Genomic DNA, 55,342 nt, shown 5'->3' on the forward strand with positions numbered 1-55,342 from the left:
ACATTCCGAACCCGGAAGCTAAGCCTTTCAGAGCCGATGGTACTGCAGGGGGGACCCTGTGGGAGAGTAGGACGCCGCCGAACAATTATTCCGGGAAAGCCCCGCACCTTATGGTGCGGGGCTTTCCTGCGTTCAGGGCACGGACGAGGTCTCCTGTAGGGTCAGGGGCATCGATTCGACCAAATTTCTACCGTCACAGTGGAGGCCCCCGGGTGGAGGTCCAGGAGACTCGGGTCCAGACCGACCGAATTTTCACCATTCCGAACGTCCTGAGCATGGCTCGCCTCGCCGGCGTGCCCCTGTTCCTGTGGCTGATTCTGACGAAGAACGACGGCTGGGCGCTGGCCGTTCTCATGCTCAGCGGGATCAGCGACTACCTCGACGGGAAGCTCGCGCGGCGCTGGAATCAGATCAGCAACCTCGGCCGGCTCCTCGATCCCGCCGCGGACCGGTTGTACATCCTGTCCACGCTCTTCGGCCTGACCTATCGGGGTCTGCTGCCGCTCTGGCTCACCTGCGCGCTGCTCGCCCGTGAAGTGATGCTGCTGGTCATGGTGTGGATTCTGCGCCGTCACGGCTATCCGCCGCCGCAGGTCAACTTCCTCGGCAAGGCGGCGACCTTCAACCTGATGTACGCCTTCCCCCTGCTGTTGCTCAGCGACGGGTCGGGCTGGCTGGCCTGGACGGGCTCTGTTTTCGGATGGGCGTTCGCAGGATGGGGTACAACGCTCTATTGGTGGGCAGGAATCCTTTACGTGGTGCAGGTCCGTCGTCTGGTCAAGGCGGACACCACCGCCGATTGAGCCCGCGAGGCGCCGGATGACACGGAGGAGTTGCGAAGTCACCGTCCGAGACGGGTGAGGTCGGCAAGACCGTCGTCTCTCAAGGAGGACTCTTCCGACATGAAGGCCGTCGTGATGGCCGGTGGTGAGGGCACCCGTCTTCGCCCCATGACCTCAAGCATGCCCAAGCCGCTCCTGCCGGTGGCCAACAGGCCGATCATGGAGCATGTGCTCAGGCTGCTCAAGCGGCACGGGCTCAGTGAGACCGTGGTCACCGTGCAGTTCCTGGCATCGCTCGTCAAGAACTATTTCGGTGACGGCGAAGAACTCGGCATGGAGCTCACCTATGCCAACGAGGAGAAGCCACTCGGCACCGCCGGCAGCGTGAAGAACGCCGAGGAGGCATTGAAGGACGATGCGTTCGTCGTCATTTCCGGCGACGCGCTCACCGACTTCGACCTCACCGACCTCATCCGTTTCCACAAGGAGAAAGGCGCACTGGTCACGGTGTGCCTGACCCGGGTGCCGAACCCACTGGAATTCGGCATCACGATCGTGGACGAGGAAGGCAAGGTCGAGCGCTTCCTGGAGAAGCCGACCTGGGGCCAGGTGTTCTCGGACACGGTCAACACCGGTATCTACGTCATGGAGCCCGAGGTCTTCGACTACGTGGACCCGGATGTCTCCGTCGACTGGTCCGGTGACGTCTTCCCGCAGCTGATGAAGGAAGGCCGGCCGATCTACGGCTATGTGGCCGAGGGCTACTGGGAGGACGTCGGCACCCACGAGAGTTACGTCAAGGCACAGGCCGACGTGCTTGAGGGCAAGGTCCAGGTGGAGATGGACGGCTTCGAGATCTCGCCCGGGGTGTGGATCGCCGAAGGCGCCGAGGTCAGTCCCGACGCCGTGCTGCGCGGGCCGCTGTACATCGGGGACTACGCCAAGATCGAGGCCGGGGTCGAGATCCGTGAACACACGGTCATCGGGTCGAACGTCGTCGTCAAGAGCGGTGCCTTCCTGCACAAGGCCGTCGTCCACGACAACGTGTACATCGGGCCCCACAGCAATCTGCGCGGCTGCGTCATCGGCAAGAACACCGACATCATGCGGGCCGCGCGGATCGAGGACGGGGCCGTCATCGGTGACGAGTGCCTCGTCGGCGAGGAATCGATCGTCCAGGGGAACGTGCGGGTCTACCCCTTCAAGACCATCGAGGCCGGTGCCTTCGTCAACACCTCGGTGATCTGGGAGTCGCGCGGACAGGCGCATCTGTTCGGTGCGCGGGGAGTCTCCGGGATTCTGAACGTGGAGATCACCCCCGAGCTGGTGGTGAGGCTCGCCGGGGCCTATGCGACGACGCTGAAGAAGGGCGCGATCGTCACCACGGCCCGTGACCACTCCCGGGGTGCGCGGGCACTCAAACGGGCGGTGATCTCGGCGCTCCAGGCCAGCGCCATCGACGTCCGCGACCTGGAGAACGTACCGCTGCCGGTGGCCCGGCAGCAGACCGCGCGGGGCAGCGCGGGCGGGATCATGCTGCGGACCTCGCCCGGGGTGCCCGACTCCGTGGACATCATGTTCCTGGACGAGCGCGGAGCCGACCTCTCGCAGGCACAGCAGCGCAAGCTCGACCGGGTGTACGCGCGGCAGGAGTACCGGCGGGCGTTCCCCGGGGAGATCGGTGACCTGCAGTTCCCGTCGAGCGTGTTCGACTCCTACACCGGCTCGCTGCTGCGGCGGGTGGACACCACCGGGGTCGCCGACGCGGGGCTCAAGGTGGTCGTGGACGCCAGCAACGGCAGCGCCGGGCTGGTCCTGCCCAGCCTCCTGGGCCGGCTCGGGGTGGACGCGCTGACGATCAACCCGGGTCTCGACGAGTCCAGGCCGACGGAGACCACGGAGTCCCGGCGGGCCGGGCTGGTACGGCTCGGGGAGATCGTGGCCTCGGCGCGGGCGGCCTTCGGGGTCCGCTTCGACCCGGTGGGGGAGCGGATCTCCCTGGTGGACGAGCGCGGGCGGATCATCGAGGACGACCGGGCCCTGCTGGTCCTGCTCGACCTGGTGGCCGCGGAGAAGCGTGGCGGCAAGGTGGCGCTGCCGGTGACCACGACCCGTGTCGCCGAGCAGGTGGCGGCCTACCACGGCACGCAGGTGGAGTGGACGACGACCTCGCCCGACGACCTGACCCGGGTGGGCCGGGCGGAGAGCACGATCTTCGGCGGGGACGGCCGGGGCGGGTTCATCGTCCCGGAGTTCAGCAGTGTGTTCGACGGGTCGGCGGCCTTCGTGCAGCTGCTCGGGCTGGTGGCGCGGACACAGCTCACGCTGAGCCAGATCGACGCCCGGATTCCGCGGGCGCACGTGCTCAAGCGGGACGTGCCGACGCCGTGGGCGGTGAAGGGGCTCGTCATGCGGCGGGTCGTGGAAGCCGCCGGGGACCGGCAGGTGGACACCACCGACGGGGTGCGGGTGGTCGAGGCCGACGGGCGGTGGGCGCTGGTCCTGCCGGACCCGGCGGAGGCGGTCACCCACCTGTGGGCCGAAGGCCCCGACGACGCGTCCGCGCAGGCGCTGCTGGACGAGTGGGCCGGGGTGGTGGACGGCGCCGGGCACTGAGCCGGGCACTGAGCGCCGGGCGCGGGGCGCCGTAGGACGGGGCTCCGGCGGGCCGGGTACGGGGAGGTGCCCGGCCCGGTCCGCCGGACGGACGCGTTCGGCGCGCACGGCGCCGACATGCGACGATGTGCGGCATGTCGCAGCCGTCCCCCCACCGGAGTCCGGCGCCGCCGCCCGCGCGCCCGGACGCCTCCATGTCGCTGCTGACGCACGTGATGGACCACAGCCTCGACGAGGGCTACGCGGAGGCCGCCGCCCGGCGCGAGGCGGAGGGCACGGCGGGTCTGCCGCGCCCCCTCAAGGCCAAGCTGATGCTCGCCGCCGCGCTCGTACTCGTCGCCACGGTCGTCACGCTCGCCGCCGCCGAGGCGCGGGTGGCCGCGCCCGTGCTGGCCAGGGAGCGTCAGGAGCTGATCGGCCGGGTGGAGCGGGCGGACGGGCGGATGCACGGGCTGGAGCGGGACATCGAGGGGCTCCGGGCCGATGTCGCCGCCCGGCAGAGCAGGGCCCTCGAACAGCACGGCGGGGACCAGGGCCGGCTCGTGGCGTTGCTGTCGGGCGCCACCGAGGTGCGGGGACCCGGGATCAGGCTGGTCGTGGACGATGCGAAAGGGGCGTCGTCGGGCGGTGGGGGGCCGCGTGAGAGCTCCGGGTTCTCGGACACCGGCCGGCTCCGCGACCGGGACATGCAGAAGATCGTCAACGGGCTCTGGCAGTCCGGTGCGGAGGCCGTCTCGGTCAACGGGCAGCGGCTGACGTCGCTGTCGGCGATCAGGGCGGCCGGTGACGCGATACTGGTCGACAACAGGCCGCTGGCGCCGCCGTACGAGGTGCTGGCGGTGGGGGACGGGAAACGGCTCGCCGCCGCCTTCCGGGACTCCGCGGACGGCCACTACCTGCACGTCCTCCAGGAGAGCTATGGAATCCGCTCCAGCCTGTCCCCGGTGGCCGAGCTGCGGCTGCCGGCGGCGCCGAGCCTGACCCTCCGTACGGCCAGAGCAGCAGAGCAGCAGAAGGGTGCGTCGTGATCGCGGTACTGGGCCTCCTGGCAGGAGTGGTGGTCGGACTTCTGGTCCGGCCCGAAGTGCCGGCCGTGGTGGAGCCGTATCTGCCGATCGCCGTGGTGGCGGCACTGGACGCCGTGTTCGGCGGGCTGCGCGCGATGCTGGACGGCCTCTTCGACGACAAGGTCTTCCTGGTGTCGTTCCTGTCGAACGTGGTGGTCGCCGCGCTGATCGTCTTCCTCGGTGACGAACTGGGCGTCGGCGCACAGCTGTCCACGGGCGTGGTCGTGGTCCTGGGCATCCGGATCTTCTCCAACGCCGCGGCCATCCGCCGGCACGTGTTCAGGGCGTGAGGCCGGTGCGTACGGACGACACCCCGCAGGAAGAGCCGAAGGACGAGGGTGCCCGGCCGCCCGCGCCGACGGGCCGGCAGCGGCTGCTGGCCGGGCTGTGGCCGCCGCGGGTGAGCCGGGCCCAACTGGTCGTCGCGTTCCTGCTCTTCGGCCTCGGTCTGGGACTGGCCGTCCAGGTGCGGTCGAACAGCGAGTCCGGCGCGCTGCGCGGAGCCCGTCAGGAGGACCTCGTGCGCATCCTCGACGAGGTCGACGGGCGGACCAAGCGGCTGGAGGACGAGAAACAGCTGCTGGAGGCGCAGCGCAAGGAGCTGGAGAACAGTTCGAACCAGGCCGAGGAGGCCCGTCGGCAGACCGTCGAGAAGGAGCGTCAACTCGGAATCCTGGCCGGTACGGTGGCGGCGCAGGGCCCGGGGATCACGCTGAGGATCACCGATCCCACGGGCGAGGTCCGGTCGGACCAGCTCCTGGACACCCTGCAGGAGCTGCGGGCGGCCGGGGCCGAGGCGATCCAGATCAACGGGGTGCGGATCGTGGCGGGCTCGTACTTCACGGACGAGGACGGCGGGGTCGGGATCGACGGCAGGAAGATCACGCAGCCGTACGAGTTCAGGGTGATCGGCAAACCCCAGGACCTGGAGCCGGCCCTCAACATTCCCGGCGGTGTGGTCCAGACGCTGGAGAAGGAACAGGCCACCGTCGCCGTCACACGGTCGGCGAAGATCGTCGTGGACGCCTTGCGGCCCGCGAAGCAGCCTGACTACGCTCGGTCGTCACCGTCGTGAAACGGGACGGGACGTGGAGCCGCTCACGCGGGCGGATGCCTGCGGGGGGTCGGCGCACCGAAGTCGCGGTGCGTGGTGGAAACTGTCTGATGGTTACGGACGTTGTGAGGATGTCCGGGTCGGCAGGTGTGTGCATGCGAAGTTCGTCCTGCCCCACGGGCGGGTCTGTTTCGGTCAAGGGGAATCGCCCGTGAAGTTGTTTGAGAAGTTGTTCGGAAAGAAGAACCGCGAGGAGAGCGGGGCGCCCAGGCACCGCGCGGGGCATGTGGAGGGGGAGGGCCAGGGAGACCGGCCGCTCTTCCGGGACGAGGTGGGCGGCGTGGACGGCCCTTCGGGCGGACACGGCGCGTCGCCTGTTGACCCTGCCGGTACCGGGCGCATAGGTTTCGGTGAACCATCAACCTCAAGTGCGGGTGGAGGGTTTGTCTCCGACCCGTATGCCACCAGTGCTTCCGCGGGGCAGCCGCGGCGCGAGGAGCCGTCCATGCCGGCCGTGCAGATCTGTAGCAGGTGCGGGCACCGCAGCGACGCGGTCAGCCGCTTCTGCTCCAACTGCGGGGCGCCGCTGCGGGCGGGTCTGACGCCGGAGCGCGCCTCGGAGACCACGTCCACGATCTCGATCTCCGGACTGGAGGCCTACGAGGCCGAGGTGTCGGGGCAGGGGCACATGCCGTCCTCGCTCTCCCCCGAGGCCCAGGCCGCGGTGGAGGCGCTGCCGCCGGGTTCCGCCCTGCTCATCGTGCGGCGCGGACCCAACTCCGGCAGTCGCTTCCTGCTCGACGGCGAGCTGACCACGGCCGGCCGCCACCCGCAGAGCGACATCTTCCTGGACGACGTCACCGTCTCCCGGCGGCATGTCGAGTTCCGCAGGGGCCAGGAGGGCGGTTTCACCGTCTCCGACGTCGGCAGCCTCAACGGCACGTACGTGAACCGTGAGCCGATCGACGCGGTCGCCCTGCACAGCGGCGACGAGGTGCAGATCGGCAAGTACCGGCTGGTCTTCTACGCGAGCCTGCGGGGCATCTGACCCTCCCCCGGACTCCGTCCGGGGGGACCCCAGGAAAGGTCTCATGCTGCGTACCCCGACCGGCGGTGCCCCGAAGAACGGCACCGCCGGTACCACCGGACCGGCCGGGCGGCTGGTGAGCATCGGCACGGTGATCACCGTGCTGCGTGACGAGTTTCCCGAAGTCACGATCTCGAAGATCCGTTTCCTGGAGGCGGAGGGGCTGGTCGAGCCCCGGCGCACACCTTCCGGATACCGCAAGTTCAGCACCGGCGACGTCGAGCGGCTGGCGCACGTCCTGCGCCTGCAGCGTGACCACTACCTGCCGCTCAAGGTCATCCGGGAGCAGCTCGACGCGCTCGCCCGCGGCGAGCAGATCCGCATCCCCGCCCCGACGGCGCACGGGGACTCCGGCGCCCCGACGGGCCCTGCTGCCGTCTACGGCGCGGTCGGCCGCGAGCGGCCCCCTGCGGCCCGGGTGGACCGGGCCGCTCTGATGGCCGAGGCCGGGGTGGACGAGGCGCAGCTGGCCGAGTGGGAGTCCTACGGGCTGCTGTCGGAGGTTCCCGGCGGCGGGTTCGACGCCGGGGCGGTCACTGTGGCCCGGCTCGTGGCCGACTTGGGCCGGTTCGGTCTGGAACCGAGACACCTGAGGGCCATGAAGGCCGCCGCGGACCGGGAGGCGGGCCTGGTGGAGCAGGTCGTCGCCCCGCTGCGCCGGCACCGCAATCCGCAGACCAGGGCCCATGCCGAGGCCACCCTGAAGGAGCTGGCGGGGCTCTCCGTACGGCTGCACGAGGCGCTCGTGCAGACCGCTCTGGGGGTCCGGCCGCACTGACCTGGGGGAGCCCGGGGAGGGGCCCGACTACCCAAACCTGCCGGGCAGGTCCTAGGGTTGCTGTGTGAACGAGCTCGACGTAGTGGGTGTCCGGGTGGAAATGCCCTCGAACCAGCCGATCGTGCTCCTGCGTGAAGTGGGAGGCGACCGGTACCTCCCCATCTGGATAGGTCCGGGGGAGGCGACCGCGATCGCCTTCGCGCAGCAGGGGATGGCCCCTGCCCGGCCGCTGACGCACGACCTGTTCAAGGACGTGCTGGAGGCGGTCGGCGAGGAGCTCACCGAGGTCCGGATCACGGACCTGCGGGAGGGCGTCTTCTACGCGGAGCTCGTCTTCGCCAGCGGGGTCGAGGTGAGCGCCAGGCCGTCCGACGCCATAGCGCTGGCCCTGCGGACGGGGACGCCGATCTACGGCAGTGACGGCGTGCTGGCCGATGCCGGGATCGCGATTCCCGACGAGCAGGAAGACGAGGTGGAGAAGTTCCGCGAGTTCCTCGACCAGATCTCCCCCGAGGACTTCGGCGGCGGCCCGCAGTGAGGCACGGGCCGCGTCGGCCCCGTCACCCACGGGGAACCACCGCCTCATTCGAGTAGCCTTTCCCCGCAAAGGGGCACGCGAAACCACTCTCAGGGTGATTATCACTCGGCATGCCGAGTGTGGCGATCGTTGACGCACCCCTGGTGACTGCCTACCTTCAAGGTGGCAGGTCGAGGACGGAGGGTCGGCGTGAGGATCACGGGCGACGGTACGACCGGGGGCATCCCCGCACGCGGTGACAGTGGAACGTATCCGCTGTACGGCGGTGCGGCGGGTTCCGCGCGCCGGCAGCCGGAGTCCACGCCGGTCACGGCGGTGGGTGGCGACCCGGCGCCCGCGCCCGCACCCGAACAGGTCGGCTACCGCGGGCCGACGGCCTGCGCCGCGGCGGGCATCACGTACCGGCAGCTCGACTACTGGGCGCGGACCGGGCTGGTGGAGCCGAGCGTGCGCCCCGCGTACGGCTCGGGCACGCAGCGCCTGTACAGCTTCCGGGACGTCGTCGTCCTCAAGATCGTCAAGCGGTTCCTGGACACCGGGGTGGCGCTGCAGAACATCCGCGCCGCCGTGCAGCACCTGCGTGACCGCGGCTTCTGCGACCTGGACCGCATGACACTCATGAGCGACGGCGCCACCGTCTACGAGTGCACCTCGCCCGACCAGGTCGTCAGCCTGCTCCAGGGCGGGCAGGGCGTCTTCGGGATCGCGGTGGGCGTGGTGTGGCGGGACGTGGAGAACGCGCTGTCGCAGCTCCACGGAGAGCGGGTGGACACCGGCGAGACCCTGGTGGGACACAACCCGGCCGACGAACTGGCCGCCCGCCGGAACAGGGCTGTCTAGTTTTTTGGGGCTCGGTTCTCCTCCGGGGCGCTCGGAGCCTGACTCACCAGGCCGTACGTGCTCAGAAACCCTCGTACCTCGGGTTTCCTCCGCGCGCTCGCCCTTGTTCCCCAGGCGCGCCCCTTCGGCTCACTCGCCTTCTTTCCCCGGGGTGTCGGTCTACCTCCGGGGTGCTTGAGGCCTGACTCAGGGGGCCCTCCGGCTCACTCGCCCGAAGGCCGGGCGGGGCGGGTGGGGTGGCAGGGGGGCAGGGGGCGGTGGTGTGGCCGGGGTCGGGATGTCAGAGGGGTAGGGCAGCATCGGAGGTGTGAGATCCGTGCCGACCATCCTGCATCTGGACATGGACGCCTTCTACGCCTCCGTGGAACAGGCGTCGAAGCCGAGCCTGCGCGGGAAAGCCGTGATCGTCGGTGGGCTCGGGCCGCGCGGGGTCGTCGCGACCGCCTCCTACGAGGCCAGGCGGTTCGGGGTGCATTCGGCGATGCCGATGGCGCAGGCCAGGCGGCTCTGCCCGAACGGCGCCTGCCTGATCCCGCGCTTCGGTCTCTACCGGGCGGTCAGCGAGGTGGTCATGACCCTGCTGCGGGAGGTGTCGCCGCTGGTGGAGCCGCTCAGCCTGGACGAGGCGTTCGTGGACCTGGAGGCGGGCGGCGCCGCCTTCGACGCGGGGGCGGCCCGGGAGACGGGGGAGCGGCTGCGGGCGGAGATCCGGGCGGCCACGGGGCTCAGCGGGTCGGTGGGGCTGGCGGGGTCCAAGATGCTGGCCAAGGTCGCGTCCGAGGCGGCCAAGCCGGACGGACTGCTGCTGATCGAGCCGGGGACGGAGCGGGAGCTGCTGGCGCCGATGCCGGTGCGGACCCTGCCGGGGGTGGGGCCGGCCACCGGGGAGCACCTGCGGCGGGCCGGGATCACCACGGTGGGGGAGCTGGCCGAGGCGGGCGAGGACGAGCTGGTCCGGATGGTGGGCCGCTCGCACGGGGTCGGGCTGTACCGGATGGCGCTGGGCCTGGACGACCGGCCGGTGGTCGCGGAGCGGGACGCGAAGTCGGTGTCGGTCGAGGACACCTTCGACGTGGACCTGCACGACCGGGTGCGCATCCGTGAGGAGGTCCGCAGGCTCGCCGACCGGTGTGTGGAACGGCTGCGGGGGTCCGGTCACTCGGGGCGCACGATCGTGCTCAAGGTGCGGCGGTACGACTTCTCGACGCTGACGCGGTCCGAGACGCTGCGGGGCCCGACGGACGACCCGGCGGTGGTGCGGGAGGCGGCTGCCCGGCTGCTGGAGGCGGTGGACACCACGGGAGGCGTGCGGCTGCTGGGGGTGGGGGTGACGGGGCTGACCGACTACACGCAGGAGGACCTCTTCGCGCAGGCCGCCGCCCAGGAGCGGGAACAGGAACAGGAACAGGAACGGGAACGGGAGCGGGAGCGGGCCGCTCGGGAGCCGGTCGGGAAGGCGCCCGAAGGCAAGCGTCCGGAGGATGTCGGTGGGGTGGAGAAGACAGAGGGGGCGGAAGGGGCTGGTGCGGCCACCGGGGTGACGGATACGGGGCCGGGGCCGGGAGCGCTGCCCGGCCCCGGTGTCGCGCCGGAGGCGGCCGAGCCCGCTCCCGGGCGGCACTGGGTGCCCGGGAGCGATGTGCGGCACGCGGTGCACGGGCCCGGGTGGGTGCAGGGCAGCGGGGTCGGGCGGGTGACCGTACGGTTCGAGCGGCCCGGGGCGGAGCCGGGCCGGGTGCGGACCTTCCGGGTGGACGACCCCGAACTGGAGCCGACCGATCCGCTGCCGTTGCCGGGGGAGCGGCAGGCGGGCCCGTAGCCGCCGGGCCGGACGCCGTCGCGGGGCGGCAGGACGTCACCCCGGGCGGGGCTCAGCCTTCGTCGCCCGCCAGGCGGCCGAAGTCCCGGTCCTTCCCGGGCGGGGGCTCGGGGCGCTGGAACTCGGCCGGGGGGGTCACGTCCAGGCCGTAGTGGTGGTAGAGCTGCAACTCCTGCTCGGGGGAGAGGTGGCGGCCGACGCCGAAGTCCGGGGCGTCCTTGATGAGGGCACGTTCGAAGGGCACCCGCAGGGTGTCGTCCACCAGCTCGCTCGGCTCCAGCGGGACGAAGGCGTCCCGGCCGAACAGGCCCGTGCGGACCGCGGCCCATTCCGGGACCCCGGTGGCGTCGTCCAGGTAGACCTCGTCCACGGTTCCGATCTTGGTGCCATTGCGGTCGAACGCCTTGCGGCCGATCAGGCTGCGCGGATCGATGTCGGTCTGCACGGTCCCTCCAACTGGTCGCATTGGTCGCAACTCATCCGTATTCACTACAGAAAGGCATATCCGGAGAGGGGGCCACTCGACGGAGGCCCCGGCAACGCCGCTGGTAGGCTGGGTGACGGCTGTCGACCCTGTGCGGGAGAGTCCTCCGAGTGAGCACGACGGAGGCGCCGAAGGAGCAAATCCTCCCCGGAATCTCTCAGGCATACGTACCGCACGGACGAGGCCACTCTGGAAAGCAGGGGCGGGTACCGGGCGCGCAGCGCCGGTTCCGCTCCTCACCGACGGTGAAAGCCGGATCTCATCGGGGGCACCTCCCAGCGGTCGCTGGGCAAGATCCCCGCGAGGCCCGGTGAAACTCTCAGGTTGAGATGACAGAGGGGGAGGCCGTCCGGGTGCCCGCGCCGTGGTGCCCCTCGCAGGTCATACGACCAGGAGGCCTCCGTCATGACCGCCAACCGCATTCCGCTCTCCCAGCTGGAGCGAGGCATCCCCTTCGAGCAGCGCCACATCGGCCCGGACGCCGAGGCGCAGGCGAAGATGCTCGCCCAGGTGGGCTACGGCTCCCTGGACGAGCTGACCGCCGCCGCGGTGCCGGATGTGATCAAGACCGCCGGCGCGCTGAACCTGCCCGGGGCGCGGACCGAGGCCGAGGTCCTCGCCGAGCTCCGCTCGCTCGCCGACCGCAACCAGGTCCTCTCCTCGATGATCGGTCTCGGCTACTACGGGACCTTCACGCCGCCGGTGATCCTGCGCAACGTCATGGAGAACCCCGCCTGGTACACGGCCTACACGCCCTACCAGCCCGAGATCTCGCAGGGCCGTCTCGAAGCGCTCCTGAACTTCCAGACCGTCGTGGCGGAGCTGACCGGCCTGCCGACCTCCGGAGCCTCGCTGCTCGACGAGGGCACCGCCGCCGCCGAGGCCATGTCGCTGGCCCGGCGGGTGGGCAAGGTCAAGGGCGGCGTCTTCCTGATCGACGCCGACGCGCTGCCGCAGACCGTCGCCGTGATCGAGACCCGCGCCGAGCCGGTCGGGGTCGAGGTCGTCGTCGCCGACCTGTCCGACGGCATCCCGGCCGAGATCGCCGAGCGCGGCGTCTTCGGCGTGCTCCTCCAGTACCCGGGCGCCTCCGGCGCGGTACGGGAGATCAAGCCGGTCATCGACCAGGCCCACGGGCTCGGCGCCGTCGTCACCGTCTCCGCGGACCTGCTCGCCCTGACCCTGCTGACCTCCCCGGGCGAGCTGGGCGCGGACATCGCCGTGGGCACCACCCAGCGGTTCGGCGTCCCGATGGGCTTCGGCGGACCGCACGCCGGCTACATGGCCGTCCAGGCCAAGCACGCCCGCTCGCTGCCCGGCCGCCTCGTCGGCGTCTCCGTGGACGCGGACGGCAACAAGGCGTACCGGCTGGCCCTGCAGACCCGTGAGCAGCACATCCGCCGCGAGAAGGCCACCAGCAACATCTGTACCGCCCAGGTGCTGCTCGCCGTCATGGCCGGGATGTACGCCGTCTACCACGGCCCGGACGGCCTGCGGACGATCGCCCGGCGCACCCACCGCTACGCGGCCCTGCTCGCCGCCGGTCTGACGGCCGGCGGGGTGGAGACCGTCCACGGCGCCTTCTTCGACACGGTCACCGCCCGCGTGCCGGGCCGCGCCGCCGAGGTCGTCGCCGCGGCCCGGGAGCGGGGGGTCAACCTGTTCCGGGCCGACGCCGACCACGTCTCGGTCTCCTGCGACGAGACCACGCTGCGCGCCGATGTCGAGGCCGTCTGGGCCGCCTTCGGGGTCACCGCCGGCATCGAGGCGCTCGACGGGACCACGGCCGACGCGCTCCCCGAGGGCCTGCTGCGCTCGGATACCTACCTGACCCACCCGGTCTTCCACCAGCACCGCAGCGAGACCGCGATGCTGCGCTACCTGCGCAGGCTCGCGGACAAGGACTACGCGCTGGACCGGGGCATGATCCCGCTCGGCTCCTGCACGATGAAGCTCAACGCGACCACCGAGATGGAGCCGGTCACCTGGCCCGAGTTCGGCCAGCTGCACCCCTTCGCCCCGGCGGAGCAGGCCGAGGGGTACCTCACGCTCATCACCGAGCTGGAGGAACGTCTCTGCGAGGTCACCGGCTACGACAAGGTCTCCCTCCAGCCCAACGCCGGTTCCCAGGGCGAGCTGGCCGGACTGCTGGCCGTGCGCGCCTACCACCGCGCCAACGGTGACGCGCGGCGCACCGTCTGCCTCATCCCGTCCTCCGCGCACGGCACCAACGCCGCCAGCGCCGTGATGGCCGGCATGAAGGTCGTCGTCGTCAGGACGGCCGACGACGGCGAGGTGGACGCGGACGACCTGCACGCCAAGATCGACCAGTACCGTGACGAACTCGCGGTGCTGATGATCACCTACCCGTCCACGCACGGCGTGTTCGAGGAGCACGTCGCGGACATCTGCGCCCGGGTGCACGACGCCGGCGGCCAGGTCTACGTGGACGGCGCCAACCTCAACGCCCTGGTGGGCCTGGCCAAGCCGGGGCACTTCGGCGGCGACGTCTCGCACCTGAACCTGCACAAGACCTTCTGTATCCCGCACGGCGGCGGCGGTCCGGGCGTCGGCCCGGTCGGGGTCCGGGCGCACCTGGCCCCGTACCTGCCGAACCACCCGCTCCAGCCGTCCGCCGGTCCGGCGACGGGCGTCGGCCCGGTCTCGGCCGCCCCCTGGGGCTCGGCGGGCATCCTGCCGATCTCCTGGTCGTACGTGCGGCTCATGGGCGGCGAGGGGCTCAAGCGCGCCACCCAGGTGGCGGTGCTCGGCGCCAACTACATCGCCAAGCGGCTGGAGCCGCACTACCCGGTGCTCTACACCGGGCCGGGCAACCTGGTCGCGCACGAGTGCATCATCGACCTGCGTCCGCTGTCGAAGGCGACGGGGGTCAGCGTGGACGACATCGCCAAGCGTCTGATCGACTACGGCTTCCACGCGCCGACCATGTCCTTCCCGGTCGCCGGCACGCTGATGATCGAGCCGACGGAGTCCGAGAACCTGGCCGAGATCGACCGTTTCTGCGACGCGATGATCGCCATCCGCGGCGAGATCGAGCGGGTCGCGGGCGGTGAGTGGCCGGTGGACGACAACCCGCTGGCCAACGCCCCGCACACGGCCGCCGCGCTGGGCGGCGAGTGGAACCACCCGTACACCCGGGACGAGGCGGTCTTCCCGGCCGGGGTGACGGCCACCGAGAAGTACTGGCCGCCGGTGCGCCGGATCGACGGCGCGTTCGGCGACCGGAACCTGGTCTGCTCCTGCCCGCCGCTGGACGAGTACGAGAACTGAGCACGAGTACGAGAACTGAGCACGAGTACGAGTACGAAGCGCGCGAACCGGGCCGTACCGGCGTGAGGTCGCGCCCGGTGTGAACGCGGTGCGCGGACGGACGGCGTGAACGAGGGGCCGGTCCGGGAGATCTCCTCCCGGACCGGCCCCTCGCGCGGTGACGACAGGTCCTACGCGGCCCTCATCGCGTGTGCCGACGCGAGGGGGCGGTGCGGGGCGATGATCTGGCCGTCCGGCAGCAGCTCCCCGGTGTCCTCGAAGAGCAGGACGCCGTTGCACAGCAGGCTCCAGCCCTGTTCCGGGTGGTGGGCGACAGGGTGCGATGCCTCCCGGTCGGCGGAGTCGGCGGACGGGCAGGCTGGCTGGTGCTGGCACATGGATGCGCTCTTTCGCTGCGGAGTGGTCTGCGTGCTACGGCTCGATGCGTGGTTCATGGCCGTCCCCCTGGATCGTCCCCGCACCCGCGGGGCGCGTGGGCCTCAGTCTTCCCCCACGACAGCCGCTTCGCAGGCATTTCCCGGCAGCTGTCCTCATGGAGGGAAGACGCGTCACCCGTGCGGGCGGTTCAGACCAACTCCCCTGTCATTTCGGGTGGTTCGGTGGTGGCCCGGACGGGCTAGACCGAATGGGCCGTACGGGTCAGGCGGCGGGCGCGGCCATCGAGGGCGGTACCGGGGGTGCCGGAGGGGTCAGCCGGTGGGTCAGTACGGGCAGCAGCTCGGAGAGCAGGTGCGGCCGGTACGGGGCGATCCCGGGCGGTGCCGGGGCCAGGGGGACGAGCAGGTCCTCGGCGCCCGGCAGCCCGGAGGCGGCGTCCGCGCCCACCGCCCCGTGCAGCCAGAGGGTCAGCATGTACAGCTCCGGTACGGACAGCAGCCGGGGCTGGTAGCGCCGGCCGAGCGACTCCGCCTGGCGCAGGGCGCGTTCGGTCGCGGCGACGTAGGGGCCCTCGAAGAAGTGGGAGAAGACCCAGCCGTCCGGCGTCAGCCGGGTGTCGGCGGCGGCGACGAAGCGGTCGTCGCCACGGATCAGGAACCGCCAGCCGGTCAGCCGGGTGCGCGGCGGCCTGCCACTGGCACGCACCCGGTCCAGAACATGTACCGGAAGGGGGAGTTCCGCGGTCGCCGGGCCCTGGAGCGCGCGCAGGGCCGGAGTGTGCGCCTCATGGACGGCGGTGGGGGAGCCGAGTGCCTGAAGGACGCTGCGCAGAGCGGGCGCGGGAGCCGGAGGGACATGCAGCGGCATGGTGGGTCGCCTCTCACTTGGGAGACCTGTGGATCGGGGCAGGTACGACGGCGCTGTCGCATTCTGGGGCCGGACGAGGGCTGGGGGGCAATGGTCGCGCGCCAACTCTCTGCCTCGTTTGCGGAGTTTATACGACATGTGTTCACGCAGTGTTTCGGCTAGCCGTCCCGCCTATTGACGACAAGACGTTTACCGGTCCCGCTGCCGTGGCATTCGTGCCGATTGCGCGCAGGCATACCGCGCTGACCTCGAAGGTTACCGGACGATGGCTCGGCTGGAAAGCGTCTGTTATCCGCAACTGGCAAAGTCTGAGCTGATTTTGCGTGAGCCGACTTGCCAGGTGAATGTGCCGAAGCGCCCTTCGGCCAAACCGGCGCGCGCTCCTCGCCACTCGCGCACCGGGGGGCGTTATGGATCACCCTGCCGGGGCATCATCGACCGTGACGCGCGCCGGGGTGTCCCGGGCCAGGCCACTGGAGAAGGGACGCTTCGATGGGGGAGAAGGTCGTGGCGGGCGGATTCGACCTGTCCGATCGGCAGCGGTACCGGAAAAAGCTTCACGAGTGTCTGGAGGGATTGGAGCGACTTCTGGCAGAGAAGAGGTTCGATCGCCCGAAGAACATGATGGGGCTGGAGATCGAGTTGAATCTCGCGGGGCCCGACGGACTGCCGAGAATGGTGAACGCACAGGTTCTGGAGCGGATAGCGAGTACGGATTTCCAGACCGAACTCGGCATGTTCAACCTGGAGGTGAACGTCCTTCCGCACCGGCTCGGCGGCCGGGTGTTCGACCAGCTCGCGGAGGAACTCAGCGCCGGGCTCGGCTATGCCCACCGGCAGGCCGTCGAGGTGGACGCCGGGGTGGTGATGATCGGAATTCTGCCGACCATCTCCCGCGCCGACCTGGTGGCCGCCAACCTTTCGGCGGTGGACCGCTACTCGCTGCTGAACGAGCAGATCCTGATGATGCGCGGCGAGGACTTCACCCTCGACATCGAGGGCGTGGAGCGGCTGACCTGGACCTCCGGGTCGATCGTGCCGGAGGCCGCGTGCACCTCCGTCCAGCTGCACCTCCAGGTGACGCCCTCCCGGTTCTCCGACGTGTGGAACGCGGCGCAGGCGGTGGCCGCCGTCCAGATAGCCGTCGGCGCGAACTCGCCGTTCCTGTTCGGGCGGGAGCTGTGGCGGGAGTCGCGGCCCCCCCTCTTCCAGCAGGCCACCGACACCCGGCCGCCCGAGCTCCAGGCACAGGGGGTGAGGCCGCGGACCTGGTTCGGGGAGCGGTGGGTGGAGTCGGCGTACGAACTCTTCGCGGAGAACGTCCGCTACTTCCCCTCCCTGCTGCCGATCTGCGACGAGGAGGAACCGCTGCGGGTGCTCGCCGAGGGCGGGGTGCCGGGGTTGCAGGAACTGGTCCTGCACAACGGGACCGTCTACCGGTGGAACCGGCCGGTGTACGGGGTCGCGGACGGGGTGCCGCACCTGAGGGTGGAGAACCGGGTGCTGCCGGCCGGGCCCACCGTCGCCGACGTCGTCGCCAACGCCGCCTTCTACTACGGGCTCGTCCGCACCCTCGCCGACGAGGCGCGGCCGGTGTGGACCCGGCTGCCGTTCGCCGAGGCGGAGGCCAACTTCGACGCGGCCTGCCGGTACGGGATCGACGCGCGGCTGCGCTGGCCGCGCCGGGGGCGGGGCGGCCAGCTCGTGAGCGTGCCCGCGGTACGGCTGGTCCTGGACGAGCTGCTGCCGATGGCGGCGGCCGGGCTGGACGCCTGGGGCATCGCGCCCGCGGACCGGGACCACTACCTCGGCATCGTCGAGGAGCGCTGCCGTCGCCGGGTCAACGGCGCCACCTGGCAGGTGGACACCTACCACCGGGCGCTGGCGGCCGGGCTGGAGCGGGACGCGGCGCTGGCCGCGACGACCCGGCGGTACAGCGAACTGATGCACCGGGGCGATCCCGTGCACACCTGGCCCGTGGGCCTGGGGGAGGAGGGCGACTGAGCCCGTGACCGGGAAGGCACACACCCGCCCCCGGCGACCCGCGGTGCTCCCGTTCCCCGCCGACGAGGCAGTATGGGGTGGTCGTAACGGGATGGCGGGACGGGAGTCGGGCGTGCGGGCGGAGCCGGTACCGGTGGTCGTGGAAGGGTGCGGGGACGGACGGCGGGGTCTCCTGCGGACCGAGACGCTGCTCGTCCTGGCGCTGTCGCTGGGCGCGAGCGGCGTCTCGGCCCTCATCAGTTTCATCGGCTCGCTCACCAAGCCGGGCGGGCTCGGCCAGCAGGCCGCCACGCTCAACGGCTCGTACGCCCCCGGCCGGCCCTGGCTGGACCTGGCGTGGCAGCTGTTCGGCATCGCGAGCGCGCTCGTGCCCGTCCTGCTGGTGGCGCACCTGCTGACCCGCGAGGGCGCGCCGGGGCTGCGGGTCCTGGGCTTCGACCGCACCCGGCCCGGCGGGGACCTGGGCCGGGGGGTGCTGGTCGCGGCCGGGATCGGGAGCGCGGGGCTCGCCTTCTACCTGGTGGCGCGGGCCACCGGCTTCAACCTGACGGTGGTGCCGGAGGCGCTGCCCGACGTGTGGTGGAAGTTCCCCGTGCTCATCCTCTCCGCGGTGCAGAACTCCGTGGTGGAGGAGGTCATCGTGTTGGGCTACCTGCTGCGCCGCCTCGACGGCCTGGGCTGGTCACCGACGGCCGCGCTGGCGGCCAGCTCGCTGCTGCGCGGCTCCTACCACCTCTACCAGGGCATCGGCGGTTTCGTCGGCAACGTGGTGATGGGCGCCGTCTTCGTCCTCGCCTACCGCCGCTGGGGCCGGGTGGGACCGCTGGTCGTCGCCCACGCGCTCCTCGACGTCGTCGCCTTCGTCGGGTACGCGCTGCTCGCGGGCAAGGTGGGCTGGCTGCCGACGCCGTGACGGGCCGCCGGCCCAAGGGGGGCGGGATCAGGGGCGGGTGAGGTCAGGGGGCGGGTGAGGTCAAGGGGCGGTGAGGAGTTCCCCGTCCAGGACCGTGACCGCGTCCCCGGTCAGCAGGGTGCGGTCGCCCGCCAGGGTGACGCGGACCAGCCCCCGGCGCGCGCCGCCCTGGAGGCCGGTCAGTTCGGTGCGGCCCAGGCGCGCGGCCCAGAACGGGGCGAGCGCGGTGTGGGCGCTGCCGGTGACCGGGTCCTCGTCGATGCCGAGGGCCGGGAAGAAGCCCCGGGAGACGAAGTCGTACCCGCGGGAGGGGTCCTCGGCGGCGGCGGTGACGATCACTCCGCGCTCGGCGTAGGCGCGCAGGGCGGCGTGGTCCGGGGCCAGCTCGCGGACGGTCCGCTCGTCGGCGACCTCGACGACGAGGTCGCCGAGGTGGGGCGAGGTGTCGTGCGCCGAGCGGACCGTGACGCCGCCCAGGGCCCGGCCCACCTCGGCGGGGACATCGGCCGGGACGAGGGCGGAGGTCGGGAAGTCCAGGGTGATCGCGCCGTCCCCGGCGGCCTCGGCTGTGAGGACGCCGCAGCGGGTGGCGAAGCGGATCAGCCCCGTGGCGAGACCGGTCGCCGCCAGGACGTGGGCGGTGGCGAGCGTGGCGTGGCCGCACAGGTCGACCTCGGCGGCCGGGGTGAACCAGCGCAAAGCCCAGTCGGCGTCCCCGCCGGGCGGGAGGGGGCGGGCGAAGGCGGTCTCGGAGAGGTTGACCTCGGCCGCCACCCGCTGGAGCCAGGCGTCCGGGGGGAAGGCGCCGTCGAGGAGCAGGACTCCGGCGGGGTTGCCGTGGAAGGGGCGGTCGGTGAAGGCGTCGACGATTCGGATGCGCATGCCCCGACCGTAGGGCGGCTCCGGGGCCTGCGGCCAAGGCCAATCGGAGGTCACTGGCCTTGGACGTCCGCGAGGGTCGCCGGTCGCCGGTCACGGGCCGCGCGGATGCCGGTCGTGCGGGTGCGGTTTCGTGCCGGGCGCGTGCGGTGGAACGCGGCCCCGGCGGGCGCGCGTTCCGTACTGACGCCCGGTCAGATGTCGCGGGCCGGACAGGGTGCGGTCTCGGGTGCGTATCAACAGGTGCAAAACCCGTGACGGTACTGACGAGTCCCTGTCATGATGATCCGATGCAAGCGTCAAGGAGACCTGCCGGACTGGGGCTCGCCCTGGTCTCGGCGTTCGCGTTCGGTGGTTCCGGTGTGGCGGCGAAGCCGCTGATCGAGGCGGGTCTGGACCCGCTCCACATGGTCTGGCTCAGGGTGGCCGGGGCGGCGCTCGTGCTCTCCCCGCCGGCCTGGCGCCACCGTGGCCTGCTGCGCCGCAGGCCCGCCCTGATCGCGGGGTTCGGCCTCGTCGCCGTCGCGGGCGTACAGGCCTTCTACTTCGCCTCCCTGTCCCGGATTCCGGTCGGCGTGGCCCTGCTGCTGGAGTACCTGGGCCCGGCGCTGCTGCTCGGCTGGATCCGCTTCGTCCAGCGCAAGCCCGTGACCCGGGCCGCCGCCGCCGGGGCCGCGGTGGCCGTCGTGGGACTCGCCTGCGTGGTCGAGATTTGGTCCGGGATCGCGCTGGACCCGCTCGGGGTGCTGCTCGGTCTCGCCGCCGCCTGCTGCCAGGCGTTCTACTTCGTCTTCGCGGACCGGGGCGCCGACGGGGACGACGCGCCGGACCCGGTCGGGGTGATCGCGTACGGCATGCTCGTCGGCACCCTGGTGATGACGGTGATCGCCCGGCCCTGGGAGATGGAGTGGCGGGTGCTGGGCGGCGAGGCCGCGCTGGCCGGTACGACGGTGCCCGCGCCGGTGCTGCTCGGCTGGGTGGTGCTGATCGCGACCGTCTTCGCCTACCTGACCGGGGTGGTCTCCGTGCGCAGGCTCTCGCCGCAGGTGGCGGGCGTGGTGGCCTGCCTGGAGGCGGTCATCGCCACCGCGCTCGCCTGGGTGCTGCTCGGCGAGCACCTCTCGGGCTGGCAGATCACCGGGGGAGCCCTGGTCCTGGGCGGCGCCTTCATCGCGCAGTCCGCCCGCCCGGCCCCGCCGGCCGCCGTGGACCCGCCCGGACCGGCCCGGGAGACGGCGAACGCCTGACCGGCCACCGCCGGTTGACGCGACCGTCTCCGTGATCATGCTGATCGAGCCGGTGAGCGCGGCGGTGGTCGCCGTCCTGCTGCTCGGGAAGGGGCTGACGGGCGCCGTGGTGCTGGGCGCCGCCCTGTTGCTGACGGCGGTGGGGGCGCTGATCGTGGCGGAGGCCCGCCGCCCGGCGGGCGGACCGGTGGTGCGGTCCGCCGCCGGGGCTCAGAGCGCGGCGAGGTAGTCCGGTACCGCGGTCCCGGGGGCCAGGTCCGCGGCGGGCACGGGGGTCCCGTACGCCGGTGCGACCGGGACCACGCCCGACCAGTAGGGCAGGTCCAGGTCCTCGGGGTCGTCGTTCGGCCCGCCGGTGCGGAGCTTCGCGCAGACCTCGGTCAGGTCCAGCCGGATCACCGCCGTGGCGGCGAGTTCCCGGGCGTCGGCGGGCCGGGAGTCGGCGGAGCGGCCGGGCACGACGTGGTCGACCAGGGCGTTCAGGGCCGTACGGCACTCCGCCTCGTCGGTCACCTGGTGGGCGGTGCCGTGCACCATCACCGAGCGGTAGTTGAGCGAGTGGTGGAAGGCCGAGCGGGCCAGGACCAGCCCGTCCACATGGGTCACGGTCACGCAGACGGGCAGCCCCGGGTCGGTCCGTCCGGCGGCGAGCAGCGGGCGGGAGCCGGTGGAGCCGTGGAGGTAGAGCGCGTCCCCGACCCGGGCGAAGAGGGTGGGCAGGACCACCGGGGCGCCGTCCCGGACGAAGCCGAGGTGGCAGACGTACGCCTGGTCGAGTATCGCGTGCACCGTCGCGCGGTCGTAGCGGGCGCGCTCGCGGGAGCGGCTGGGGACGGTGCGGTCGGTGGGCGCGTAGGCGTCGGGCGCCGTCGCCCCGGCCTCCGGGGCCGTCTCGGTCGTCATGGCGGACTCCCTTGTACTAGTGCATACTTGGCTTTGTGCTAGGAGACTATCGGATCACAGGGCGCCGCGCATCGGACATCGCCGCGAGCGTCGAAGCGGGTGTGGGGACGGGCGCGCTGGCGCCGGGCGCCCCCCTGCCGCCGCTGCGGGAACTGGCCGCGGCCCTGGGCGTGAACCCCAACACGGTCGCCGCCGCCTACCGCACGCTGCGCGAACGCGGGGTCATCGAGACCGACGGGCGGCGCGGCAGCCGGGTCCGGGCCCGCCCGTCGAGCACCCCCCGGGACGCCCTGGGACCGGCGGTGCCGCAGGGCGTACGGGACCTCGCGTCGGGCAATCCGGACCTCTCGCTGCTCCCCGCGCTGGACGGGGCGCTCGCCGCGGCGGCCCGGCGGTACGGGCGGGCGCCGACCCTGTACGGGCAGGACCCGGTCGCCCCGGAGCTGGCGCGGCTGGCCCGCGCGGGCTTCGACGCGGACGGGGTCCCGGCCGGACCGGTCGCGGTGACCTCGGGCGCGCTCGACGGGATCGAGCGGGTCCTGGCCGCGCACCTGCGGCCGGGGGACGCGGTGGCGGTCGAGGACCCGGGATGGGGGAGCGTCCTGGACCTGGTCCCCGCGCTGGGCCTGCGGGTGCTGCCGGTGGCCGTGGACGACGACGGGCCGGTGGCCGGGGCGGTGGAACGGGCGCTGGCGCAGGGGGCGCGGGCCCTGCTGGTGACCTCGCGGGCGCAGAACCCGACCGGCGCCGCGGTCGGCGCGGAGCGGGCCCGGGAGCTGCGGGCGGTCCTGGCGGCCCACCCCGGGGTGCTGGTGATCGACGACGACCACGGCCACGGCATCGTCGACCTGCCGCTCTTCCCGCTGGGCGGGGTCACCCGGCACTGGGCACTGGTCCGCTCCACGGCCAAGGCGTACGGGCCGGACCTGCGGCTGGCCGTGCTCACCGGGGACACGGTGACGCTGGACCGGGTGCGCGGACGCCAGCTCCTGGGCCCGGGATGGGTGAGCCGGCTCCTCCAGTACACGGCGGTGGAGCTGTGGAGCACGGACGCGGTGGACCGGGCGGCGGTGGCGCGCTCCTACGGGGAGCGGCGCCAGGCACTGGTCGCGGCGTTGCGGGAGCGGGGGGTGCGGGCGCACGGGCGGAGCGGGATGAACGTCTGGGTGCCGGTCGCCGACGAGACGGGCGTGGTGACGAGGCTGCTGGCCGCCGGGTGGGCGGTGGCGGCCGGGGCCCGGTTCCGGGTGGAGGCGGCGGCGGGGGTGCGGGTGACGGTCTCACCGCTGGCCGTGGCGGAGGCGGCGGGGCTCGCGGACGCGATCGCCGCGGCCGTGCGGCCCGCCGGGGGCGGCCGGACCGGCTGACCCGGCGGCCCTGCCGGGCCCACGCCGTCCCGCCGTTGTCGCCGTCGCCGCCCGTCCCGGCGCCCGGCTCAGCCGGTGGTGCGGGCCGGGGTCCTGCGGGGGCCGGGCCGGGCCTGGGTGAGGGCGGCGCCCGCCAGGACGATCGCGGCGCCGACCGGGGTGTTCCAGTGGAGCTCCTCGCCGAGGGCCAGGACGCCCGCCGTGGTGGCGATGACCGGGATGAAGTAGGTGACCATCTGGGCGGTGGTCGGGCCGACCTCCGCCACCAGGCCGTACTGCATCTGCAGGGCCATGCCCGTGCCGAGCGCCCCCAGGGCGATCACCGCGAGCGTGGGCCAGAGCGGAAAGGCGGCCGGGGCCGTCGTGAACAGGGCGCTGACCAGCGTGAGCTGGAGCGTGGAGACCAGGAGCTGGGCCCCGGTCAGGGCCACCGGCGAGCCCGGGACGGAAGCCAGCGTGCGGCGTACGTAGATCCAGCCGACCGGGTAGCAGAGCGAGGCGAGCAGGGCGAGCGCGGTGCCCCGGGGGTCGATGCCCGAGAAGCCCTGCCAGGCGCCGAGGACGGTGAGGGCCCCGAGGAAACCGAGGCCCAGACCCGCGAAGCGGCGCCGGGTGGGGCGGTCCTCGGAGAGGGCGACCAGCGACAGGGCCATGCCCCACAGCGGGGAGGTGGCGTTGCAGATCCCGGCGAGGCCGGAGGGGATGGTCAGCTCCGCGTAGGCGAAGAGCGAGAAGGGGGCGGTGTTGAGCAGGACCGCCGCCACCGAGAGGTGACCCCAGGTGCGCAGCCCCCGGGGGAGCGGTTCGCGGCGGACCAGCAGCACGGTCAGGAGGGCGAGCGCGCCGAACAGGACCCGGCCCAGGGCGACCTGGAACGGCGCGTACGCCTCCGTACCCACCTTGATCAGGAGAAAGCTGAAACCCCAGACCACCGCGAGGACCGCGAAGCGGACGCGCCAGTCCAGCCGGCTGCCCCGGACGGCCGTCGTGGGCGAGGGGGCGGGGGAGGGCGGCAGGGTCGTCCGAGGGGCGGTGGGTGTGCTCATGAGGATCACTGTGCGTGCAGTGACATCGTAGGACAAGCGAGAATTCATGGACATCACGTCGTAGCATCGCTTACATGTTGAACCTGGACCGCCTGCGCACCCTCGACGCCCTCGCCCGCCACGGCTCGGTCAGCGGCGCCGCGGACGGGCTGCACGTCACCACCTCCGCCGTCTCCCAGCAGATGGCCAAGCTGGAGCGCGAGATCGGCCAGCCGCTGCTGGCCAGGAACGGGCGCGGGGTCCGGCTCACGGACGCCGGACGGCTGCTCGCCGACCACGCGGCCCGGATCATCTCCCAGGTGGAGCACGCCCAGGCCGATGTGGAGGCCCAGCGGGGCCGTGCCGTGGGCGAGCTGCGGGTCGGGGCCTTCCCGACCGCCATGCGCGGGCTGCTGCCGCAGGCGCTGACCGCCCTGCGCGCCGACCACCCGGACCTGCGGGTGCTCGTCCGCGAGAAGGAGCCCGAGGAGTCCATGGCGGCGGTCGTGCGCGGGGACCTCGACCTGGCCGTGGCCATCGACTGGCACAACAAGCGGATGCCGGTCCCCGCCGAACTGGCCCGGACGCACCTGCTCGACGACTCCGTCGACATCGCGGTACCGGCCGGTCACCCCCTCGCCGCCCGCCCGCAGGTCACCCTGGCGGAGTTCGCCGACGAGGAGTGGATCTCCTGGAACGAAGGCCAGTTCTGCCACGAATGGCTCGTGTTCACCCTGCGCGGCACCGGTACGGAGCCGCGCGTCACGCACATCGCCGAGGAGCACCACACCCAGCTCGCCTTCGTGGAGGCCGGGCTGGGCGTGTGCGTCGCGCCCCGGCTCGGCCGCGGACCGGTACCGCCGGGCGTACGGCTGCTGCCCGTGTGCGACACCGTACGCCGCCACGTGTACGTCGTCCGGCGCGAGGACGCCGGGCTGCGGCCCTCGGTCCGGGCCGCCGTCGAAGCCCTCCGGGAGGCCGCGGCCCGGCTGTAGGCCGGGGGCCCGGCCGCCGCCCCGCCTTCCGGCTTCCCGGTCCCGGTCCCGACCCCGACCATGGCCCCCGGCCCGGTCGGGCGGCCCGGCCGGCCCGGCCGGTCAGTTCGCGTTCAGCTTGCGGAAGTCCCAGGAGACCACCGCGTCCGGGGTCAGGCGTATCCAGGCGTGCCGGCCGTCGTGCGGCATCCGGTCGACACCGAAGTTCTTGGCCGGGAAGAGACGTTCGGGCTCCGCCAGCTCCGGACACGGCAGACCCGTGCGCGGGGCCTCGCCCACGAACACCGCCGAACCCGACAGCTCGACCCCGCGCAGTTCGCCGTAGGACTCGCCCGCGTCCACGACCACCGAGAGCCGCGGGTCCGCGCGCAGATCGGCCCAGCGGCGGCTGCGCGTGATCGAGTACAGCCACAGCGAACCGCCGTCCCAGACGAACCACAGGGCGCCGACGTGCGGACGCCCGTCCGGGGAGACCGTCGCGACCCGGCAGGTGCGCTGCTCGCGGAGGAAGGCGTCCACCTCCCCGGCGGTCATCATCACGCGGCGCCCTCGTAGCTGGTTCCCGTCCATCGGCCCTCCTGGTCCCCTTCACATCCGACGGTGTGCCAGGAATCATGGGGGCTCTTCCGTCGCCACACCAGGGGGAGCCGTGCCGGACCTCGATCCCGCCACCACCGCGCTGCTCACCGTCGAATGCCAGAACGGCGTCGTCGGCGAGGAGGGCGCACTGCCCGAACTCGCCGCGGAAGCCCGGGGCTCCGGGATGCTCGGCCGGGTCGCCGCCCTGGTCGACGCCGCGCACGGAGCCGGTGTCCAGGTGGTGCACGCGGTCGCCGAGCGTCGCCCGGACGGGGTCGGGGCCAACTCCAACGCCCGGCTCTTCCGGGCCGCCGGGCGACTGCCCGTGCGCCAGCTCGCCGGGAGCCTGGCGGTCGAGGTCGCCGCCCCGATCGTGGTGGCCGGGCGGGACCTGGTGGTCCGCAGGCTGCACGGCCTGTCGCCGATGGCCGGCACCGGCCTGGACGCCCTGCTGCGCAACCTCGGCGTCCGCACCCTCGTCGTCACCGGGGTCTCCTCCAACATCGCGATCCCGAACACCGTCTTCGACGCCGTCAACCTCGGCTACCGGGTCGTCGTCCCCGCCGACGCCATCGCCGGGGTCCCCGCCGCCTACACCGCCGAGGTGGTCCGCCACTCCCTCGCCCTGGTCGCGGACATCACCACGACCGAGGTGCTGCTCAAGGAATGGGCCCCGCCGCGCTGACCCCGTCGGCACAGAGTCGGCCGGTAAGCGATGCAGGACCCCTGCCTCCTCGGCGGTGATCCGGATGGACGGGGGTGTGTCCGCCCCGGCGGTCGTTGTGGGCCGGGCCGTCCGGACGCATTCGTCGGCGCGGTCGCCGAAGAACAGCGTCACCGCGGGCTCGGTCGCCGCGCGGACGGTCACGTCGGCCTGGCTGTCGCCCCGTAGACCCACTCCCGGCCGCCGCACCCGCCCCGGCGCGCCCACGGTGGACCCGAGTCGTCGGCCGACAGGCCTGCGAATCCACGGTTTGCTGTCGTCGGGGGAGCGTTTCATCCGGGTGTCGGAGGCCTTGTGACGCCCCCTCAGACCGGGGTGAACCTGCGGCGTACGCTAGGGGTTCCGTGCTACGGCGCGTAGAAGTGACATAAGGAAGGCTGATCGTGCGAACTCCCCTCTCATGGCTTGCCGGCAGGTACTCGCTCGAAGCGAGAAGTGTCGGACTGGCCGCATCGGGTTCGGTCGTGGCAAGTATCGCGATCATCGTGACCGGCGGAATTGTCCGTGTCACCGGCTCTGGCCTCGGCTGCACTGATTGGCCCATGTGCACGGGAGAGACCCTGGCCCCCACTGCGGAGATGGGGATTCATGGAGTAATCGAATTCGGTAACAGGCTCCTTACCGGGGTGTTGTGTGCGGTGGTGGGCTGGGTCATCATCACCGCACGGCTCCAGGAGAAGCCGATGCCCTCAGTGCTGCGCGGCGCCTGGGCGCAGTTCTGGATCGTCGTGCTGAACGCGGTCGTCGGCGGGGTCACCGTGTGGATGCGGCTGAGCCCGTACATCGTCGCCGCGCATTTCATCGCCGCCACGCTGTTGCTCACCGCCGCTGTGTACACCTGGCACGCGGCGTACACCGGCGCCGACGACGGAAGGGCCGCGCCGTCCCCGGCCGCCCCGGGGCTGTCCGCGCGGTGCCGGTCGTTGTCGGTGGCCCTGGTCTCGGTGACGGCCCTGCTGGTCGTCGTGGGGACTCTCGCCACCGGTACCGGGCCGCACGCCGGTGACTCCTCCGATGTGCCACGCATGCCCTTCAACTGGACGGCCGTGACGGTCGTCCACGGTGTGCTGGCCGCAGTGGTCCTGGTCCTGGCCTGCTGCCTGCTGGCCTCGCTTCCCAAGGGGGGCTCCGGCGCCGCGCGCCGCAAGACGGCGGTGTTCCTCGCCGTGCTCCTGGCCCAGGGCGGCGTGGGACTGGTGCAGTCGCTGACGGGCCTGCCTTCGCTCGCCGTCATCCTCCATCTGCTGGGGTCGGCGCTCGTGTGGGTCGGTGTACTACAGGTGCATCTCACGGTCAAGAAGCACGACTTCGGACAATCGATTCCACGTGGCAGCACACCGCTGCCCGGCGCGCAGATCGATGTGGCACACATCTGACCAGGGAGTCCCGGCGCGCCCGCCGCGTACACGCTTATCGGAGTTCGGTATTCCGGCCCCTTTCGACTATGATTTCCGGCCACGATGGGCGCCGGTACCGGAAAATGTTCTCGTAATTTCTCGCCTCCTCTTGCCAGGTTGAAGATCAATCGAGCGGAAGGAGGTGAAGGAAATGACTGACCACGAGGTTGTCGAGTACGAGGCGCCCGAAATGCTGCCGATCGGCGAGTTCTCTGAGCTCACGATGTGGTACGGCTGGGCCAGCAATGACGGTGAGGGTACGGCGATCATCTAATCGCCGTGCGCAAGTTCTGTTGGCTAGGGGGAATCCTTGGGTGCGTCATGGTTCATCGCTTTCCCGGAGAACGTCGATGACGCATTTCCGGGTAACACCGGACCAGCGGAGAACATCGCAATGCTGACCTATGCATCGGGCCGGAAATGGGTGGTCGCAGACCGATCCCACTCCCGCCTGGTTGCCGCGGAAGCAGGCGTCAGACGCCTCGCACTGTTCGGTGAGACGAAAACCGACGCGGGGTGTCTGGCCCGCCTGTTGGCACTGCACGACGAAGCCGCTGACCTGATGGCAGCCGCGCACGAGATCGCGGGCAGCTTCCACATCCTTTACACCGACGGCCGCTCTTCCTACGTCCAGGGGAGCGCGTCGGGCTTGCGTCAGGTGTTCTACGCCCGGTGCCAGGACGGCACCTACGTGGCATCCGACTCGGCCGAGCCTCTGGCCCGGCTGACCAGGGCCGCCCCGCGCATCGAGATGGTCGCCTGGGGGATGCTGCATCCGGGATTCGACTACGGGCTGACGAGCGGCACCTACTGGCAGGATGTCCACCGACTCCCTGCTGACCAGCGGATGCGTATGACTGCAGACCGGGTCGAGTTCAGTACCTGGTGGCGTCCCCCGGCACCGGATCTGTCGGTCTCCGAGGGCGCGCCGAAGGTGCGGGCCGCGCTGGAAGAGGCGGTCGCCGTCCGGGTCGCCACGGCCGGCGGCCTGTCGGCGGACCTGTCCGGCGGCATGGACTCGACCTCCCTCTGCTTCATCCTGGCCGGACAGGGCGCCCGGTTCCAGTCCTTCGTCGAGCAGACCGTCGACCCCAACCACGACGACGCCCACTGGGCAGCCATCGCTGCCGAGGAGATCGGCCGGCCCCTGACCGTGCTCGGCCCCGAGGACGTCCCCGGCCCCTACGACGGCATCTGGGAGCCCGGTCACGGGCTGGTCCAAGAGGTCCCGTACGGACTCGGCGAGCCGTACGGCCTGATCCGCAACCGGGCGCGGAAGACCGCGATGTCCAGGATCTTCGTGGCCACCGGGTCCGATGTGCACATCAGCGGATTCGGTGGAGACGAACTGTTCACGATCGCACCGTCGTACTTCAGCGACCTCTACGCGAGGGCACCCTTCCGGGCTGTCCGGGGCATCCGCGATCTCGCTCGGCTGCGCCGCTGGAGCCTGCCGTCCGTCCTGCGCGCGCTTGCCCGGCAGCAGACGTACCAGGGTTGGTTCGAGGAGCAGGTGCGTGGCCTGCACCTGCCCCGGCCGGATGCCCTGGGTCCCAGCCTGAACTGGGGCCCGCACCTGCATGTGACACCTTGGTCGACACCGGCCGCCGTCGAGGCCGTCCGCTCGGTCGCCGGTGCCGACGGCGCCGCACGTACCCCACAGGCGGCGACGCGTTCGGTACACACCAGCATCGCCGGACACCGGATCGGAGGACAACGACTCGGTCCGCTGCGCGCACTGATGGAGCACCAGGGAATCTCGTTGTCGCTGCCGTACATGGATGACGCGGTACTCCGGGCCGCCCTGGCGGTCTCGCGCGCCGAGGCGCTGCCAGGCACCGGATTCAAACCAGTGTTGAAAGCCGCGATGCGGGTGGGTGCGGCCCCGGGCACATCGTCGAGCGCGCTCTCCCGCTCGACCAAGGGCGAGTTCAGCATGTCGGTGCACCGTGGGCTGGCGCGCAACCGCCGGGCACTGCTCGGTCTGTTCGAGGACTCGCTGCTCGCCGAGCACGGCCTGGTGGACATCGACCGGCTGCGCGCCACACTGCGGGACACGATGCGCCCCGAGTACGAGACCAACGCCCTGGAACCGACCATCGCCGCCGAAGCATGGTTGCAGGCCGTCGCAGCGGCCCCGGCACCGTTGCCGGAACGACTCTTCACGAACCGACGACTGGGCTCCCCATGATGAAGATCTCCCCCCACGTTGTGCTCACCAAGAGCGAGGACGCGGCGGTCCTGCTGGAAAAGAAGTCCGGCACGTACTTCCGGATCAACCCGATCGGCACGGCAGTGTTCGAGATGCTTGCCGCCGGCCGGACGCAGGTAGAGATCGTGAGCGAGCTGTGCTCACGCCACCCGGCGGCGGCCGACCGGATACCCGGCGATGTCGCGAAGCTGATCGACACCATGCGGCGCGCGAAGGTACTGGTCTGAGATGACGCTGCCCATGACCCTGGAGCCGCGGACCCGGTTGCCGCTGCGCCGCAGGCCCCTGCCGATGCTGGCGGTCGCGGCCAGCCGGTTCCTGATCCAGCTGAGCCCGCACACGATGGAGCGGCTGCTGCGGCGCCTCAGCACCGGCGCACGCCCGGCCACCCACGCCGAGGCCCTGGCCGCACGCAGCGATGTCGTCTCCGTCAGCCGCCGCGCCGCAGGCCCGTACTGCCTGGAACGATCGATCGCCGCGGCACTGCTGGCCCGGATGCGCGGCAGTTGGCCCGACTGGGTCTCCGGCATCAGCCTGATGCCCTTCGCCGCGCATGCCTGGATCGAGGTCGGCGGGAAGGCGGTCGGCGAGAGCATGCGACTGGGCGCCTTCCAGAAGAACATCGTCATCTCCCCCGCCCCGCACACGGTGCGGAGCTGCGGGCGACAGGACCATCCCTCCAAGAGCTGAGACGGACGACGATCATGGACACCAAGCGCATAGCGCGGCAACTGGCGAGCCAGGGGTACGCCCTGGTACCCGGTTTCGTGACGGGCGAGGCCCTCACCGAGGCGCAGGCCGCGATCGACACGTACTTCCCCGACCCCGAGGCGAGCGGGAACACGCCCGAGGAGGTCAACGCACTCAAGCACGCGGTTCCGTTTCCGTTCACCAGCAACGCCCTGAACCGGCACGCGCTGGACACCCGCGTCATCGACGTGGTCGAGGAACTGCTGGGTACCTCAGACCTGCGGTTGACGAGCTCCTTCATCCAGGCCAAGTACGGCACGGCATACGGGGAGAGCCAGGACCAGACCCTGCACAACGACGCCTGGGCGGCCAGCAGCCTGCTGCACCCGCGCGCGGACGGCGTCTACCAGCGCGTGTACGGCATTCTCTACTTGACCGACGTGACCGTGGACACCGCACCCACCTACGTCGTGGACCGCGCCGCACACCTCGGGGTACCGCTGCTGACCGAATCGGGCAAGGGTTCCTACGACAAGGCGGACTACCCCGAGCTGTATGAGCGGGAGCAGCCCGTGGAGGCCGAAGCCGGTTCGCTCCTGCTGTTCGTCGGCGACATCGTCCACCGTGGCTCGGCCTACAACGAGCGGCTCGGACGACGGCTCGCGATGTTCTTCAACATGCACGGCGCACAGGCCCGGTGGACGGACAAGCACCTGTGGTCGCTGCGGCCGGCACATCCGAACTGGGGCACCTTCCACGAGTTGATGGTCGGACTGGAACCGCGCCAGCGGCATCTGCTGGGCTTCCCGCCGCCCGGGGACGACTACTGGACCGAGGAGACGGTCGGGCACCTGGAACGGATGTACCCGGGGATCGACGTCAAGCTCTACCGGCCATCGACAGCAGCCGCATCGTGACGGCGGAGCACCCGGGGTACACGGGACTGGCCGTCGACGGGCTGCGCTACCTGGGAGAGGTACTGGGGCTGGGGGACGGCTTCGACGCGGCGGCCGGGGAGTGCGTCGGGACGCTGTTCGGAGGGTGGGGCCACCGGGTCTCCCGGGACACCGGCGGGCCCGGGACCAGGCAGGATGCCGTCTCCACCGCCCCATTCGAGTACTCGCTGGTGCTCGACGGGGACCGTGTCGACGTCCGGATCTTCTTCCGGCCGCTCGCCCCGCGCGCCCCCACCTCGGCGCTCGGGAGCTGGGACTGCGGCTGGCAGACACTGGCCGAGCTGGAACGCCGGGGTGTGGCCCGACTGGAGCGGGCCAGGGAGATCGCTGGTCTGTTCCAGCCGCGCAGTGAGCAGGCAGCGTTCGGGATGTGTCTGGCGGCTTCGGTCCGAGCCTCAGGAGTCGCAAGCCCCAAACTGTACTTCGATACTCTGGCAGCGGGCACTGAGCGCAGCCGGGAGATTGTCGGAGCGGCCCTGGACCAGCTCGGCCAGGGCGGAACGTGGACCTGGCTACGGCGCCACGACCCCCAAGGCATGGCTCACCTGATGCCGGCCTTCTTCGCGCTCGACCTCGACGATTCGCCGAACGCCCGGATCAAGTTCTATACGACGGTCGCCGAACGCTCCACCGCCGAACTAGAGTCACGCCTGACGCCGTTGAGCCGTACCGCGGGGAGTGCCGCAGCAAGCCTCGTGGCGGACCTGGCACCGGAGGGCTCGGAGGCGCTCGTCGTGCCGGGGGTACGGCCGACGCTGTGTTGGAGCATGACCTCACGTGACGAAGCGCGGCCGGACGATGCCACGCTGTACCTTCCGTTCCATCTGTACGCACCAGAGCTGCGGGACGTGGTGAACCACCTGGGCAGGGTCCTGACACCGGGGCTTCAGGCACGCGTCGGTCGGCTGGTCCGAGACCATGCTGCTGCCGTGGAAGGGCGGGCGAACCCGTTCCATTGGGTGGCAGCGAGGCTCGCCCATGGCAGGCGGGCGCTCACCCTGTACGTGTCGGCGGCGGCAGTGGAGGCGGCGCGGACGGCTCATGCCCTGTCGCGGTGCTGACAGGTCTGGTGCGAGCACGATGAATTCGTCGCCCCGTGCACGGCTGATCTGAGATGCGCGGCCCCATTCAGCCAACGCGGCTTGGAGCCGGACCACGACCTCATGGAGCGCGTCGTCCCCAGCGGTCCGCCTGCAGAGTGTGCCGTACGCCTTGAAACCGCCGAGTCCGAAGCGCAGGACCAGGGTGGACCGCCCCTTCGCCGGGAGTCCCTTGTGCCGGTGCACTTGGGACGGGTGGGGACTGAGGCCGTCCGCAGTGGCCGTGGGGCCTGCGGAGGGTGTGTTCCGCCTCCCCGTGGTCGCGCAGTCGTCGGTCCAGCCCGGAGCCCAGTTCCGATTCCGCCAGGAGTCCGGGTATTGATCATGGCTATGACATAGGAGACTCCTGGCCTGCCCGTGGTTCGATTTCTGTCATTGCCGGACCCGGCGCCGTCGCGCCCCATGAAGCCTGGTGGGGCGTGACGATCACGAGGCCTGCTCCGGCGGGCGAGCCCTCGACACTCGCCGGGCCCCGTTAATCTGGGCGGATGTTGTCCGAAGTGATCGCGACCCGCTATGTCACGCCCTTGCGTGAGGGCGGCTCGCTCCCGGGAATCGTCGAGGCCGACGACCTCGGGACCTACGTCATGAAATTCACCGGAGCCGGCCAGGGGCGCAAGACCCTGGTCGCCGAAGTCGTCTGCGGGCGCCTCGCCCAGCGGCTGGGCCTGCGGGTCCCGCGGCTGGTGCAGATGCAGCTCGACCCCGTCATCGGGCTCGGCGAACCCGACCAGGAGGTGCAGGAACTCCTCAAGGCCAGCGGCGGGCTGAACCTCGGGATGGACTACCTGCCCGGCTCGATCGGCTTCGACCCGCTCGCCTACCAGGTGGACCCGGCCGAGGCGGGCCGCGTGGTCTGGTTCGACGCCCTGATCAACAACGTCGACCGGTCCTGGCGCAACCCGAACATGCTGGTCTGGCACGGCGACCTCTGGCTCATCGACCACGGCGCCACCATGATCTGGCACCACAACTGGCCCACCGCCCAGGCCGCCGCCGCCAAGCCCTACAACGCCTCCGACCACGTCCTGGCCCCCGTCGGGCCCGACATCGCCTCGGCCGCCGCCGCCCTCGCGCCCCTGGTCACCGAGGAACTGCTCACCGAGGTCACCGCCGACGTCCCCGACGAATGGCTGGTGGACGAGCCCGGCTTCGACTCCACCGACGCCCTGCGCCGCGCCTACGTGGAGACCCTGCTGCCGCGCGCGGCCACGATCCACGAACGGATCTCGACGGAGGCCGTGGTCACCCCCCGCTCCGGTCCGCCCGGCTGGCTCGCCGAACGCCTTGCCCCCCTGCCCCACCCCGAGAAGAGCGGCGACGAGTGACCGAGCGGGACGTGTTCGAATACGCGCTGGTGCGCGTGGTGCCCCGGATGGAACGCGGTGAGTGCTTCAACGCGGGCGTGATCGTCTACTGCCGGGCGCACTCCTACGTCGCCGCGCGCACCCACCTCGACGAGGCCAAGCTCCTCGCCCTGGACCCCGGGGCCGACGTGGCCGGGGTACGGGCCGCCCTGCGCGGGGTCGAGGGGGTGTGCTCCGGCGGTGAGCGGGCCGGCCAGGCGGCGGGCGACGACCCGGGCCGCCGGTTCCGCTGGCTGATCGCCCCGCGCAGCACCGTGGTCCAGCCGGGCCCGGTCCACACGGGTCTGACGGCCGACCCGGCGGCGGAGCTGGACCGCCTGCTGGGCATCTTGGTCCACTGACCCGTCCCGCCCCGAACCCGTGTGGGCGAGCGAGCGGGAAGCGTGCCCGCGCCCACCTGTTCCGGGGGTTCTCGCCCGGCCCCGTCCGGCCTGCGGGCGAGCGCCCCGGAGGAGAACCGGGCCCCCGGGAAGGACAGCCCGTTGACAGGGGTTGCCGGGGCTCCTAGCGTCTCCTCGACTGAAGCTACTAAGCGGTTGCTCACCTCTGGGCGGCCGTCTCTCAAGGGCGAGGAGAACCAGCATGTCCACCACCGAGCAGCGCGTCGCGATCGTGACCGGGGCGGCCCGGGGCATCGGCGCGGCCACCGCCGTGCGCCTGGCCGCCGAGGGCCGGGCGGTCGCCGTTCTCGACCTCGACGAGGCGGCGTGCGGGGACACCGTGGAGGCGATCGCGGCGGCGGGCGGCAAGGCCCTGGCGGTCGGCTGCGACGTCTCCGACAGCGCGCGGGTGGAGGCGGCCGTCGAGCGGGTCGCGCAGGAACTGGGCGCGCCCACCGTCCTGGTCAACAACGCGGGCGTGCTCCGCGACAACCTGCTCTTCAAGATGAGCGACACCGACTGGGACACGGTCATGAACGTGCACCTGCGGGGTGCCTTCCTGATGTCGAGGGCCTGTCAGAAGCACATGGTGGCGGCCCGGTTCGGCCGGATCGTCAACCTCTCCAGCAGTTCGGCGCTGGGCAACCGCGGCCAGGCCAACTACGCCGCCGCCAAGGCCGGTCTCCAGGGCTTCACCAAGACCCTGGCCATCGAGCTCGGGAAGTTCGGCGTCACCGCCAACGCCGTAGCCCCCGGCTTCATCGTCACCGAGATGACCGCCGCCACGGCGGCCCGCGTCGGCATGGACTTCGCGGAGTTCCAGGCCGCCGCCGCCACCCAGATCCCGGTACAGCGCGTGGGCCGTCCGGAGGACGTCGCCGGAGCCATCGCCTTCTTCACCGGCGAGGCCGCCGGCTTCGTCTCGGGCCAGGTCCTGTACGTGGCCGGCGGCCCGCTCAGCTGACGAAGGGCAGGCGTACGCGATGACGTACAGCGGTATCGACAGCGGCAGGACCGCGCTGGTCACCGGGGCGAGCCGGGGCATCGGCTACGGCATCGCCGAAGCGTTCGTGGCCCGGGGGGACCGGGTCTGCATCACCGGGCGCAACGAGGAGGCCCTCAAGGGGGCCGTGGACCGGCTCGGTGCGGACCGGGTGATCGGCGTCGCGGGCAAGGCGCACGACGAGGCCCACCAGGCGGTCGCCGTCGGGCGTGCGATGGAGGTCTTCGGCCGCCTCGACTTCCTGGTGAACAACGCCGGCACCAATCCGGTCCTCGGGCCGATCGCCGATCTGGACCTCGGCGTCGCCCGGAAGGTCTTCGAGACCAACGTGATCTCCGCCCTCGGGTTCGCGCAGCGGACCTGGCACGCCTGGCAGAAGGAGAACGGCGGCGCGATCGTGAACATCGCCTCCATCGCCGGGGTCTCGGCCTCGCCCTTCATCGGGGCGTACGGCATCAGCAAGGCCGCCATGATCAACCTCACCCTCCAGCTCGCCCACGAGATGGCGCCCGGGGTCCGGGTCAACGCGATCGCCCCCGCGGTGGTCAGGACGAGGTTCGCGCAGGGCCTCTACGAGGGCCGCGAGCAGGAGGTCGTGGCGGCCTATCCGCTCGGCCGGCTCGGGGTTCCGGAGGACATCGGAGGGGCCGCCGCCTTTCTCACATCTGCACAAGCGGAATGGGTCACGGGGCAGACCCTGGTGGTAGACGGGGGGATGTTCCTGAATTCCGGAGTGCATTGACCGATAGTCGGACGCATTTGTCTCTTTAAGGGAGGCAAATGCGCAACGAATATGCATGGAACCGGTCAAGTGCCCCACGAAACCTGCCCATTGGATTTGTGGGGCACTGCGGTAGGGTCTGCCGCACCCCTGGCTGATCGAGGAGCGTGCACGTGTTCAACCGGACCAGATGCCTGCAGGTCACTGCGGTCCTTGCGTCCATATCCCTGCTCGCCGGATGCGGACTGCTCTCGGACGGGGACGGCGAGAAGGCGAAGAGGATCGTCGTCGGCACGACGAGCGCACCGAGCAGCCTCGATCCCGCGGAGGCGTGGGACGGTTCCTGGGAGCTGTACCGGAACGTCTACCAGACCCTGCTGGCCTTCCCCACCGGCTCCAGCAAACCCCAGCCGGACGCCGCCCAGAGCTGCGAATTCACCGATTCCGTGAGCGAGTCCTACCGGTGCACCCTGCGCAAGGGCCTGAAATTCTCCAACGGTGAGGCGCTCGACTCCGCGGCCGTCAAACACTCCCTGGACCGGATCAAGGCCATCGGCTCCAAGGTCGGCCCCAAGGACCTCTTCGGCAGCCTGGACAAGATCGAGACCCCGGACCCGCTGACGGTCGTCTTCCACCTGAAGACGCCGGACGCCACCTTCCCGTACGTCCTCGGCTCACCCGCCGCCTCGCTGGTCGCCCCCAAGGCGTACCCGGCCGACAAGGTCCGCACCGACGGCAAGGTCACCGGTTCCGGCCCGTACACGCTCACCTCGTACAAGGCGCGCGCCGAGGCGGTCCTCGGCCGCAACCCGGGCTACACGGGCTTCGCGGACCGCCGCAACGACGGGGTGACCATCCGCTACTTCGCGGACTCGAAGCAGATGGTCACGGCGCTCAAGACCAAGGAGATCGACGCCACCTACCGCGGACTGTCGGCCGCGGAGGTCAAGGACCTCCAGAGCGGAGCCTCCCGCACCCTGGGCGTCCAGGTCGTGGAGAACGTCGGCGCCGAGATCCGCTACCTCGTCTTCAACCCCAAGGACCCGGCGGTCAACAAACTCCCGGTCCGCCAGGCCATCGCCCAGCTCGTCGACCGCGGTGCGCTCGTCTCCAAGGTCTACCAGGGGACCGCCGAACCGCTGTACTCGATGGTTCCCAAGGGCGTCGTCGGCCACAAGACCTCCTTCTACGACAAGTACGGCCACGCGGACGTCAACAAGGCCCGGAAGATCCTCAAGGACGGCGGCATCACCCAGCCGGTGGACCTCACCTTCTGGTACACCACCGACCGCTACGGAGCCTCCACCGCCGACGAGTTCACCGAGCTCAAGCGCCAGCTCGACGAGAGCGGGCTCTTCCGGGTCACCCTGCGCGGCCAGCCCTGGACGGTCTTCCAGGAGGGCTACAAGAACGGCGAGTACCCGGTCTTCGGCCGCGGCTGGTTCCCCGACTTCCCGGACCCGGACAACTTCGTCGCGCCGTTCGTGGGCAAGGAGAACGCGGTCGGCACCCCCTACGAGCCCACCGAGATCATCGACACCCTGCTGCCCAAGTCCCGCCGCGAGAGCGACCGCTCGGCGGGCAGCCGCGAGTTCGAGCGGGCACAGCAGATCTTCGCCGAGGACGTACGGCTGCTGCCGCTGTGGCAGGGCAAGCTGTACGTCGCCGCACGCGACGACATCGCGGGCGCCGAACGGGCGCTGGACCCGCAGACCGCCATGCAGATGTGGGAGCTGTACCGCAAGACCAGCTGGTGACACCGCAGGGCCGGGTGATGACCGTGGAACCGGCAGGTGAGCGGCGGTGGAGGGTGGGCGACCGGGCCGTTGTCAGTGGCCCCCGGTAGGTTCTGGAGCAGTCGCACGCACGTGTACCGGAGGTTTTCGCCGTGACCCAGATCCTGCCCGAGTCCTGGCTCCCCGTCCTCGCCGGAGAGCTGGAACAGCCTTACTTCGGCGAACTCGCCGAGTTCGTCGAGAAAGAACGGGCCAACGGGCCGGTCTACCCGCCCCGTGACCAGGTCTTCGCCGCCCTGGAGGCCACCCCCTTCGACCAGGTGAAGGTCCTGGTCCTCGGCCAGGACCCCTACCACGGCGCCGGCCAGGGCCACGGCCTGTGCTTCTCGGTGCGGCCCGGTGTCAGGACCCCGCCCTCGCTGCGCAACATCTACAAGGAGATGAAGGAGGAGCTCGGCCTCCCCGTCCCGGACAACGGTTACCTCATGCCCTGGGCCCAGCAGGGCGTCCTGCTGCTCAACGCGGTGCTCACGGTCCGCGAGGCCGAGCCCAACTCGCACAAGGGCAAGGGCTGGGAGAAGTTCACGGACGCGGTGATCCGCGCCGTGTCCGAACGCCCCGACCCGGCCGTCTTCGTCCTGTGGGGCGCCTACGCGCAGAAGAAGCTCCCGCTGATCGACGAGACGCGCCATGTGGTCGTCAAGGGCGCCCACCCCTCCCCGCTGTCGGCCAAGAAGTTCTTCGGCTCGCGGCCCTTCACCCAGATCGACGAGGCCGTCGCGGCGCAGGGCCATGAGCCGATCGACTGGCGGATTCCGGACCTGGGCTGACGCCCCACCGCGCCTCGGCGCCCCAGCCGGTGGCTCCGGTTAGCTTCGTGACGATCAGACCGGCGCAGGTCTGGCGGAGCAAGCCGGAGGCCGCGGTGACGGAGCAGCAGGAGGCGTCGGAGGACGCCGTCATGACCCGGATCGGCCAGGCGGTCATCCTGCTGCACGCGGGGGACCGCGAGGAGGCCCGCAACCGGCTCGGCGGGATCTGGTCCGAGATCGGCGAGGAGGGTGATCCCCTCCACCGCTGCACCCTCGCGCACTACATGGCCGACGCCCAGGACGATCCCGCCGACGAACTGGCCTGGGACCTGCGGGCCCTGACCGCCGCCGGGGAACCGGGGGACGGAGCGCGCCACCCGGAGCCGCATCCGGCCGTGCGGGTGTTCTACCCGTCCCTGCACCTCAGCCTGGCCGCCGACTACGTGAAACTGCGGCGGCCACAAGAGGCCCGGGTCCACCTGGCACGGGCCCGGGCGGCGGCCGGGGCCCTGCGGGACGACGGGTACGGCAACGGCGTCCGGGCCGCCATCGCCCGGCTGGAACATCGGCTGGCCACGGAACCGGCCGAAGGACCCCGGCCGTTCCCGGAACAGTCCCCCTGAGCGGTTCCCCGCGACCAGTTCCCGCGAGCCGGGCGCGGCCGGGGTCCGGCGGCGGCGCCCGTCCGGCCACCGCTCGGCCACCGCTCCGGGGGAACCCGCCCGGACGGTCCGGCGCGGACGTGCCCGTCGGGCCGCCGAGAGCTTCTCGGCCCCGGTCGTCCCGGCCGGGCGCCGTCAGCCGCCGTGGACGCCCGCGCAGATGCGGGCCTCCGGGCTGTCCGGATGCCACCGCCCGTGCTTGCGGCCCAGCGCGCACACGTCCGCCGGGCGCACCGGCAGCTCCCTGATCAGCTCGCGCGGCACCCCCGCGTCCGGCCGCTCGCGGTGCGGGCCGCCCCCCGCGCGCCCGGCGGGTCCCGGGGTGTCCGCAGGCCCGGTCCGCCCCTGGCCGCCGCCCTTGCCCTGAGCGGCGCCCGGCGCGGGCCGCCGGGCGGTGGGCGCGGGCACCGGGTGCGCGGACCCGTCCGGTACGGCCTCCAGCGCCTCCAGGGCGGGCGCCTGGACGGTCACCAGCGTGGTCCGCGGCCCGCCGCGCGGCTCGTGGTGCGGCGGGACCCCAGAGGTGGGGCCCGTCGGCGGGCGCACGGGGGCGGGGCTCACCTGGACGCAGCCGGAGACGGCCGAGACGGCGCAGGCGACCCCGAGCAGCAGCGTGGTCGTGGTTCGGGTGGGATGCACCCGTGCAACTCTGCTGTGCGGGCACCCCGTTGCGAAAACCCGGAGCCGGTATTGCCCCCGCACGGGTGACGGCACGGGGGGTGTCCGGCGGATCGGCCCTGACGGACGCGAGCACCCGGGGCCCGCGACACCCGCGCACCGGACCCGGTCCACCGGCCCGGCCCGGCCCGGACCCGAGCCGAATGTTCCGGACCCGAGCGGAACGGCCCGCTCCGGGGATCAGTCGCCCGTGGCGCCGTCGATCCGCTCCCGCAGCAGGTCCGCGTGGCCGTTGTGGCGCGCGTACTCCTCGATCATGTGGGTGTAGACCCAGCGCAGGCTGAACACCTTGCCCCGCCGGTGACTCCCGGGCTGCGACACCAGCTCCAGCGGGCGGCCCGCCGCGGCCTGCCGCGCCAGCTCGACCTCGGTCCGCCACACCTGCTCGGTCCCCGCCCAGCTCTCCGTCCCGCCGAGGTGGAAGTCCCCGTCCGGATCTTCTTCCGTGCAGTACAGGTCGGGCAGCTCCTCGCCCAGCATGATCTCCCGGAACCAGTACCGCTCCACCTCCGACATGTGCCGTACGAGGCCCAGCAGGCTCAGTTCGGAGGGAGCGAGCGGGGTGAGGCGCAGCTGTGCGTCCTGGAGCCCCTCGCACTTCCAGACGAGGGTGGCGCGGTGGTAGTCGAGCCAGCCGTCCAGCATCTCCCGCTCGTCGGCGGTGGTGGAGGGTTCGTCGCGATGTGATCCTGAGCTGATGGTCATGGTTGCCATCCTCGGCGAACCGGACCCCCGTCACCAGGGATTAAGCTGCGGAGCGTCCCACAAGGAACGAACCAGGAGGCTCCCCGGTGAAGGTCGGCTGCATCGGACTCGGCGACATCGCGCAGAAGGCGTACCTGCCCGTCCTGACCACCCGCCCGGGAGTCGAGCTGCACCTGCAGACCCGGACCCCCGCCACGCTGGAGCGGGTCGGTGAGATCCACCACGTCCCGGCCGCCCGCCGGCACACCGATCTCGACGCGCTGCTCGCCGAGGGCCTCGACGCGGCCTTCGTGCACGCCCCGACCGCCGTCCACCCCGAGATCGTGGCACGGCTGCTGGAGGCGGGCGTGCCGACGTACGTGGACAAGCCGCTCGCCTACGAGCTGGCCGACTCGCGGCGGCTGGTGGAACTGGCCGAGGAGCGCGGCGTCCCGCTCGCCGTCGGCTTCAACCGCCGCCACGCACCCGGCTACGCGCAGTGCGCCGACCACCCGCGCGAGCTGATCGTCCTGCAGAAGAACCGGGTCGGGCTGCCCGAGGACCCGCGCACCCTGGTGCTGGACGACTTCATCCACGTCGTCGACACGCTCCGGTTCCTGCTGCCCGGCGAGGCCGACCACATCGATGTCCGCGCCGTGGTGCGCGAGGGGCTGATGCACCAGGTGGTGCTCCAGATGTCCGGCGACGGGTTCACCGCGCTCGGGATCATGAACCGCCGCTCCGGCTCCACCGAGGAGATCCTGGAGGTGTCCGGGCAGGACACCAAGCGGCAGGTCGTCAACCTGGCCGAGATCGTCGACCACCAGGACCGGCCGGCCGTGCGCCGCCGCGGAGACTGGACACCGGTGGCCCGCCAGCGCGGCATCGAACAGGTCGTGGACGCCTTCCTGGACGCCGTCGCGGCGGGCACCACGCTCAGCGCCCGCGACGCGCTCCTCACCCACGAACTGTGCGAGCGGGTGGTGCTGTCGGCCCTGGAACAGGCCGTCTGAGCCGACGGACGCCCTCCACCGCGCAGTACACCGCCAGGGCGGCGAGGGCGACCACCACCGGCCAGTCGCCGAAACGGGCGTAGAAGGTCGAGCCCCGGGCGAGCGGTACCTCGTACACCACCGCCGTGCTCGCGGAGGTGGGCAGGGCCGGGCCGACCCGCTCGCCCGAGGGGCCGTGCACCCCGCTGATACCGGTGAGGGTGGCGTGCACCACCGGGCGGCCGTTCTCGGCGGCGCGCAGCGCGGCGAGCGAGGCGTGCTGCGCCGGGGCCCAGCTGTCCTGGAAGGTGGAGGTCGCCGACTGGACGACGAGCAGGCCCGCTCCCCGGCGGGTCAGGTGCCGGCTCATGTCCGGGAAGGCCGACTCGAAGCAGACCAGCGGACCCAGCCGGACACCGGGCCGCCCGTCCGGCCGCGCGGGCAGGTCCATGACCACCTGGGCGGAGCCGCGCCGCCGGTCCTCGCCCGCCGCCCTGCCGACCGAGGTGACCCAGCCCAGCAGCGCCCGGGCCGGTACGTACTCCCCGAAGGGGACCAGCCGCATCTTGTCGTACCGGTCACCGGTGGGGCCCCGGGGGCCGACGAGCACCGCGCTCTTGTAGATCCCGGGCCGGTCGGCGCCCCGCGCGTCCACATTGACCAGCAGCGGAGCCCCGGTCCCGGCGGACAGCGCGGCGAGGCGCCGGGCCAGGTCCGGGCGGGCCGCCAGATCCGCGCCGACACTGCTCTCGCCCCACACCACCAGGTCCAGCGGCTGCCCGGCCAGCTCCCCGGTCAGCCGTTCCCCGGCGGCGAACCGCCGCTCGGCGCCGGCCGCGCCCGCCACCGGGCCCGGCTGGACCACGGCCACGCGCAGCGTGCCCGCCACCACGGGCCGCGGAGCCCCCAGCCAGACCGCCCCGGTCAGCACCGCGCACCCCGCCAGCCCGGCCACCGCCGGGACCCGCGCCCCCTCCACCGCGACCAGCAGCACCACCGCGCAGTTCACCGCCACCACCAGCAGGCTCACCAGCCACACACCACCCACCGAAGCCACCCGCAGCGCGGGCACCACCTGCCACTGGCTCGCCCCCAGCAGCCCCCACGGCCCGCCCAGCCCCGGCCAGGACCGCGCCAGCTCCGACAGCAGCCACCCCGCCGGTACGAGCACCAGCGCGGCCCCGGCCCGCCCCGCTCCCGGGGCTCCGCCCAGCAGCTCCCGTACCAGCAGCGCCCAGGGAATCCAGAGCAGGCCCAGCAGCGCGGCCAGCGGCACCAGGAACACGTGCAGGCTGGGCAGCAGCCAGTGGTGGACGGCCACGATGAACCCCGCGCCGCCGAGCCAGCCCTCCAGAGCCGCCCGCCGCCCGGTCGGCGCCGACCTCAGCAGCAGCATCCAGGGCGCGAGGGCGACGTACACGAACCACCAGAGCGCGGGGACGGGGAAGGCCAGGGCGGGCAGCGCCCCGGCGGCGGTCGCCGCCACCGCCCGCCACCGGTCCGTCCCGCGGTCCGTCCTGCGGTTCCGCTTCGCGACCATCACCCGCCTTCGTGTCTATGCGCGCCCGGGGGAACAGCCGTCCTGGAGGGGCCGGCTCCGCCAGGTCTCCCGCACGGTGACGCGGGTGAGCCGCCAGCCGTCATGGGCGGTCCGGGCGAGCGTGAAGTCGCAGCGTCCGGCGGTGACCAGGGTGGGCACGGCCGGGGCGCCCTGCGGCCCCGTGTCCTCCGGTCCGGCCGGTCCCGCCGGATTCAGGAAGTCTGCCCGGACCTCGGCCGAGTCGCCCGGCGAACCACCCGCGTCCGCCAGCCGCACCAGCCGGTTGACGATCAGGTGCTGCCGTACCGGGAAGGGCTCCAGGGCCCGCGCGAGCCACTCCGCGACCTCCCCCACCGGGCCCTCGACACCGCCCGCCGAGCGGTAGTCGGCCCGCCCGCCGGGGGCGAACAGGGCGCGGTACGCGGCCCAGTCGCCGTCGCCCACGGCCACCGCGTACCCCGTGACCACCTCGTCGATCGCCAGCCGGTCCATCACGGTCGCCAGGTCCACACGCTGTGTCATCGGGTCAGTGTGCGGCTGCGGACGCGTCAGACCAAGAGGTCTGCGCCGACCGGGTGCACCGGCCCGGGCCCGGTGACCGGAACGCGCCCCCGCCGCCGGACCGCCACGGGCAGCCGGAGCCGTCGCGGTCCGCGCCACCATCCCGGCCGGGACACCCGCCCACCGCCGCCGGGCGGCGTCCGCCCCGGCGGACCTTCCACGGGCTTCCGGCCGGAAACCACTGCGTCACCACGCGCCCCAGGACGCGTCCCCCGTCCCGCGCTCCCGGTGGCGGGGCGCCGGGGCTACAGGCCCGACTCGCCGGCGTGCGGGCTCAGCACACCCGTGCCGACCAGGACGAACAGCAGGATGCCGAGCAGGATGCGGTAGATCACGAAGGGCATGAAGCTCTTGGTGGAGATGAACTTCATGAACCAGGCGATCACCGCGTACCCGACGACGAAGGCGACGACCGTCGCGAGGACCGTCGGCCCCCAGGAGACATGGCCCTCGTTCACGTGCTTCAGCTCGAACAGCCCCGAGGCCAGGACGGCCGGGATCGCGAGGAGGAAGGAGTAGCGGGCCGCCGCCTCCCGGGTGAAGCCCATCAGCAGACCGCCGGAGATGGTCGCGCCCGACCGCGAGACCCCCGGGATCAGGGCCATGGCCTGGCAGAGACCGAAGATCAGACCGTCCTTGACGCCCAGTTCCCGCAGCGTCTTGCGCTCACGGACGGCCCGGTGCCGCCCGCCCGCCTCGTCCCGCGCCGCCAGCCGGTCGGCGACACCGAGCACGACGCCCATCACGACGAGCGTGGTCGCGATCAGCCGCAGGTCCCGGAAGGGCCCCTCGATCTGGTCCTTGAAGACGAGGCCGAGCACACCGATCGGGACCGAGCCGATGATCACCAGCCAGCCCATCCTGGCGTCCTGGTCCGACCGCAGTTCCCGGGAGTACAGCGAACGGAACCAGGCGGAGACGATCCGGGCGATGTCCTTGCGGAAGTAGATCAGCACGGCGGCCTCGGTGCCGATCTGGGTGATCGCCGTGAACGCCGCTCCCGGATCGTGCCAGCCGGCGAAGGCCGCCGTCAGCCGCAGGTGGGCGCTGGAGGAGATCGGGAGGAACTCCGTGAGCCCCTGGACGAGACCGAGGACCAGTGATTCGAACCAGCTCATGTCGGGGTGCGCTCGCCCTTGTGATCGTCGGGAAGGTCGGGATCAGACGCCGGAACCGTGGGCGGCACCACTGGCCACGGGCCGGGGCGCCGGTTCGTACGGGGCCTCGCCCGTCCCCGCGGGCGCCAGCCGGTGCCGTTTGCGCCAGGCGACCGCGCCCGCGACCACGGCGGAGACGGCGATGAACCCGAAGGAGACGAGGAAGGCGGGCGATCCGGGGGAGGAGGCGCTGGCTCCGGCGATCACGTACGCGGCGGTGTTCGGGACGGTGCCGATCGCGGTCGCGAGGAGGAAGGGGAGCCAGCCGCAGCGGGAGACCGAGGCGCAGTAGTTGGCCACCGCGAAGGGCACCCCGGGGAAGATCCGGACCGCGAGCATCGAGCGGAAGCCGTGCCGGCTGAGCTGTCCGTCCGCCGCCCGGAGCCAGCGACCGCGCAGGAACGGGCGCAGGGCCTCCTGGCCCAGCATCCGGCCGAGGCCGAAGGCGATCGCGGCGCCGAGGACCGTGCCGCCGACCGCCGCGACCAGGCCGAACTGGCTGCCGAAGACGGCACCGGCGGCCAGGTTGAGCAGGGGGCGCGGGACGAACGCCGCCGTGCACAGCCCGTAGACCGCCGCGAACAGCAGCACCGCGGCGCCGACGGGGAGGCCCGGGGGCCGGCCCTCCGAGAGGATGCGCTGGGGCTCGTAGAGCAGCACACCCGCGCCGGCGGCCACGAGCAGCACCACGAGGAGCGACAGCCGGGTCCACGGCGAGAGGAGGAGGGGCATCTGGGGAGACTAACCGACGCACGCGGCGCGGCGCCGTCGCCCAGCTCTCATCCGGCCGAACGGCCGACAGCCGCCGGAGCTCCCACGGACACCCCGCGGACACCTCCCGGACACTTTCCCGGACACCTTCCCGGGACGGTGCGGCCCGCGCGGCGCGGCACCGCCGACCGGGCACCGCCGGGGTGACCGGCCGGGCGACGAACCGGCCGGGCAACGGCGGCAACGGTCGCGGGGAAATTCGTTCGACGGGGCGGAGCGGTTCGTGCACGATCGGGGCATGTCCCGGTACGCCTTCCCCGCAGCGCCGTCCGCAGTCGCGGACGCGCCGAAGGCTGCCGCGCGGGCATCGGCACACACACCCGTGCCCACCGCCGTCGGCGGCGCGCGAAGCTGACCCTCCCCGGACAGTCCGGCGGACCCCACAGGGGGAGGGTCGGCTCGCTCCAGGGGTCCCGGTCCAGCTTCGAGACACGGGAAGAGATCATGGCCAAGACGGCCTTCGTCCGCACCAAGCCGCACCTCAACATCGGCACCATGGGTCACGTCGACCACGGCAAGACCACCCTCACCGCCGCCATCACCAAGGTCCTCGCCGCGCGCGGCGGCGCCTCCTTCGTGCCGTTCGACCGCATCGACCGGGCCCCCGAGGAGGCCCGGCGCGGGATCACCATCAACCTCACGCACGTCGAGTACGAGACCGACACCCGCCACTACGCGCACGTGGACATGCCGGGCCACGCCGACTACGTGAAGAACATGGTCACGGGCGCCGCCCAGCTCGACGGGGCGATCCTCGTCGTCTCCGCCCTCGACGGGGTCATGCCCCAGACCGCCGAGCACGTGCTCCTCGCCCGGCAGGTCGGCGTCGACCACATCGTGGTCGCGCTCAACAAGGCCGACGCCGGGGACCCCGAGCTCACCGACCTGGTCGAGCTGGAGGTCCGCGAGCTGCTCACCTCCCAGGGGTACGGCGGGGAGAGCGTGCCGGTCGTCCGGGTCTCCGGGCTCAGGGCGCTGGAGGGCGACCCGCGGTGGACCGCGGCCGTCGAGGCGCTGCTGGACGCGGTGGACACGTACGTGCCGACGCCCGTGCGGTACACCGGGGCGCCGTTCCTGCTGCCGGTGGAGAACGTGCTGACCATCACCGGGCGCGGCACGGTCGTCACCGGGGCCGTCGAGCGCGGGACCGTACGGGTCGGCGACCGGGTGAGCGTGCTCGGCGGCGGGGACGGCGCGGCGGGCGCGGCCGTCGAGACGGTCGTCACCGGACTGGAGACCTTCGGCAAGCCGATGGAGTCCGCCGAGGCCGGGGACAACGTCGCGCTGCTGCTGCGCGGGGTCCCCCGCGACGGCGTGCGCCGCGGGCACGTGGTGGCCGCGCCCGGCAGCGTGGCGCCGAGCCGCCGCTTCACCGCGCGGGTGTACGTCCTGTCCGGGCGCGAGGGCGGGCGTACGACACCGGTCGCGAGCGGGTACCGGCCGCAGTTCTACATCCGGACCGCCGATGTCGTCGGGGACGTGGACCTGGGCGAGGCCGGGGTGGCCCGGCCGGGGGAGACGGTCACGATGACCGTCGAGCTCGGGCGGGACGTGCCGCTGGAGGCCGGGCTCGGCTTCGCCGTCCGGGAGGGCGGCCGGACGGTGGGCGCGGGGACGGTGACGGCCGTCCTCGGCTGATCACCCGCCCCGCCCCGCCCCGCCCCGCCGCCCGTCACCGCCGCCGCCCGTCCGCGCCGGTGACGGGCGGTGGCGGGCGGTGACGGTCCGGCCGGGCCGGGACCGGCCCGACAATGGTGGGGTGAGCGACGAACAGATCCCGGTGATCCGGGACGTGGACCAGGGCACCGCCAAGCTGATGCCGGACGTGGACCGGGACCGGGCCTGGCTGCTGACCGTGGACGGGGCGCCGCAGTCGTACGTGGACCTCGACGCGCCGGAGCACCTGGAGTTCGAGTACGTACGCCGCCTCGCGCACGTCCTGGACCTCGCGGCGGAGCCGGGCCGCGCGCTGGACCTCGTCCACCTGGGCGGAGGCGCGCTCACCCTGCCGCGCTATGCCGCGGCGACCCGGCCCGGGTCCCGGCAGGAGGTCGTCGAGTTCGACGCGGGCCTGGTGGAGCTGGTCGCCGGGCACCTGCCGCTGCCCCCGGACTCCGGGATCACGGTGCACACCGCCGACGCGCGGGCCTGGCTGGAGGCGGCGCCCCCGGCGAGCGCGGACGTGCTGGTGGCCGACGTCTTCGGCGGCTCCCGGGTACCGGCGCAGCTGACCTCGGTGGAGTACGCGCGCCAGGCCGCCCGGGTGGTGCGGCCCGGCGGGCTGTACGCGGCGAACCTGGCGGACGGGGCGCCGTTCGGCTTCCTGCGGGCGCAGCTCGCCACCTTCGGGGAGGTCTTCGCGGAGCTGGCGCTGATCGCGGAGCCGTCGGTGCTGCGGGGCCGGCGGTTCGGCAACGCGGTGCTGCTCGCCTCGGACGCCCCGCTGGACGTGGCCGCGCTGGCCCGGCGGTGCGCCGGGGACGCCTTCCCCGCCCGGGTGGAGAGCGGCCCGGCGCCGGCCCGGTTCGCGCGGGGCGCCCGGCCGGTGGCCGACGCCGACGCCGTGGCGTCGCCGCAGCCGCCGGAGGGCGCGTTCAGCATCGGCTGAGGCGCCCGGGGGCGCCGCTCGTACGGGCTCAGCCCCCGGTGGTTCCGGTGGCGGGCGCCGGGGTGGCGGCCGGCACGGCGGCCGGGTCCTCGGGCACGGGCTTGCGGGTCACCCGGCGGACGTCCGGGACCATGAGGACCAGGGCGGTGACCAGGACGACCAGGGCGGCGCAGCCCCACAGGGCCGGGCCGCGCCCGAAGGCCGTCTCGGCCGGGCCCGCGAGGGCGGTGGCCAGCGGGAGCATCGAGACCGAGCCGAACCAGTCGTAGGCGCAGACGCGGGAGAACTTCTCCTCCGGGATCTCCTGGTGCAGGGTCGTCATCCAGTTCACGCCGAACACCTCGATGGCGGCGCCGCTGAAGAGCATCACCAGGCACAGTCCCCACGTGGGCAGCGGCACGGCCAGCGCGGCCGAGGGCAGCGCCAGCGGGAACACGCACAGGGTGCCGATCAGCAGCAGCCGCCGCGGTTTCCACTTCATCATCAGGACGGCTCCGGCGATGGTGCCGACGCCGAAGAAGGCCAGGGCCAGGCCCCAGGGGGCGGGCCCGCCCAGGTGGTCCCGGGCGACCAGTGGTCCGTAGACCGCCTCCGCGGCGCCGACGACGGCGACGACGACGGAGAACTGGAGCACGATGCTCCACAGCCAGGGGCGGCTGCGGACCTCCACCCAGCCCTCGCGCAGGTCGGACAGGAGGCCGCCGCCGGGGCCCCGGTCGGCGGTCCTGCCGACGTCGAGGAAGGCGCGCAGGGCGCCCGCGACCGCGAAGGCCGCCGCGTCCACGGCCAGCACCCAGCCGGGGCCGATCGCGGCGATCATGGCGCCGCCGAGGGCCGCCCCGCCGATGCCCGCGCCGTTCATCGCCATCCGGAACAGGGCGAAGGCGCGGTTGGCGTGGGCGCCGGAGACGCTGGCCAGCAGCATGCCCTCGGCCGCCGGGTTGAAGAAGGCCGTACCGGTGCCGCAGAGGGCGGTGAGCAGCATCATCTGCCAGAGCTGGGGCTCCCCGGCGAGGACGAGCAGGGCGAAGGCCGCCTGCGAGACGCAGTTCAGGGCGTTGGCCGCGACCATCATGTGGTGGCGCGGCAGCCGGTCGGCGAGGGCGCCGCCGATGAGGAGGAAGAGGACGAGCGGCAGCGTACGGGCCGCCGCGACCAGGCCGACGTCACCGCTGGACCCGCCGGCTTCCAGCACGGCGAAGGCGGCGGCGATGAGTGCTCCGTGGCTGCCCAGGTTCGTCACGACCGCGGCACCCGTCAGCAGGGTGTAGTTGCGGCCGGCCCAGACGGGGCGGCGACGGCGTACGGGGGTACGGGGGGCGGCGGGGGGAGAACTCACCCCGGGACTATCCCTTGTCCCGGGCTGGTACTCCAAACCGATTGTCGTCCCGGTTCCGGGAGCCGCCCCGGGGTCCCGGAGGTCTCCCGGGCCCCTGCTCCCCGCCCCTGCTCCCGGCCCCTGCTCCCGGCCCCTGCTCCCGGCCCCTCGACCGCCGCCCGCCCGCGCGGGTCAGCCGGTGCCGAGCCGTACCGAGCCGAGGATCTTCTCGTAGGTCTCCTCGGGGACCTCCTCCTTGACGCCCGCCACGCTGTAGAGGACCCAGGTGGAGAAGTCGCCGTCGGCGGTCTTGAAGCTGAAGGCGATGCTCTTGCCGTCGGAGGAGCACCCGTGCGTCCTGGGCACGCCGGTGACGGTCGCGGTCACCACATGGCCCTTGAGGCCCGAGGCGGTGGTGTACTCCTTCGCGTCGGAGACCTTGACGGTGCCGTCCGGCGCCTTCTGCGCGAACCGGGCGAACGCCCAGGTGCGGGCCTCGTTGCCGGCGGCCCCGGCGGTGTCCTTGGCCCCCTGGCCGCCCTTGGTGCCGGTGCCGGCCAGCGCGTAGGAGTCCTGGCTGCCGTTCTTGTCGGCGTCGGTCCCGCACCAGTCCTCCTTGAGGTAGGCCGGTGAGGAGAAGCTGATGAGCGGGGCGCCGTCGTTCTTGTTCTCGTTCCCGATGCCGGAGAAGATGCCGGAGCCGAGGACGTTCCACTCCGGCGGGACGTCGAAGACGGTGCCGTACTTCGGGTTGACGACCGGCTTCCAGCCGGGGACGACCGGCTGTACGTCCCCGCCCGCGCGCGGGTTGGCGCCGCTCGCGGCCGGTGCGGGCGCGCCCGTGGCGCCGGACGCGGGCGAGGGGTCGGACACCGGGGTGGCGGCGGCGGGTCCGGCGGCGGCCCCGCCGCGGTCGGAGCCGTTGCGGGTCAGGACGAACGCCCCGGTGGCGGCGGCCGTCACGAGGACCGCCGCGCCGGCGGCGAGGGCCACGGTCCTGGTCGCGTACGGGCTCCCGCCGCGCCGTGGCCGTGCGGGCGGCGGCTGGGGCAGGTCCCGGGCGTGCGGGGTCCGGGGCAGGTCCCAGGAACCGCCGGGGCCGGGCGCCGGGCGGTGGCCCTGCTGAGGGGGGTGGCCGTATCCGGGGTGCCCCTCGCCCTGGCCGGGCCGCTGGTACGGGTTCGCCTGCCCCGGCGGCTGCCGGTAGGGGTTCTCGCGCGGGTCCTGCGGGTTCTGCTCGCCCCCGGGCGGCTGCTGTTCTCCTGGCCACATGGCCGGTAACGATAGTGGGAGGGCCGGGGGGAGCCCCGACCGCCCCTGGGCCGGCCGGACCTGGGAGGGTCTGGCCAACCCCGCTTACCCGTGGGTAACATCGCGTGCCATGAGCGCAGATCAGATGAACGTGGGCGAACTGCTCGCCGCGACCGTGCCGATGGCCCGCACCCTGAACCTCCAGTTCCTGGAGACCACCCCCGAGCGGGCGGTCGTCCGGCTGCCGGACCAGCCCGACTTCCACAACCACGTCGGCGGCCCGCACGCGGGCGCGATGTTCACCCTCGCCGAGTCCGCGAGCGGCGCGATCGTCCTGGCCGCCTTCGGGGACCAGCTCACGCGCGCCGTGCCCCTCGCCGTGCGGGCGGAGATCGGCTACAAGAAGCTCGCCAAGGGCGTCGTGACCGCCACCGCCACGCTCGGCCGCCCGGTCGCGGAGATCGTCGCCGAACTCGACGCGGGCGGACGCCCCGAGTTCCCGGTCACCGTCGCCATCCGGCGCGCGGACGAGGCCGTCACGGGCGAGATGACGGTGGTGTGGACCCTGCGGCCGAACGCCTGAGCCGCCCTCCGCCCTCTGCCCTCCGCCCTCCCCGGTCCTCCCGTGCTCCCCACGCTCCTTGCGCTCCCCGCGTGAGGACGCCTTCCTCCGTGTACGGCTTCCCTCCCGAACTCCCTTAACGGGCAAGGAGGGTGGCGGTGAGCGGTAGGCTGCCCGTCCGGCGGGCCCGTCGAAGGCTCCGCGCGGACGATCACGGGAGGATCTGCCGGTGCACATCCAGGAATGGCTGGAGACGGTTCCGGCGGTCAGCATCTACCTCCTGGTGGGCCTGGTCATCGGCCTGGAGAGCCTCGGAATCCCGCTGCCCGGGGAGATCATCCTGGTCAGCTCGGCGCTGCTGGCCTCCCAGCACGGCGAGATCGACCCCGTGGTCCTGGCGCTCTGCGCCATCGGCGGGGCGATCGCGGGCGACTCGATCGGGTACGCGATCGGGCGCCGGGGCGGCAAGCCGCTGCTGGAACGGCTGGGGCGGCGCTTCCCCCGGCACTTCGGGCCGGAGCACGTGGCGCTCGCCGAACGCTCCTTCGACCGGTGGGGCATGTGGGCCGTCTTCTTCGGACGGTTCGTGGCGCTGCTGCGGATCTTCGCCGGGCCGCTGGCGGGCGTGCTGCACATGCCGTACTGGCGGTTCCTGACCGCGAACGTCCTCGGCGGAATCCTGTGGGCGGGCGGCACCACGGCCGTCATCTACTCGGTCGGGGTGGTGGCGGAGCCGTGGCTGAAGCGGTTCTCCTGGCTGGCCCTGGTGGTGGCCCTGCTGGCCGGGCTCGCGATGACGCTGGTGCTGCGCGACCGGATGCGGAAGGCGGCGGCGTCGGCGCGGGCGGCGGGCCCGCTCCCGGCGCAGGCACAGGGCCAGGCACCGGGCCAGGGCCAGGTGCAGACACCGGGCCAGGTGCCCGCCGCCGAGTGAGCCGAAACGGGCCGGACGAGCCGCAGGGGCGCCGGGCCTCCGGGCGCCGCACCGCGCGTCCCGGCCTGTTCCCCAGCTTGTTCCCCAGCTTGTTCCCCGGCTCCTGTCACGGCCCGCGCGTCACGGCCCGTGTCATCCGGAGGCGGGGGAGGGGGAGACCGAGGCGTGGTGGCGCGCCGCCAGCTCCCGGTACATCGCGGCGTTCGTCCTGATCCCCTCCCGCTCCTCCTCGGTCAGCTCCCGCCGCACCCTGGCCGGTACCCCCGCGACCAGCGACCCGGGCGGGACGACCATCCCCTGCGGGACCAGCGCCTGCGCGGCCACCAGCGACCCGGCCCCGATCACCGCGCCGTTCAGGACGGTCGCGCCCATCCCGATGAGGCAGTCGTCGCCGACGGTGCAGCCGTGCACGACGGCGTTGTGGCCGATGGAGACGCGTTCGCCGACCGTCACCGGGAAACCGGGGTCGACGTGGAGCGTGCAGTTGTCCTGCACGTTGCTGTCGGCGCCGACGGTGATCGGCCCGCAGTCGGCCCGCAGCACCGCCGAGTACCAGACGCTCGCCCCGGCGCCCAGGGTGACGTCCCCGACCACCACGGAGGTGGGCGCGGTGAAAGCCGTGGGATCGATGGCCGGGTGCTTCCCGCCGACCGCGGCCACGAGTGCCCCGTCCGCCTGACGCGTCATGTGCTCGTCCCCTGTCCTCCGGTGGCGCCGGGCCGTCCCGGGCGCCGCGCTACCGGCACCGTAGGGCACCCGGTCCCGGCGCCCCGGTGATGGGGTGAAGATCACAGGACGGTGGCCCGGACGGCCGGTGCCCCGCGCACTACCGTGGCCGGGTGCCGAAGAACCAGAACACGTTCTCCCCCCTGACGGAGCTGCGCCGTCGGCTCGCCGGCCGTGCGGTCCACTCCGTCTGGCGCTGGATGCAGCAGGCCGGCGCGGTCACCGCGCGGACCCCGGGACGGCTGCGGTTCGGCGCGATCGGGGAGAGCACCCGGCTCGCCTTCCCGCAGGGCGCGGTCTTCGGGGAGGAGTGGATCAGACTCGGGGACCACTGCGTCATCGGCGAGCGGGTCACCCTCACCGCGGGCATGATGCCCGGCCTCGACCTCGGCACCGAGCCGGTACTGGTCCTCGGCGACGGCGTGGTCATCGGCCGGGACAGCCATGTCGTCGCCGACACCCGGATCACCATCGGCAACGACACCTTCTGCGGGCCCGGGGTGTACATCACCTCCACCAACCACAGCTACGACGACCCGCACCAGCCCGTCGGCAGGCAGTGGCCGCGCAACGCGCCGGTCGAGATCGGACCGGGCTGCTGGCTGGGCACGGGCGCGGTGATCCTGCCGGGGGCCCGGCTGGGCCGCAACGTGGTGGTGGCCGCGGGAGCCGTCGTCCGGGGCGAGGTGCCCGACCATGCGGTGGTGGCGGGGGCCCCGGCCCGGATCGTCCGGCGGTGGGAGCCGGAGACGGGCTGGCAGCCGCCGCTGCGCACCCCCGCCCCGGTGCCGATCCCCGACGGGGTGACGGCGGAACAGCTGCGCGCGCCGGCGGAGCCGGCCGGGCCCCCGGACCCGTGTCCCCGTACGGCCGGGACCTCCGCAGAGCCGTCCTGACCCACCGGGTGCGCCGGGCCCGCCGGACGGGCTACAGGGCCGGGATCTCGATCGCCGGGCAGCGGTCCATGACCATCTCCAGGCCCGCCGCGCGGGTCCGCCGGTAGGCGGCCTCGTCCACCACGCCGAGCTGGAACCAGACCGCGCCCGCGCCCACGGCCACCGCCTGGTCGGCGACCGGGCCGGCCAGCGCGCTGTTCACGAAGACGTCCACCACGTCCACCGCGAAGGGGATCGCCTCCAGCGAGGGGTACCCCGGCTCGCCGTGGACCGTCTCCGCCTTGGGATGGACGGGCACGACGCGCTTGCCGAACCGCTGGAGCACCCGGGCCACGCCGTAGGCCGCCCGGTCCTCGTTGTGGGACAGGCCCACCACGGCCCAGGTGTCGCCGAGCTCGGTGAGGATCTTGCGGATGGTTGCCGGGTCGCCGTACACGGGTGCCGCCTCCTGCTGTCACTGCGCCGATGACGGGCCCGGCCGGACGGCGGGCCCGCATGCCTGGTCAACCGGGAGGACACCTGTCCGATTCCCCGTAGGGTGGAGCGGTGAAGGCAGACCAGTACGTGACGGTGGCCCGCGAGGGCGTGCACGAGAGCGAGATCAACCGCTCCCGGTTCCTGTGCGCGCTCGCGCCCGCCGCGACCGAGCGGGAGGCGCAGGAGTTCGTCGCACGCGTCCGCAAGGAACACCCCACCGCCACGCACAACTGCTTCGCCTACGTCATCGGCGCCGACGCCTCGGTCCAGAAGGCCAGCGACGACGGGGAACCCGGCGGCACCGCGGGCGTCCCCATGCTCCAGATGCTCGTGCGCCGCGACGTGCGGTACGCGGCGGCCGTCGTCACCCGCTACTACGGCGGGGTGAAACTCGGCGCGGGCGGCCTCATCCGCGCCTACGGCGGGATCGTCGGCGAGGCGCTCGACGAACTCGGCACCGTCACCCGCCGCCGCTACCGGCTGGCCACCGTCACCGTCGACCACCAGCGGGCCGGCCGCACCCAGAACGACCTGCGCTCCACCGGCCGCACCGTGGTCGCCCTGCGCTACGGGGCCGCCGTGGAGATCGAGGTCGCGCTCCCGGAGGCCGACCTGCCCGGCTTCGGGCGCTGGCTCGCCGACACCACGGCGGGCAGCGCCACCCTCACCCTCGGCGGGGAGACGTACGCGCCCTGAGCGACGGGTTAGCGTAGAGGGGGCAGCGGGCCGGGGGGACGACCAGGGAGAGACAGCATGCGCGGCGGGTCCGGCGAGTGAAGTTCCTGCACAGATTTCGGCGCATTCGTTTCTTGGCGGGGCCCTGCTGCATCCCCGTGCTGACCTCTCATCACCCGTATCAACCCCAACCGTGCTGGGTCGGTGCTGACTTGGCGTAAGCCCCGCCTGGACGTCTT

Annotated in this window: 55 protein-coding genes, 1 rRNA gene, 1 pseudogene and 1 riboswitch; of the genes and pseudogenes, 40 read left to right on the forward strand and 17 right to left on the reverse strand. The window is 72.5% G+C overall.

Annotated features, from left to right (window positions below; translation table 11 throughout):
• The 11 genes from rrf to ACIA5F_RS13860 form a co-directional block, all read left to right on the forward strand.
• Positions 1-83: ribosomal RNA gene (gene rrf / locus ACIA5F_RS13810) — 5S ribosomal RNA — on the forward strand; the annotation flags it as partial.
• Positions 84-212: 129 nt separating this feature from the next.
• Complete coding sequence (locus ACIA5F_RS13815) at positions 213-803, forward strand: CDP-alcohol phosphatidyltransferase family protein (RefSeq protein ID WP_399352381.1); 591 nt, start codon at positions 213-215, stop codon at positions 801-803.
• Positions 804-902: 99 nt separating this feature from the next.
• Positions 903-3,398 carry a sugar phosphate nucleotidyltransferase gene (locus ACIA5F_RS13820; RefSeq protein ID WP_399352383.1) on the forward strand — a complete coding sequence of 832 codons (2,496 nt, stop codon included), beginning with the start codon at positions 903-905 and terminating at the stop codon, positions 3,396-3,398.
• 125 nt (positions 3,399-3,523) lie between these two features.
• Positions 3,524-4,426 carry a DUF881 domain-containing protein gene (locus ACIA5F_RS13825; protein WP_399352385.1) on the forward strand — a complete coding sequence of 301 codons (903 nt, stop codon included), beginning with the start codon at positions 3,524-3,526 and terminating at the stop codon, positions 4,424-4,426.
• Positions 4,423-4,755, forward strand: coding sequence for a small basic family protein (locus ACIA5F_RS13830; protein ID WP_399352387.1), 333 nt, complete (start codon positions 4,423-4,425; stop codon positions 4,753-4,755). The genes ACIA5F_RS13825 and ACIA5F_RS13830 overlap by 4 nt, the downstream gene beginning before the upstream one ends.
• 5 nt (positions 4,756-4,760) lie before the next feature.
• On the forward strand, positions 4,761-5,540 hold the full coding sequence (locus tag ACIA5F_RS13835) for a DUF881 domain-containing protein (RefSeq protein ID WP_399352389.1): 780 nt from the start codon (positions 4,761-4,763) through the stop codon (positions 5,538-5,540).
• A gap of 82 nt (positions 5,541-5,622) precedes the next feature.
• Positions 5,623-6,567: an FHA domain-containing protein gene (locus ACIA5F_RS13840; RefSeq protein ID WP_399352724.1), complete on the forward strand. Its 945-nt coding sequence runs from the start codon at positions 5,623-5,625 to the stop codon at positions 6,565-6,567.
• A 43-nt stretch (positions 6,568-6,610) separates the two neighbouring features.
• Complete coding sequence (locus ACIA5F_RS13845) at positions 6,611-7,384, forward strand: MerR family transcriptional regulator (RefSeq protein ID WP_399352391.1); 774 nt, start codon at positions 6,611-6,613, stop codon at positions 7,382-7,384.
• Positions 7,385-7,448: 64 nt separating this feature from the next.
• Positions 7,449-7,922, forward strand: coding sequence for a bifunctional nuclease family protein (locus ACIA5F_RS13850; protein WP_399352393.1), 474 nt, complete (start codon positions 7,449-7,451; stop codon positions 7,920-7,922).
• Between the two features lie 189 nt (positions 7,923-8,111).
• Positions 8,112-8,762 carry a MerR family transcriptional regulator gene (locus ACIA5F_RS13855; RefSeq protein WP_399352395.1) on the forward strand — a complete coding sequence of 217 codons (651 nt, stop codon included), beginning with the start codon at positions 8,112-8,114 and terminating at the stop codon, positions 8,760-8,762.
• A gap of 307 nt (positions 8,763-9,069) precedes the next feature.
• A complete protein-coding gene (locus ACIA5F_RS13860; RefSeq protein WP_399352397.1) occupies positions 9,070-10,581 on the forward strand; it encodes a DNA polymerase IV in 1,512 nt (503 codons plus the stop codon).
• A gap of 52 nt (positions 10,582-10,633) precedes the next feature.
• On the opposite strand, the gene ACIA5F_RS13865 is transcribed toward ACIA5F_RS13860, so the two are convergent.
• Positions 10,634-11,026 (reverse strand): PRC-barrel domain-containing protein, encoded by a 393-nt coding sequence (locus ACIA5F_RS13865; RefSeq protein WP_399352726.1) that lies wholly within the window; start codon positions 11,024-11,026, stop codon positions 10,634-10,636.
• 123 nt (positions 11,027-11,149) lie between these two features.
• Positions 11,150-11,248, forward strand: a riboswitch (glycine riboswitch).
• Between the two features lie 222 nt (positions 11,249-11,470).
• Between ACIA5F_RS13865 and gcvP the strand changes: the two genes are divergently transcribed.
• Positions 11,471-14,356 carry an aminomethyl-transferring glycine dehydrogenase gene (gene gcvP, locus ACIA5F_RS13870; RefSeq protein WP_399352399.1) on the forward strand — a complete coding sequence of 962 codons (2,886 nt, stop codon included), beginning with the start codon at positions 11,471-11,473 and terminating at the stop codon, positions 14,354-14,356.
• A 170-nt stretch (positions 14,357-14,526) separates the two neighbouring features.
• Here gcvP and ACIA5F_RS13875 read toward each other — a convergent pair whose 3' ends face one another.
• A complete protein-coding gene (locus ACIA5F_RS13875) occupies positions 14,527-14,733 on the reverse strand; it encodes a DUF5999 family protein (protein WP_399352401.1) in 207 nt (68 codons plus the stop codon).
• 262 nt (positions 14,734-14,995) lie between these two features.
• Positions 14,996-15,601, reverse strand: a complete 606-nt coding sequence (locus tag ACIA5F_RS13880) for a hypothetical protein (protein ID WP_399352403.1) — start codon at positions 15,599-15,601, stop codon at positions 14,996-14,998.
• Between the two features lie 492 nt (positions 15,602-16,093).
• Here ACIA5F_RS13880 and ACIA5F_RS13885 point away from each other — a divergent pair, with 492 nt between their 5' ends.
• Together ACIA5F_RS13885 and ACIA5F_RS13890 are read left to right on the forward strand one after the other, a co-directional pair.
• Entirely contained in the window at positions 16,094-17,605 is a 1,512-nt protein-coding gene (locus ACIA5F_RS13885; protein ID WP_399352405.1) for a glutamate-cysteine ligase family protein, read from the forward strand.
• 91 nt (positions 17,606-17,696) lie between these two features.
• Positions 17,697-18,518 (forward strand): CPBP family intramembrane glutamic endopeptidase, encoded by an 822-nt coding sequence (locus tag ACIA5F_RS13890; protein WP_399352728.1) that lies wholly within the window; start codon positions 17,697-17,699, stop codon positions 18,516-18,518.
• A gap of 60 nt (positions 18,519-18,578) precedes the next feature.
• Here ACIA5F_RS13890 and ACIA5F_RS13895 read toward each other — a convergent pair whose 3' ends face one another.
• Entirely contained in the window at positions 18,579-19,400 is an 822-nt protein-coding gene (locus ACIA5F_RS13895) for a PhzF family phenazine biosynthesis protein (RefSeq protein ID WP_399352407.1), read from the reverse strand.
• Positions 19,401-19,687: 287 nt separating this feature from the next.
• Between ACIA5F_RS13895 and ACIA5F_RS13900 the strand changes: the two genes are divergently transcribed.
• Both ACIA5F_RS13900 and ACIA5F_RS13905 read left to right on the forward strand, forming a co-directional pair.
• Positions 19,688-20,644, forward strand: coding sequence for an EamA family transporter (locus tag ACIA5F_RS13900; protein ID WP_399352409.1), 957 nt, complete (start codon positions 19,688-19,690; stop codon positions 20,642-20,644).
• Between the two features lie 19 nt (positions 20,645-20,663).
• Positions 20,664-20,873, forward strand: a pseudogene (locus ACIA5F_RS13905) (hypothetical protein); the annotation flags it as partial.
• Here ACIA5F_RS13905 and ACIA5F_RS13910 read toward each other — a convergent pair.
• On the reverse strand, positions 20,855-21,547 hold the full coding sequence (locus tag ACIA5F_RS13910; RefSeq protein WP_399352411.1) for a pyridoxamine 5'-phosphate oxidase family protein: 693 nt from the start codon (positions 21,545-21,547) through the stop codon (positions 20,855-20,857). The pseudogene ACIA5F_RS13905 and the gene ACIA5F_RS13910 sit on opposite strands and share 19 nt — an antisense overlap.
• 35 nt (positions 21,548-21,582) lie before the next feature.
• Between ACIA5F_RS13910 and ACIA5F_RS13915 the strand changes: the two genes are divergently transcribed.
• Positions 21,583-22,914, forward strand: a complete 1,332-nt coding sequence (locus ACIA5F_RS13915) for an aminotransferase class I/II-fold pyridoxal phosphate-dependent enzyme (RefSeq protein ID WP_399352413.1) — start codon at positions 21,583-21,585, stop codon at positions 22,912-22,914.
• A 68-nt stretch (positions 22,915-22,982) separates the two neighbouring features.
• Here ACIA5F_RS13915 and ACIA5F_RS13920 read toward each other — a convergent pair whose 3' ends face one another.
• The gene (locus ACIA5F_RS13920) at positions 22,983-23,960 is read right to left on the reverse strand and encodes a DMT family transporter (RefSeq protein WP_399352415.1); all 978 of its coding nucleotides are present in this window, start codon (positions 23,958-23,960) and stop codon (positions 22,983-22,985) included.
• Between the two features lie 74 nt (positions 23,961-24,034).
• Between ACIA5F_RS13920 and ACIA5F_RS13925 the strand changes: the two genes are divergently transcribed.
• Complete coding sequence (locus tag ACIA5F_RS13925) at positions 24,035-24,934, forward strand: LysR substrate-binding domain-containing protein (RefSeq protein ID WP_399352417.1); 900 nt, start codon at positions 24,035-24,037, stop codon at positions 24,932-24,934.
• Between the two features lie 102 nt (positions 24,935-25,036).
• Here ACIA5F_RS13925 and ACIA5F_RS13930 read toward each other — a convergent pair whose 3' ends face one another.
• Positions 25,037-25,504, reverse strand: coding sequence for a pyridoxamine 5'-phosphate oxidase family protein (locus ACIA5F_RS13930; RefSeq protein ID WP_399352419.1), 468 nt, complete (start codon positions 25,502-25,504; stop codon positions 25,037-25,039).
• A gap of 79 nt (positions 25,505-25,583) precedes the next feature.
• On the opposite strand from ACIA5F_RS13930, the gene ACIA5F_RS13935 reads away from it, so the two are divergent.
• The 15 genes from ACIA5F_RS13935 (at position 25,584) to ACIA5F_RS14005 (ending at position 39,234) form a co-directional block, all read left to right on the forward strand.
• Complete coding sequence (locus ACIA5F_RS13935; RefSeq protein WP_399352421.1) at positions 25,584-26,198, forward strand: cysteine hydrolase family protein; 615 nt, start codon at positions 25,584-25,586, stop codon at positions 26,196-26,198.
• A 503-nt stretch (positions 26,199-26,701) separates the two neighbouring features.
• Positions 26,702-27,613 carry a heme A synthase gene (locus ACIA5F_RS13940; protein WP_399352730.1) on the forward strand — a complete coding sequence of 304 codons (912 nt, stop codon included), beginning with the start codon at positions 26,702-26,704 and terminating at the stop codon, positions 27,611-27,613.
• A gap of 172 nt (positions 27,614-27,785) precedes the next feature.
• Positions 27,786-27,908 (forward strand): lasso RiPP family leader peptide-containing protein, encoded by a 123-nt coding sequence (locus ACIA5F_RS13945; protein ID WP_399352423.1) that lies wholly within the window; start codon positions 27,786-27,788, stop codon positions 27,906-27,908.
• Between the two features lie 120 nt (positions 27,909-28,028).
• A complete protein-coding gene (locus ACIA5F_RS13950; RefSeq protein WP_399352425.1) occupies positions 28,029-29,825 on the forward strand; it encodes an asparagine synthase-related protein in 1,797 nt (598 codons plus the stop codon).
• The gene (locus tag ACIA5F_RS13955; RefSeq protein ID WP_399352427.1) at positions 29,822-30,073 is read left to right on the forward strand and encodes a lasso peptide biosynthesis PqqD family chaperone; all 252 of its coding nucleotides are present in this window, start codon (positions 29,822-29,824) and stop codon (positions 30,071-30,073) included. The genes ACIA5F_RS13950 and ACIA5F_RS13955 overlap by 4 nt, the downstream gene beginning before the upstream one ends.
• A gap of 1 nt (position 30,074) precedes the next feature.
• Positions 30,075-30,536, forward strand: a complete 462-nt coding sequence (locus ACIA5F_RS13960; RefSeq protein WP_399352429.1) for a lasso peptide biosynthesis B2 protein — start codon at positions 30,075-30,077, stop codon at positions 30,534-30,536.
• Positions 30,537-30,550: 14 nt separating this feature from the next.
• Entirely contained in the window at positions 30,551-31,453 is a 903-nt protein-coding gene (locus ACIA5F_RS13965) for a phytanoyl-CoA dioxygenase family protein (RefSeq protein WP_399352431.1), read from the forward strand.
• Entirely contained in the window at positions 31,450-32,553 is a 1,104-nt protein-coding gene (locus tag ACIA5F_RS13970) for a tryptophan dimethylallyltransferase family protein (protein WP_399352433.1), read from the forward strand. The genes ACIA5F_RS13965 and ACIA5F_RS13970 overlap by 4 nt, the downstream gene beginning before the upstream one ends.
• A gap of 527 nt (positions 32,554-33,080) precedes the next feature.
• Complete coding sequence (locus ACIA5F_RS13975) at positions 33,081-33,920, forward strand: HipA family kinase (RefSeq protein ID WP_399352434.1); 840 nt, start codon at positions 33,081-33,083, stop codon at positions 33,918-33,920.
• On the forward strand, positions 33,917-34,300 hold the full coding sequence (locus ACIA5F_RS13980; protein ID WP_399352436.1) for a DUF3037 domain-containing protein: 384 nt from the start codon (positions 33,917-33,919) through the stop codon (positions 34,298-34,300). Before ACIA5F_RS13975 ends, ACIA5F_RS13980 begins: the two co-directional genes overlap by 4 nt.
• Positions 34,301-34,541: 241 nt before the next feature.
• Positions 34,542-35,303: a 3-oxoacyl-ACP reductase FabG gene (gene fabG, locus ACIA5F_RS13985; RefSeq protein ID WP_399352438.1), complete on the forward strand. Its 762-nt coding sequence runs from the start codon at positions 34,542-34,544 to the stop codon at positions 35,301-35,303.
• A gap of 19 nt (positions 35,304-35,322) precedes the next feature.
• A complete protein-coding gene (locus ACIA5F_RS13990) occupies positions 35,323-36,084 on the forward strand; it encodes an SDR family oxidoreductase (RefSeq protein ID WP_399352440.1) in 762 nt (253 codons plus the stop codon).
• Between the two features lie 152 nt (positions 36,085-36,236).
• Complete coding sequence (locus ACIA5F_RS13995; RefSeq protein WP_399352442.1) at positions 36,237-37,820, forward strand: ABC transporter substrate-binding protein; 1,584 nt, start codon at positions 36,237-36,239, stop codon at positions 37,818-37,820.
• A 131-nt stretch (positions 37,821-37,951) separates the two neighbouring features.
• Complete coding sequence (locus tag ACIA5F_RS14000; protein WP_399352444.1) at positions 37,952-38,629, forward strand: uracil-DNA glycosylase; 678 nt, start codon at positions 37,952-37,954, stop codon at positions 38,627-38,629.
• Positions 38,630-38,724: 95 nt separating this feature from the next.
• Positions 38,725-39,234 carry a hypothetical protein gene (locus ACIA5F_RS14005; protein ID WP_399352732.1) on the forward strand — a complete coding sequence of 170 codons (510 nt, stop codon included), beginning with the start codon at positions 38,725-38,727 and terminating at the stop codon, positions 39,232-39,234.
• Between the two features lie 174 nt (positions 39,235-39,408).
• On the opposite strand, the gene ACIA5F_RS14010 is transcribed toward ACIA5F_RS14005, so the two are convergent.
• Positions 39,409-39,912, reverse strand: coding sequence for a hypothetical protein (locus tag ACIA5F_RS14010; protein WP_399352446.1), 504 nt, complete (start codon positions 39,910-39,912; stop codon positions 39,409-39,411).
• Between the two features lie 219 nt (positions 39,913-40,131).
• Positions 40,132-40,656, reverse strand: coding sequence for a DinB family protein (locus tag ACIA5F_RS14015; protein ID WP_399352448.1), 525 nt, complete (start codon positions 40,654-40,656; stop codon positions 40,132-40,134).
• An 86-nt stretch (positions 40,657-40,742) separates the two neighbouring features.
• Here ACIA5F_RS14015 and ACIA5F_RS14020 point away from each other — a divergent pair, with 86 nt between their 5' ends.
• Positions 40,743-41,648 (forward strand): Gfo/Idh/MocA family protein, encoded by a 906-nt coding sequence (locus tag ACIA5F_RS14020; protein WP_399352450.1) that lies wholly within the window; start codon positions 40,743-40,745, stop codon positions 41,646-41,648.
• On the opposite strand, the gene lnt is transcribed toward ACIA5F_RS14020, so the two are convergent.
• The 4 genes from lnt to ACIA5F_RS14040 all read right to left on the reverse strand — a co-directional run bounded on the left by lnt (position 41,593) and on the right by ACIA5F_RS14040 (position 45,617).
• Positions 41,593-43,167 carry an apolipoprotein N-acyltransferase gene (lnt, locus tag ACIA5F_RS14025; protein WP_399352452.1) on the reverse strand — a complete coding sequence of 525 codons (1,575 nt, stop codon included), beginning with the start codon at positions 43,165-43,167 and terminating at the stop codon, positions 41,593-41,595. The two genes, ACIA5F_RS14020 and lnt, sit on opposite strands and share 56 nt — an antisense overlap.
• Before the next feature lie 15 nt (positions 43,168-43,182).
• Positions 43,183-43,689, reverse strand: a complete 507-nt coding sequence (locus ACIA5F_RS14030) for a nuclear transport factor 2 family protein (RefSeq protein ID WP_399352454.1) — start codon at positions 43,687-43,689, stop codon at positions 43,183-43,185.
• Positions 43,690-43,973: 284 nt separating this feature from the next.
• Complete coding sequence (locus tag ACIA5F_RS14035; protein ID WP_399352456.1) at positions 43,974-44,846, reverse strand: undecaprenyl-diphosphate phosphatase; 873 nt, start codon at positions 44,844-44,846, stop codon at positions 43,974-43,976.
• 42 nt (positions 44,847-44,888) lie between these two features.
• The gene (locus ACIA5F_RS14040; RefSeq protein WP_399352458.1) at positions 44,889-45,617 is read right to left on the reverse strand and encodes a TVP38/TMEM64 family protein; all 729 of its coding nucleotides are present in this window, start codon (positions 45,615-45,617) and stop codon (positions 44,889-44,891) included.
• Positions 45,618-46,100: 483 nt separating this feature from the next.
• On the opposite strand from ACIA5F_RS14040, the gene tuf reads away from it, so the two are divergent.
• Both tuf and ACIA5F_RS14050 read left to right on the forward strand, forming a co-directional pair.
• Positions 46,101-47,294 (forward strand): elongation factor Tu, encoded by a 1,194-nt coding sequence (gene tuf, locus ACIA5F_RS14045; protein ID WP_399352460.1) that lies wholly within the window; start codon positions 46,101-46,103, stop codon positions 47,292-47,294.
• Between the two features lie 178 nt (positions 47,295-47,472).
• Positions 47,473-48,264: a spermidine synthase gene (locus tag ACIA5F_RS14050; RefSeq protein ID WP_399352734.1), complete on the forward strand. Its 792-nt coding sequence runs from the start codon at positions 47,473-47,475 to the stop codon at positions 48,262-48,264.
• Positions 48,265-48,292: 28 nt separating this feature from the next.
• On the opposite strand, the gene ACIA5F_RS14055 is transcribed toward ACIA5F_RS14050, so the two are convergent.
• Together ACIA5F_RS14055 and ACIA5F_RS14060 are read right to left on the reverse strand one after the other, a co-directional pair.
• A complete protein-coding gene (locus ACIA5F_RS14055) occupies positions 48,293-49,603 on the reverse strand; it encodes an MFS transporter (protein WP_399352462.1) in 1,311 nt (436 codons plus the stop codon).
• 171 nt (positions 49,604-49,774) lie between these two features.
• Positions 49,775-50,854, reverse strand: coding sequence for a hypothetical protein (locus ACIA5F_RS14060; RefSeq protein WP_399352464.1), 1,080 nt, complete (start codon positions 50,852-50,854; stop codon positions 49,775-49,777).
• Positions 50,855-50,963: 109 nt separating this feature from the next.
• Here ACIA5F_RS14060 and ACIA5F_RS14065 point away from each other — a divergent pair, with 109 nt between their 5' ends.
• Both ACIA5F_RS14065 and ACIA5F_RS14070 read left to right on the forward strand, forming a co-directional pair.
• Positions 50,964-51,416, forward strand: coding sequence for a DUF4442 domain-containing protein (locus ACIA5F_RS14065; RefSeq protein ID WP_399352466.1), 453 nt, complete (start codon positions 50,964-50,966; stop codon positions 51,414-51,416).
• Positions 51,417-51,624: 208 nt separating this feature from the next.
• The gene (locus ACIA5F_RS14070; protein ID WP_399352468.1) at positions 51,625-52,329 is read left to right on the forward strand and encodes a DedA family protein; all 705 of its coding nucleotides are present in this window, start codon (positions 51,625-51,627) and stop codon (positions 52,327-52,329) included.
• Positions 52,330-52,461: 132 nt separating this feature from the next.
• Here ACIA5F_RS14070 and ACIA5F_RS14075 read toward each other — a convergent pair whose 3' ends face one another.
• The gene (locus ACIA5F_RS14075) at positions 52,462-53,016 is read right to left on the reverse strand and encodes a gamma carbonic anhydrase family protein (protein ID WP_399352470.1); all 555 of its coding nucleotides are present in this window, start codon (positions 53,014-53,016) and stop codon (positions 52,462-52,464) included.
• Between the two features lie 152 nt (positions 53,017-53,168).
• On the opposite strand from ACIA5F_RS14075, the gene ACIA5F_RS14080 reads away from it, so the two are divergent.
• A complete protein-coding gene (locus tag ACIA5F_RS14080; protein ID WP_399352472.1) occupies positions 53,169-53,951 on the forward strand; it encodes an acyltransferase in 783 nt (260 codons plus the stop codon).
• A gap of 31 nt (positions 53,952-53,982) precedes the next feature.
• Here ACIA5F_RS14080 and ACIA5F_RS14085 read toward each other — a convergent pair whose 3' ends face one another.
• Positions 53,983-54,387, reverse strand: coding sequence for a CoA-binding protein (locus ACIA5F_RS14085; RefSeq protein ID WP_399352474.1), 405 nt, complete (start codon positions 54,385-54,387; stop codon positions 53,983-53,985).
• Between the two features lie 110 nt (positions 54,388-54,497).
• On the opposite strand from ACIA5F_RS14085, the gene ACIA5F_RS14090 reads away from it, so the two are divergent.
• A complete protein-coding gene (locus ACIA5F_RS14090) occupies positions 54,498-55,124 on the forward strand; it encodes a YigZ family protein (RefSeq protein ID WP_399352476.1) in 627 nt (208 codons plus the stop codon).
• Positions 55,125-55,342 lie beyond the last annotated feature (218 nt).

Source organism: Streptomyces sp. NPDC051567 (assembly GCF_044454165.1).
Taxonomy (GTDB): Bacteria; Actinomycetota; Actinomycetes; order Streptomycetales; family Streptomycetaceae; genus Streptomyces.

What these genes read in the sequence shown, in the direction of transcription:
- ACIA5F_RS13820 (WP_399352383.1), top strand. Translation starts at nt 903, where the DNA reads ATGAAGGCCGTCGTGATGGCCGGTGGTGAGGGCACCCGTCTTCGCCCC.
- ACIA5F_RS13825 (WP_399352385.1), top strand. Translation starts at nt 3,524, where the DNA reads ATGTGCGGCATGTCGCAGCCGTCCCCCCACCGGAGTCCGGCGCCGCCG.
- ACIA5F_RS13845 (WP_399352391.1), top strand. Translation starts at nt 6,611, where the DNA reads ATGCTGCGTACCCCGACCGGCGGTGCCCCGAAGAACGGCACCGCCGGT.
- gcvP (WP_399352399.1), top strand. Translation starts at nt 11,471, where the DNA reads ATGACCGCCAACCGCATTCCGCTCTCCCAGCTGGAGCGAGGCATCCCC.
- ACIA5F_RS13875 (WP_399352401.1), bottom strand. Translation starts at nt 14,733, where the DNA reads ATGTGCCAGCACCAGCCAGCCTGCCCGTCCGCCGACTCCGCCGACCGG.
- ACIA5F_RS13880 (WP_399352403.1), bottom strand. Translation starts at nt 15,601, where the DNA reads ATGCCGCTGCATGTCCCTCCGGCTCCCGCGCCCGCTCTGCGCAGCGTC.
- ACIA5F_RS13885 (WP_399352405.1), top strand. Translation starts at nt 16,094, where the DNA reads ATGGGGGAGAAGGTCGTGGCGGGCGGATTCGACCTGTCCGATCGGCAG.
- ACIA5F_RS13890 (WP_399352728.1), top strand. Translation starts at nt 17,697, where the DNA reads ATGGCGGGACGGGAGTCGGGCGTGCGGGCGGAGCCGGTACCGGTGGTC.
- ACIA5F_RS13895 (WP_399352407.1), bottom strand. Translation starts at nt 19,400, where the DNA reads ATGCGCATCCGAATCGTCGACGCCTTCACCGACCGCCCCTTCCACGGC.
- ACIA5F_RS13900 (WP_399352409.1), top strand. Translation starts at nt 19,688, where the DNA reads ATGCAAGCGTCAAGGAGACCTGCCGGACTGGGGCTCGCCCTGGTCTCG.
- ACIA5F_RS13910 (WP_399352411.1), bottom strand. Translation starts at nt 21,547, where the DNA reads ATGACGACCGAGACGGCCCCGGAGGCCGGGGCGACGGCGCCCGACGCC.
- ACIA5F_RS13920 (WP_399352415.1), bottom strand. Translation starts at nt 23,960, where the DNA reads ATGAGCACACCCACCGCCCCTCGGACGACCCTGCCGCCCTCCCCCGCC.
- ACIA5F_RS13925 (WP_399352417.1), top strand. Translation starts at nt 24,035, where the DNA reads ATGTTGAACCTGGACCGCCTGCGCACCCTCGACGCCCTCGCCCGCCAC.
- ACIA5F_RS13930 (WP_399352419.1), bottom strand. Translation starts at nt 25,504, where the DNA reads ATGGACGGGAACCAGCTACGAGGGCGCCGCGTGATGATGACCGCCGGG.
- ACIA5F_RS13945 (WP_399352423.1), top strand. Translation starts at nt 27,786, where the DNA reads ATGACTGACCACGAGGTTGTCGAGTACGAGGCGCCCGAAATGCTGCCG.
- ACIA5F_RS13950 (WP_399352425.1), top strand. Translation starts at nt 28,029, where the DNA reads ATGCTGACCTATGCATCGGGCCGGAAATGGGTGGTCGCAGACCGATCC.
- ACIA5F_RS13955 (WP_399352427.1), top strand. Translation starts at nt 29,822, where the DNA reads ATGATGAAGATCTCCCCCCACGTTGTGCTCACCAAGAGCGAGGACGCG.
- ACIA5F_RS13960 (WP_399352429.1), top strand. Translation starts at nt 30,075, where the DNA reads ATGACGCTGCCCATGACCCTGGAGCCGCGGACCCGGTTGCCGCTGCGC.
- ACIA5F_RS13965 (WP_399352431.1), top strand. Translation starts at nt 30,551, where the DNA reads ATGGACACCAAGCGCATAGCGCGGCAACTGGCGAGCCAGGGGTACGCC.
- ACIA5F_RS13975 (WP_399352434.1), top strand. Translation starts at nt 33,081, where the DNA reads ATGTTGTCCGAAGTGATCGCGACCCGCTATGTCACGCCCTTGCGTGAG.
- fabG (WP_399352438.1), top strand. Translation starts at nt 34,542, where the DNA reads ATGTCCACCACCGAGCAGCGCGTCGCGATCGTGACCGGGGCGGCCCGG.
- ACIA5F_RS13990 (WP_399352440.1), top strand. Translation starts at nt 35,323, where the DNA reads ATGACGTACAGCGGTATCGACAGCGGCAGGACCGCGCTGGTCACCGGG.
- ACIA5F_RS14015 (WP_399352448.1), bottom strand. Translation starts at nt 40,656, where the DNA reads ATGACCATCAGCTCAGGATCACATCGCGACGAACCCTCCACCACCGCC.
- lnt (WP_399352452.1), bottom strand. Translation starts at nt 43,167, where the DNA reads ATGGTCGCGAAGCGGAACCGCAGGACGGACCGCGGGACGGACCGGTGG.
- ACIA5F_RS14030 (WP_399352454.1), bottom strand. Translation starts at nt 43,689, where the DNA reads ATGACACAGCGTGTGGACCTGGCGACCGTGATGGACCGGCTGGCGATC.
- ACIA5F_RS14035 (WP_399352456.1), bottom strand. Translation starts at nt 44,846, where the DNA reads ATGAGCTGGTTCGAATCACTGGTCCTCGGTCTCGTCCAGGGGCTCACG.
- ACIA5F_RS14040 (WP_399352458.1), bottom strand. Translation starts at nt 45,617, where the DNA reads ATGCCCCTCCTCCTCTCGCCGTGGACCCGGCTGTCGCTCCTCGTGGTG.
- tuf (WP_399352460.1), top strand. Translation starts at nt 46,101, where the DNA reads ATGGCCAAGACGGCCTTCGTCCGCACCAAGCCGCACCTCAACATCGGC.
- ACIA5F_RS14050 (WP_399352734.1), top strand. Translation starts at nt 47,473, where the DNA reads ATGCCGGACGTGGACCGGGACCGGGCCTGGCTGCTGACCGTGGACGGG.
- ACIA5F_RS14060 (WP_399352464.1), bottom strand. Translation starts at nt 50,854, where the DNA reads ATGTGGCCAGGAGAACAGCAGCCGCCCGGGGGCGAGCAGAACCCGCAG.
- ACIA5F_RS14065 (WP_399352466.1), top strand. Translation starts at nt 50,964, where the DNA reads ATGAGCGCAGATCAGATGAACGTGGGCGAACTGCTCGCCGCGACCGTG.
- ACIA5F_RS14075 (WP_399352470.1), bottom strand. Translation starts at nt 53,016, where the DNA reads ATGACGCGTCAGGCGGACGGGGCACTCGTGGCCGCGGTCGGCGGGAAG.